The 57,671-nt window shown below is 55.8% G+C and carries 48 protein-coding genes (2 of these 48 running past the window's edge); 31 read left to right on the top strand and 17 right to left on the bottom strand.

The genetic code is table 11. The annotated features are described in order from the left end of the window. The 3 genes from C3708_RS11755 to panM all read right to left on the bottom strand — a co-directional run. Nucleotides 1-95, bottom strand: the start of a protein-coding gene (locus tag C3708_RS11755; protein WP_103949407.1) for a hypothetical protein. Its footprint begins 322 nt before the window's first position; only the first 95 of its 417 coding nucleotides appear in the window; it begins with the start codon at nt 93-95; its stop codon lies off the left edge, out of view. A gap of 10 nt (nt 96-105) precedes the next feature. Then, a complete protein-coding gene (locus C3708_RS11750) occupies nt 106-798 on the bottom strand; it encodes a hypothetical protein (RefSeq protein WP_103949406.1) in 693 nt (230 codons plus the stop codon). 214 nt (nt 799-1,012) lie between these two features. Continuing rightward, nucleotides 1,013-1,396, bottom strand: a complete 384-nt coding sequence (gene panM, locus C3708_RS11745) for an aspartate 1-decarboxylase autocleavage activator PanM (protein WP_103949405.1) — start codon at nt 1,394-1,396, stop codon at nt 1,013-1,015. Nucleotides 1,397-1,820: 424 nt separating this feature from the next. On the opposite strand from panM, the gene livK reads away from it, so the two are divergent. From livK to ugpQ, 10 genes are all read left to right on the top strand, one after another. Continuing rightward, entirely contained in the window at nt 1,821-2,930 is a 1,110-nt protein-coding gene (gene livK, locus C3708_RS11735; protein ID WP_095283763.1) for a high-affinity branched-chain amino acid ABC transporter substrate-binding protein LivK, read from the top strand. A gap of 169 nt (nt 2,931-3,099) precedes the next feature. Further along, the gene (gene livH / locus C3708_RS11730; protein ID WP_095283762.1) at nt 3,100-4,026 is read left to right on the top strand and encodes a high-affinity branched-chain amino acid ABC transporter permease LivH; all 927 of its coding nucleotides are present in this window, start codon (nt 3,100-3,102) and stop codon (nt 4,024-4,026) included. Continuing rightward, nucleotides 4,023-5,300, top strand: a complete 1,278-nt coding sequence (livM, locus tag C3708_RS11725) for a branched chain amino acid ABC transporter permease LivM (protein ID WP_095283761.1) — start codon at nt 4,023-4,025, stop codon at nt 5,298-5,300. The genes livH and livM overlap by 4 nt, the downstream gene beginning before the upstream one ends. Next, the gene (gene livG / locus C3708_RS11720) at nt 5,297-6,064 is read left to right on the top strand and encodes a high-affinity branched-chain amino acid ABC transporter ATP-binding protein LivG (RefSeq protein WP_095283760.1); all 768 of its coding nucleotides are present in this window, start codon (nt 5,297-5,299) and stop codon (nt 6,062-6,064) included. Before livM ends, livG begins: the two co-directional genes overlap by 4 nt. A 1-nt stretch (nt 6,065) precedes the next feature. Then, on the top strand, nt 6,066-6,779 hold the full coding sequence (gene livF, locus C3708_RS11715) for a high-affinity branched-chain amino acid ABC transporter ATP-binding protein LivF (protein ID WP_095283759.1): 714 nt from the start codon (nt 6,066-6,068) through the stop codon (nt 6,777-6,779). 302 nt (nt 6,780-7,081) lie between these two features. Then, on the top strand, nt 7,082-8,398 hold the full coding sequence (gene ugpB / locus C3708_RS11710; RefSeq protein ID WP_103949404.1) for a sn-glycerol-3-phosphate ABC transporter substrate-binding protein UgpB: 1,317 nt from the start codon (nt 7,082-7,084) through the stop codon (nt 8,396-8,398). 159 nt (nt 8,399-8,557) lie between these two features. After that, nucleotides 8,558-9,445, top strand: coding sequence for a sn-glycerol-3-phosphate ABC transporter permease UgpA (gene ugpA / locus C3708_RS11705; RefSeq protein ID WP_103947381.1), 888 nt, complete (start codon nt 8,558-8,560; stop codon nt 9,443-9,445). Further along, a complete protein-coding gene (gene ugpE / locus C3708_RS11700) occupies nt 9,442-10,287 on the top strand; it encodes a sn-glycerol-3-phosphate ABC transporter permease UgpE (protein WP_095283756.1) in 846 nt (281 codons plus the stop codon). Before ugpA ends, ugpE begins: the two co-directional genes overlap by 4 nt. Nucleotide 10,288: 1 nt before the next feature. After that, nucleotides 10,289-11,359: a sn-glycerol-3-phosphate import ATP-binding protein UgpC gene (locus C3708_RS11695; protein WP_103947379.1), complete on the top strand. Its 1,071-nt coding sequence runs from the start codon at nt 10,289-10,291 to the stop codon at nt 11,357-11,359. Further along, nucleotides 11,356-12,105 carry a glycerophosphodiester phosphodiesterase gene (gene ugpQ / locus C3708_RS11690; RefSeq protein ID WP_103949403.1) on the top strand — a complete coding sequence of 250 codons (750 nt, stop codon included), beginning with the start codon at nt 11,356-11,358 and terminating at the stop codon, nt 12,103-12,105. Before C3708_RS11695 ends, ugpQ begins: the two co-directional genes overlap by 4 nt. On the opposite strand, the gene C3708_RS11685 is transcribed toward ugpQ, so the two are convergent. Further along, nucleotides 12,086-12,463: a DUF2756 family protein gene (locus C3708_RS11685; protein ID WP_103949402.1), complete on the bottom strand. Its 378-nt coding sequence runs from the start codon at nt 12,461-12,463 to the stop codon at nt 12,086-12,088. The genes ugpQ and C3708_RS11685 overlap by 20 nt on opposite strands. A 125-nt stretch (nt 12,464-12,588) precedes the next feature. Between C3708_RS11685 and ggt the strand changes: the two genes are divergently transcribed. Beyond that, nucleotides 12,589-14,331 (top strand): gamma-glutamyltransferase, encoded by a 1,743-nt coding sequence (ggt, locus tag C3708_RS11680; RefSeq protein WP_103949442.1) that lies wholly within the window; start codon nt 12,589-12,591, stop codon nt 14,329-14,331. Nucleotides 14,332-14,423: 92 nt separating this feature from the next. Here ggt and yhhY read toward each other — a convergent pair whose 3' ends face one another. After that, nucleotides 14,424-14,912 carry an N-acetyltransferase gene (gene yhhY, locus C3708_RS11675; RefSeq protein WP_103949401.1) on the bottom strand — a complete coding sequence of 163 codons (489 nt, stop codon included), beginning with the start codon at nt 14,910-14,912 and terminating at the stop codon, nt 14,424-14,426. Nucleotides 14,913-15,327: 415 nt separating this feature from the next. Between yhhY and C3708_RS11670 the strand changes: the two genes are divergently transcribed. The 5 genes from C3708_RS11670 (at nt 15,328) to gntU (ending at nt 20,405) form a co-directional block, all read left to right on the top strand. Then, on the top strand, nt 15,328-16,365 hold the full coding sequence (locus tag C3708_RS11670; RefSeq protein ID WP_103949400.1) for an oxidoreductase: 1,038 nt from the start codon (nt 15,328-15,330) through the stop codon (nt 16,363-16,365). Nucleotides 16,366-16,488: 123 nt separating this feature from the next. Continuing rightward, a complete protein-coding gene (locus tag C3708_RS11665) occupies nt 16,489-17,184 on the top strand; it encodes a pirin family protein (RefSeq protein WP_095283750.1) in 696 nt (231 codons plus the stop codon). A gap of 227 nt (nt 17,185-17,411) precedes the next feature. Continuing rightward, nucleotides 17,412-18,407 (top strand): gluconate operon transcriptional repressor GntR, encoded by a 996-nt coding sequence (gene gntR / locus C3708_RS11660; RefSeq protein ID WP_095283749.1) that lies wholly within the window; start codon nt 17,412-17,414, stop codon nt 18,405-18,407. A gap of 126 nt (nt 18,408-18,533) precedes the next feature. Beyond that, entirely contained in the window at nt 18,534-19,061 is a 528-nt protein-coding gene (gntK, locus tag C3708_RS11655) for a gluconokinase (protein ID WP_095283748.1), read from the top strand. A gap of 3 nt (nt 19,062-19,064) precedes the next feature. Further along, a complete protein-coding gene (gene gntU, locus C3708_RS11650) occupies nt 19,065-20,405 on the top strand; it encodes a gluconate transporter (RefSeq protein ID WP_103949399.1) in 1,341 nt (446 codons plus the stop codon). A 145-nt stretch (nt 20,406-20,550) separates the two neighbouring features. Here the strand turns inward: gntU and yhgN are convergent, their stop codons facing one another. Next, the gene (gene yhgN / locus C3708_RS11645; protein WP_095283746.1) at nt 20,551-21,147 is read right to left on the bottom strand and encodes an NAAT family transporter YhgN; all 597 of its coding nucleotides are present in this window, start codon (nt 21,145-21,147) and stop codon (nt 20,551-20,553) included. A 176-nt stretch (nt 21,148-21,323) separates the two neighbouring features. Between yhgN and asd the strand changes: the two genes are divergently transcribed. From asd to glgP, 6 genes are all read left to right on the top strand, one after another. Further along, the gene (gene asd, locus C3708_RS11640; protein WP_103949398.1) at nt 21,324-22,430 is read left to right on the top strand and encodes an aspartate-semialdehyde dehydrogenase; all 1,107 of its coding nucleotides are present in this window, start codon (nt 21,324-21,326) and stop codon (nt 22,428-22,430) included. Between the two features lie 246 nt (nt 22,431-22,676). Further along, entirely contained in the window at nt 22,677-24,863 is a 2,187-nt protein-coding gene (gene glgB / locus C3708_RS11635; RefSeq protein ID WP_103949397.1) for a 1,4-alpha-glucan branching enzyme, read from the top strand. Beyond that, nucleotides 24,860-26,833, top strand: coding sequence for a glycogen debranching protein GlgX (gene glgX, locus C3708_RS11630; protein WP_103949396.1), 1,974 nt, complete (start codon nt 24,860-24,862; stop codon nt 26,831-26,833). Before glgB ends, glgX begins: the two co-directional genes overlap by 4 nt. 17 nt (nt 26,834-26,850) lie before the next feature. Then, nucleotides 26,851-28,146 (top strand): glucose-1-phosphate adenylyltransferase, encoded by a 1,296-nt coding sequence (gene glgC / locus C3708_RS11625; protein ID WP_103947375.1) that lies wholly within the window; start codon nt 26,851-26,853, stop codon nt 28,144-28,146. After that, nucleotides 28,146-29,582 (top strand): glycogen synthase GlgA, encoded by a 1,437-nt coding sequence (glgA, locus tag C3708_RS11620; RefSeq protein ID WP_095283741.1) that lies wholly within the window; start codon nt 28,146-28,148, stop codon nt 29,580-29,582. The genes glgC and glgA overlap by 1 nt, the downstream gene beginning before the upstream one ends. A 15-nt stretch (nt 29,583-29,597) precedes the next feature. Beyond that, complete coding sequence (gene glgP / locus C3708_RS11615) at nt 29,598-32,045, top strand: glycogen phosphorylase (protein ID WP_095283740.1); 2,448 nt, start codon at nt 29,598-29,600, stop codon at nt 32,043-32,045. A 125-nt stretch (nt 32,046-32,170) separates the two neighbouring features. On the opposite strand, the gene glpD is transcribed toward glgP, so the two are convergent. Further along, nucleotides 32,171-33,679, bottom strand: coding sequence for a glycerol-3-phosphate dehydrogenase (glpD, locus tag C3708_RS11610; RefSeq protein WP_103947373.1), 1,509 nt, complete (start codon nt 33,677-33,679; stop codon nt 32,171-32,173). Between the two features lie 320 nt (nt 33,680-33,999). On the opposite strand from glpD, the gene glpE reads away from it, so the two are divergent. From glpE to C3708_RS11595, 3 genes are read left to right on the top strand one after another with little or no spacing between them, the layout of a single operon-like run. Further along, complete coding sequence (glpE, locus tag C3708_RS11605; RefSeq protein WP_095283738.1) at nt 34,000-34,332, top strand: thiosulfate sulfurtransferase GlpE; 333 nt, start codon at nt 34,000-34,002, stop codon at nt 34,330-34,332. 47 nt (nt 34,333-34,379) lie between these two features. Beyond that, nucleotides 34,380-35,210 (top strand): rhomboid family intramembrane serine protease GlpG, encoded by an 831-nt coding sequence (glpG, locus tag C3708_RS11600; RefSeq protein ID WP_103949395.1) that lies wholly within the window; start codon nt 34,380-34,382, stop codon nt 35,208-35,210. 16 nt (nt 35,211-35,226) lie between these two features. Next, on the top strand, nt 35,227-35,985 hold the full coding sequence (locus tag C3708_RS11595) for a DeoR/GlpR family transcriptional regulator (RefSeq protein WP_095283736.1): 759 nt from the start codon (nt 35,227-35,229) through the stop codon (nt 35,983-35,985). A gap of 81 nt (nt 35,986-36,066) precedes the next feature. Here C3708_RS11595 and malT read toward each other — a convergent pair whose 3' ends face one another. Further along, nucleotides 36,067-38,772: an HTH-type transcriptional regulator MalT gene (gene malT / locus C3708_RS11590; protein ID WP_095283735.1), complete on the bottom strand. Its 2,706-nt coding sequence runs from the start codon at nt 38,770-38,772 to the stop codon at nt 36,067-36,069. Between the two features lie 587 nt (nt 38,773-39,359). Between malT and malP the strand changes: the two genes are divergently transcribed. Continuing rightward, complete coding sequence (gene malP / locus C3708_RS11585; RefSeq protein ID WP_095283734.1) at nt 39,360-41,753, top strand: maltodextrin phosphorylase; 2,394 nt, start codon at nt 39,360-39,362, stop codon at nt 41,751-41,753. Between the two features lie 9 nt (nt 41,754-41,762). Continuing rightward, nucleotides 41,763-43,841, top strand: a complete 2,079-nt coding sequence (gene malQ, locus C3708_RS11580) for a 4-alpha-glucanotransferase (RefSeq protein WP_103949394.1) — start codon at nt 41,763-41,765, stop codon at nt 43,839-43,841. Nucleotides 43,842-44,047: 206 nt separating this feature from the next. Here malQ and gntT read toward each other — a convergent pair whose 3' ends face one another. The 3 genes from gntT to gntX form a co-directional block, all read right to left on the bottom strand. Beyond that, a complete protein-coding gene (gene gntT / locus C3708_RS11575) occupies nt 44,048-45,364 on the bottom strand; it encodes a gluconate transporter (RefSeq protein ID WP_095283732.1) in 1,317 nt (438 codons plus the stop codon). Between the two features lie 407 nt (nt 45,365-45,771). Beyond that, nucleotides 45,772-46,347: a Fe-S biogenesis protein NfuA gene (gene nfuA / locus C3708_RS11570; RefSeq protein ID WP_095283731.1), complete on the bottom strand. Its 576-nt coding sequence runs from the start codon at nt 46,345-46,347 to the stop codon at nt 45,772-45,774. A gap of 61 nt (nt 46,348-46,408) precedes the next feature. Further along, entirely contained in the window at nt 46,409-47,092 is a 684-nt protein-coding gene (gene gntX / locus C3708_RS11565) for a DNA utilization protein GntX (RefSeq protein WP_103949393.1), read from the bottom strand. Between the two features lie 35 nt (nt 47,093-47,127). On the opposite strand from gntX, the gene bioH reads away from it, so the two are divergent. Continuing rightward, entirely contained in the window at nt 47,128-47,901 is a 774-nt protein-coding gene (bioH, locus tag C3708_RS11560; protein ID WP_103949392.1) for a pimeloyl-ACP methyl ester esterase BioH, read from the top strand. 111 nt (nt 47,902-48,012) lie between these two features. Beyond that, nucleotides 48,013-48,282: a YdgH/BhsA/McbA-like domain containing protein gene (locus C3708_RS11555; protein ID WP_095284412.1), complete on the top strand. Its 270-nt coding sequence runs from the start codon at nt 48,013-48,015 to the stop codon at nt 48,280-48,282. A gap of 46 nt (nt 48,283-48,328) precedes the next feature. On the opposite strand, the gene feoC is transcribed toward C3708_RS11555, so the two are convergent. The 5 genes from feoC to greB all read right to left on the bottom strand — a co-directional run bounded on the left by feoC (nt 48,329) and on the right by greB (nt 54,380). Next, nucleotides 48,329-48,565 carry a [Fe-S]-dependent transcriptional repressor FeoC gene (gene feoC, locus C3708_RS11550; RefSeq protein ID WP_103949391.1) on the bottom strand — a complete coding sequence of 79 codons (237 nt, stop codon included), beginning with the start codon at nt 48,563-48,565 and terminating at the stop codon, nt 48,329-48,331. Between the two features lie 13 nt (nt 48,566-48,578). Then, complete coding sequence (gene feoB, locus C3708_RS11545) at nt 48,579-50,897, bottom strand: Fe(2+) transporter permease subunit FeoB (RefSeq protein WP_103949390.1); 2,319 nt, start codon at nt 50,895-50,897, stop codon at nt 48,579-48,581. Nucleotides 50,898-50,927: 30 nt separating this feature from the next. Beyond that, nucleotides 50,928-51,155: a ferrous iron transporter A gene (gene feoA, locus C3708_RS11540; protein WP_095283726.1), complete on the bottom strand. Its 228-nt coding sequence runs from the start codon at nt 51,153-51,155 to the stop codon at nt 50,928-50,930. 336 nt (nt 51,156-51,491) lie between these two features. Continuing rightward, the gene (locus C3708_RS11535) at nt 51,492-53,819 is read right to left on the bottom strand and encodes a Tex family protein (RefSeq protein ID WP_103949441.1); all 2,328 of its coding nucleotides are present in this window, start codon (nt 53,817-53,819) and stop codon (nt 51,492-51,494) included. Nucleotides 53,820-53,906: 87 nt separating this feature from the next. Then, nucleotides 53,907-54,380: a transcription elongation factor GreB gene (gene greB, locus C3708_RS11530; RefSeq protein ID WP_103947367.1), complete on the bottom strand. Its 474-nt coding sequence runs from the start codon at nt 54,378-54,380 to the stop codon at nt 53,907-53,909. 231 nt (nt 54,381-54,611) lie between these two features. Between greB and ompR the strand changes: the two genes are divergently transcribed. Then, nucleotides 54,612-55,331 (top strand): two-component system response regulator OmpR, encoded by a 720-nt coding sequence (ompR, locus tag C3708_RS11525; RefSeq protein ID WP_001157751.1) that lies wholly within the window; start codon nt 54,612-54,614, stop codon nt 55,329-55,331. Continuing rightward, entirely contained in the window at nt 55,328-56,674 is a 1,347-nt protein-coding gene (envZ, locus tag C3708_RS11520; RefSeq protein WP_095283724.1) for a two-component system sensor histidine kinase EnvZ, read from the top strand. Before ompR ends, envZ begins: the two co-directional genes overlap by 4 nt. 80 nt (nt 56,675-56,754) lie before the next feature. On the opposite strand, the gene pckA is transcribed toward envZ, so the two are convergent. Beyond that, on the bottom strand, nt 56,755-57,671 hold the 3' portion of the coding sequence (pckA, locus tag C3708_RS11515; protein ID WP_103948195.1) for a phosphoenolpyruvate carboxykinase (ATP). 700 nt of this gene lie beyond the right edge of the window; only the last 917 of its 1,617 coding nucleotides appear in the window; its start codon lies off the right edge, out of view; its stop codon occupies nt 56,755-56,757.

The raw sequence follows: 57,671 nt of genomic DNA, 5'->3' as shown, positions 1-57,671 counted from the left end.
AGATATTCATGATAAAAACCTTTTTCGGGCGTGTTAATCCGTCTCTCGTAGGGCGTTATCGTTAAAGTGATTTCATTATGAATAATCTGCAACACATTAATTACCTCAATCTTTGTAAGCAAAATGCGTTATGGTCCAGGTTCTCTCATCGACGATAACTTCAAGAGTATAATCTTTGTTCTCGTAGCTTCCTAAATTTTTATTGTACCTGGATCGACGAATGCCTATTTCATAGCGAGCCGTTTTGAGGTCCGATTTTCGAAGTAGATCCGGCATTCTTCTTCCATAGCGGAGCGCTTTTTCTTGAATGTAAACGGGAACGTACCGGGCGGGTTCTTTCATATGTTGTGCCGCTTTTGGGGTGAATTTTAATGCTTCAGGGGACAACCCCGCATTGAGCCTTCCGCGAAGGATATTCATGATACCGTCGCCGAGTAAGGATTCAAACTCGACAAAGAATCCGCGTTGGGTTATTGCCTTAAACGAGAACAAGCCAAATCGGAATGCTTTGTAAATTAAAGCTGCCGCAAATACCAAATCCAAAGGGTCTATCCATGGATGTTCTAACGGCAGTTCCATCTTCGTAACATACTGACCATTGTAATCATAAATATCATAAAGGTCTGATAGGCCTTTGTTGAGATAACCTATACACAATCCATTTTCTTCATCAATAATAGGAGAGTAGAATTCGGGGATGTTTCTTTCGGGAATGAGAGAAAAGAAAGTGTCGTCTTCTAGTGGGGAGGTGAAATTATAATGCACATCATTTAAATACTCGTAATTTATATCACTCATGAATGAATTCTGCCGATTTATTAAATTCAGCTAACAATAATATTTAATTTTGAAAATAAAAGATGAATACGTGCTTTTTATCGGTATTACCTGAATATTTCTCAGCAGGGATGTGAGCCGGACTTATCGGATAAGCGCGACTGGGTGGGAATTCCCCCATCGATGATAAGATTCAGGGGGACTAGCCTTAGAGATTAAAGGGATCGCATTGACGCTAACGCTTCTCCCATCCATTCTCTTGCTCGACAAACCCCAGCGCCTGCATAAATGCGGTCATCACTGCGCGGTCTTCCACACCGATATCCGACATCCACCAGTATGACACCGCCGGATTATCGCGGGTAAGCTCTTCAATCAAATATTGCCCCACGCCGCGACGGCGGGTGATTTCGCGCACACGCAAAGAATCCAGCGCGCCTTGTGTTCCGCTCAGCGTCACGCGCACCGCACCCAGCAGACGCTCGTTAAAGCGGGCGGCATAAATACGATGGGTTTCATCTACGGCCAGTGAAGAAGGGGAATATTCCGGCCAGATCTTGCCCAGGTCGATGTGATCCTGGTCGCTAAAGGACACCAGACGAAGGATGGTCAGTTTCATTAGCTGCTTGTCCAAATCAAAAAGAATAAAGGCAGTGTACTCAATTTATCTCGCCAGCGGCTTCCCCTTTTTTAAACCATTCTCCAGGTGATTACTTTTTTAGCAGCGCAATGTGCAGTGTGAAAATGCATGGATCGAAAATTAAGCAGAATTTTAACCTGAAAGGCAGTGTTTTATTCGGCGCTTTGTACCGTTATTTTATGCTGCAAACTGCACTTTTATTTGTTTATCTCTGTCTGATTTCAGAATATTATCTTTGCTTAATCGCCTGAAAAATAGAGATTTTAGTCTGGTTTTTAGTGAAAAACTGCGCTAAACCATTAAAGGCACTGGTAAAAATAGCGTTGTTCATTAAAAGTACAGAATGCTTTTTAACCATAATAAAACAAAATATATACATCACGTCACGAATGGGGATTCACAGATGAAAAGGAACGCGAAAGCATTAATCGCGGGAATGGTTGCATTAGCGATTTCGCAGGCTGCCATAGCGGAAGACATTAAAGTTGCCGTCGTCGGTGCCATGTCCGGTCCGGTTGCCCAGTGGGGCGATATGGAGTTCAACGGCGCGCGTCAGGCGATCAAAGACATCAACGCCAAAGGCGGTATCAAAGGGGATAAGCTGGTTGGCGTGGAATACGACGATGCCTGTGACCCAAAACAAGCCGTCGCCGTAGCCAACAAAATCGTTAACGATGGCATTCAGTACGTTATCGGCCACCTGTGTTCGTCCTCGACTCAGCCTGCTTCAGACATCTATGAAGACGAAGGCATTCTGATGATTACGCCAGGAGCCACGAACCCGGAGCTGACGCAGCGTGGCTATCAGCACATCATGCGTACCGCCGGTCTGGACTCCTCTCAGGGGCCGACGGCTGCGAAGTACATCCTCGAAAAAGTGAAGCCGCAGCGCATCGCGATCATTCACGATAAACAGCAATACGGCGAAGGCCTGGCGCGTTCTGTCCAGGATGGCCTGAAAAAAGGTGGCGCGAACGTGGTCTTCTTCGACGGCATCACCGCCGGTGAGAAAGACTTCTCTGCGCTGTTGGCCCGTCTGCAAAAAGAGAACATCGACTTCGTTTACTACGGCGGCTACTACCCGGAAATGGGTCAGATGCTGCGCCAGGCACGCGCGACCGGTCTGAAAACCCAGTTCATGGGCCCGGAAGGCGTGGGTAACGCGTCCCTGTCGAACATCGCGGGCGATGCGGGTGAAGGCATGCTGGTGACGATGCCAAAACGCTATGACCAGGAACCGGCAAACAAAGCTATCGTAGAGGCGCTCAAAGCGCAGAAGAAAGATCCGAGCGGTCCGTACGTCTGGATCACTTACGCGGCGGTGCAGTCTCTGGCAACTGCCCTGGAACGTACCGGCAGCAAAGAGCCGCTGGACTTAGTCAAAGATTTGAAAGCTCATGGTGCTGATACCGTGATTGGGCCGCTGAACTGGGATGAGAAAGGCGATCTAAAGGGATTTGAATTTGGTGTCTTCCAGTGGCACGCCGATGGATCTTCCTCGGTAGCCAAATAAGACAACCACTCGTCATACTTCGAGCTGCAGATGCGTTGGCTGCGCTCGCCCACCCCGGTCACGTACTCGTGTACGCTCCCGGGGGTGTGCCAGCTTGCCGCCCTCCTGCAACTCGAATTATTTAGAGTGGGTTCAGTATCCCGTCCTGCGGGTCTAAAAAGGTTCCCTTATGTCCGAGCAGTTTCTCTATTTCTTGCAGCAGATGTTTAACGGCGTCACGCTGGGAAGCACCTATGCGCTGATCGCCATCGGCTACACCATGGTCTACGGCATTATCGGCATGATCAACTTCGCCCACGGCGAGGTGTATATGATCGGCAGCTATGTCTCCTTTATGATCATCGCCGCCCTGATGATGATGGGCATCGACAGCAGCTGGCTGCTGGTCGGTGCCGGTTTTGTCGGTGCGATTGTGATTGCCAGCGCCTACGGCTGGAGCATCGAGCGCGTGGCCTATCGGCCCGTGCGCAGCTCCAAGCGTCTGATTGCGCTCATCTCCGCCATCGGGATGTCCATCTTCCTGCAAAACTACGTCAGCCTGACGGAAGGCTCGCGCGACGTGGCGCTGCCAAGCCTGTTCAACGGCCAGTGGATTGTCGGTGCCAGCGAAAACTTCTCGGCGTCCATCACCACCATGCAGCTGGTTATCTGGATTGTGACCTTCCTGGCGATGCTGGCACTGACCATTTTCATCCGCTACTCCCGCATGGGCCGCGCCTGCCGCGCCTGCGCGGAAGATCTGAAAATGGCCAGCCTGCTCGGGATTAACACCGACCGCGTGATCGCCCTGACCTTTGTGATCGGTGCGGCGATGGCCGCCGTCGCGGGCGTGCTGCTCGGTCAGTTCTACGGCGTGATCAACCCCTACATCGGCTTTATGGCCGGGATGAAAGCCTTCACCGCCGCGGTTCTGGGTGGGATCGGCAGTATTCCTGGCGCGATGATCGGTGGCCTGATTCTGGGCGTTGCTGAAGCGCTCTCCTCGGCGTACCTGAGTACCGAATATAAAGACGTGGTGTCGTTCGCGCTGCTGATTCTGGTGCTGCTGGTGATGCCTACCGGGATCCTGGGTCGTCCGGAGGTAGAGAAAGTATGAAACCGATGCATTTTGCGATGGCGCTCCTCTCTGCCGCCATGTTCTTCGTCCTCGCGGGCGTCTTTATGGGCGTGCAGTTAGAACTGGATGGCACCAAACTGGTGGTCGATACCGCCGCCGATATCCGCTGGCAGTGGGTGTTTGTCGGCACCGCCGTGGTGTTCCTGTTCCAGCTGCTGCGTCCGGTGTTCCAGAAGACGTTGAAAAACGTCTCCGGCCCGAAATTCGTGCTGCCTGCCATCGACGGTTCCTCCGTTAAACAGAAACTGTTCCTGGTGGCGCTGTTAGTTGCTGCTGTTGCGTGGCCGTTTATGGTCTCGCGCGGGACGGTGGATATCGCCACCCTGACCATGATCTACGTGATTCTGGGCCTCGGCCTGAACGTGGTAGTCGGTCTGTCTGGCCTGCTGGTGCTCGGTTACGGCGGTTTCTACGCCATCGGTGCTTACACCTTTGCGCTGCTGAACCACTATTACGGCCTCGGCTTCTGGACCTGTCTGCCGCTGGCGGGCCTGGTGTCTGCCGCTGCGGGCTTCCTGCTCGGCTTCCCGGTGCTGCGCCTGCGCGGTGACTACCTGGCGATTGTGACTTTAGGCTTCGGCGAAATCGTCCGTATCTTACTGTTGAACAATACCGAAGTGACCGGCGGCCCGAACGGCATCAGCCAGATCCCGAAACCGACCTTCTTCGGCCTGGAGTTCAGCCGTTCCGCACGCGAAGGCGGCTGGGATACTTTCAGCAACTTCTTCGGCGTGAAGTACGACCCGTCTGACCGCGTGATTTGGCTCTATCTGGTGGCGCTGCTGCTGGTGGTCATTACGCTGTTCGTGATTAACCGTCTGCTGCGCATGCCGCTGGGTCGCGCGTGGGAAGCCCTGCGTGAAGACGAAATCGCCTGCCGTTCCCTGGGCCTGAACCCGACGCGCATCAAGCTGACCGCCTTTACCATCAGCGCCGCGTTCGCCGGTTTTGCCGGAACCCTGTTTGCCGCGCGTCAGGGCTTCGTCAGCCCGGAATCCTTCACCTTCGCCGAATCAGCCTTCGTGCTCGCCATCGTGGTGCTCGGCGGGATGGGTTCCCAGTTTGCGGTGATCCTCGCGGCCATTTTGCTGGTGGTTTCCCGCGAATTGATGCGCGACTTTAACGAATACAGCATGTTAATGCTGGGTGGTTTGATGGTGCTGATGATGATCTGGCGTCCGCAGGGCTTGCTGCCGATGACCCGTCCACAGTTAAAGCTGAAGAACGGGCAAGCGAAAGGAGAGCAGGCATGAGTCAGCCATTATTATCCGTAAACGGTCTGATGATGCGTTTTGGCGGCCTGCTGGCGGTCAATAATGTCTCGCTGGACCTGTTCCCGAAAGAGATCGTCTCCCTGATTGGCCCGAACGGCGCGGGGAAAACCACGGTCTTCAACTGCCTGACCGGTTTCTATAAGCCGACGGGCGGGACCATTATGCTGCGCGATCAGCATCTTGAGGGGCTGCCGGGCCAGCAAATTGCCCGCATGGGCGTGGTACGTACCTTCCAGCATGTGCGTCTGTTCCGTGAAATGACGGTGATTGAAAACCTGCTGGTGGCGCAACATCAGCAGCTCAAGAGCGGCGTGTTCTCTGGCCTGCTGAAAACCCCGGCCTTCCGCCGTGCGCAGAGCGAAGCCCTCGATCGCGCTGCCACCTGGCTCGATCGTATTGGCCTGTTGCAGCACGCTAACCGTCAGGCGAGCAACCTGGCCTATGGCGATCAGCGTCGTCTCGAGATTATCCGCTGCATGGTGACGCAGCCGGAAATCCTGATGCTCGATGAACCGGCTGCCGGTCTGAACCCGAAAGAGACCAAAGAGCTGGACGAGCTGATCGTCGAGCTGCGTAACCATCACGACACCACTATTCTGCTGATTGAGCACGATATGAAACTGGTGATGGGCATCTCGGACCGTATTTACGTGGTGAATCAGGGCACGCCGCTGGCGAACGGCACGCCTGATGAAATTCGACATAACCCGGACGTGATCCGCGCCTATCTGGGTGAGGCATAAAATGGAAAAAGCGATGTTATCTTTTGACAAGGTGAATGCCCACTACGGCAAGATTCAGGCCCTGCACGACGTCAGCCTGCATATCAATCAGGGCGAGATCGTGACGCTCATCGGGGCCAACGGCGCGGGGAAAACCACGCTGCTCGGTACCCTGTGTGGCGATCCGCGTGCCACCAGCGGGCGCATCGTCTTTGACGGTAAAGACATCACCGACTGGCAGACCGCCAAAATTATGCGTGAAGCGGTGGCGATTGTTCCCGAAGGCCGCCGGGTGTTTTCCCGGATGACGGTAGAAGAAAACCTGGCGATGGGCGGCTTCTTTGCCGAACGCGAGCAGTATCAGACCCGCATTAAACGCGTGTATGAACTCTTTCCGCGTTTGTACGAGCGCCGCATTCAGCGTGCAGGCACCATGTCCGGCGGTGAGCAGCAGATGCTGGCCATTGGCCGTGCGCTGATGAGTCAGCCGCGTCTGCTGCTGCTCGACGAGCCATCGCTCGGTTTAGCGCCGATCATCATCCAGCAGATATTCGACACCATCGAGCAGCTGCGCAAAGAGGGGATGACCATCTTCCTCGTCGAGCAGAACGCCAACCAGGCGCTGAAGCTCGCGGATCGCGGATACGTGCTGGAGAACGGCCACGTGGTGCTTTCCGATACCGGCGACGCGCTGCTGGCGAACGAAGCGGTGCGGAGTGCGTATTTGGGCGGTTAGTTTGTGAAATGCCGGGTGGCGGCTTCGCCTTACCCGGCCTACGAGTTCTAGGCGAAACGGCAACCAAAGGTTGCCGTTTTTTATGTTTTCTCCCTCTCCCTGTGGGAGAGGGCGGGGTGAGGGCACCAGACCGCTCCTTCTAAACTGCCACATCCCCGTCACTATTCCATCATCCCCCTGACCCCCGTCTGTCATCATTCTGTAAATAAACAGTTATTTTTCTGTCATTCGAGCATGTCATGTTACCTCGCGAGCATAAAACGCGTGATATCGCGCATCCGGCACAATAAAGAGAGATGACAATGACTTCGTTACGACACACAGCTTTGGGTCTGGCAATCGGTCTGGCTTTTGCGACGAACGCAATGGCTGTCACCACGATTCCGTTCTGGCATTCGATGGAAGGGGAGTTGGGCAAAGAGGTTGATTCCCTGGCGCAGCGTTTCAACGATACCCACCCGGATTACAAAATTGTGCCGGTGTACAAAGGTAACTACGAACAGAGTCTGAGCGCGGGTATCGCGGCATTCCGTACCGGTAACGCACCGGCGCTGCTGCAGGTGTATGAAGTCGGCACTGCCACCATGATGGCCTCGAAAGCGATCAAGCCGGTCTATGAAGTGTTTAAAGACGCGGGCATTAACTTCGATGAATCTCAGTTCGTGCCAACGGTTTCCGGTTACTACACCGACTCCAAAACCGGGCATTTACTTTCCCAGCCGTTTAACAGCTCCACGCCGGTTCTGTACTACAACAAAGACGCCTTCAAAAAAGCCGGTTTGGACCCGGATCAGCCGCCGAAAACCTGGCAAGACCTGGCCGAGTACACCGCCAAACTGAAAGCAGCAGGCATGAAGTGCGGCTATGCGAGCGGCTGGCAGGGCTGGATCCAGATCGAAAACTTTAGCGCCTGGCACGGTCTGCCGGTCGCCACCAAAAACAACGGCTTTGACGGTACCGACGCGGTACTCGAGTTCAACAAGCCGGAGCAGGTGAAGCACATCGCCCTGCTGGAAGCGTTGAACAAGAAAGGCGATTTCAGCTACTTCGGACGTAAAGACGAATCCACCGAGAAGTTCTACAACGGCGACTGCGCCATCACCACCGCCTCTTCCGGATCGCTGGCGGATATCCGTCACTACGCCAAATTCAACTACGGCGTGGGCATGATGCCTTACGACGCGGATGTCAAAGGCGCACCGCAGAACGCCATCATCGGCGGAGCGAGCCTGTGGGTGATGCAGGGCAAAGACAACGGTACGTATAAAGGCGTGGCGGAGTTCCTCGACTTCCTCGCAAAACCAGAAATTGCTGCCGAGTGGCACCAGAAGACGGGCTATCTGCCGATCACCAAAGCCGCCTACGACCTGACACGTGAGCAGGGCTTCTACGACAAAAACCCAGGTGCGGATATCGCCACCCGCCAGATGCTGAACAAGCCGCCGTTACCGTTCACCAAAGGTCTGCGTCTGGGCAACATGCCGCAGATTCGTACCATCGTGGATGAAGAACTGGAAAGCGTCTGGACCGGCAAGAAAACGCCACAGCAGGCGCTGGATTCCGCAGTAGAGCGCGGGAATCAGCTGCTGCGCCGCTTTGAGCAGTCGACCAAGTCTTAATGTTTTTGCCGGATGGCGCTGCGCTTATCCGGCCTACAGGTTTAATGCGGGCTGATGCCCTCAGCCCAAACCTCTCCCACGGGGAGAGGGAGAAAATGCACCTTGTAGGCCGGGTAAGGCGAAGCCGCCACCCGGCGTTTTCTGGAAAAGAGTCCCTCTATGTCATCATCCCGTCCGGTATTCCGTTCGCGCTGGCTGCCCTATTTGCTGGTCGCCCCGCAGCTGATTATCACCGTTATCTTTTTCATCTGGCCTGCGGGCGAAGCGCTGTGGTACTCGGTACAAAGCGTCGATCCGTTCGGGCTCTCCAGCCAGTTTGTTGGGCTGGATAACTTCGTCGCACTCTGGCACGACAGCTATTACCTCGACTCCTTCTGGACGACGATCAAATTCAGCGCCCTGGTGACGTTCAGCGGCCTTGCGGTGTCGCTGTTTTTCGCCGCACTGGTTGATTACGTGGTGCGCGGCAGCCGTCTGTATCAGACGCTGATGCTGCTGCCTTACGCCGTGGCACCCGCCGTTGCCGCCGTGCTGTGGATCTTCCTGTTTAACCCAGGGCGTGGGCTGATTACCCATTTCCTCGGTGAATTTGGCTACGACTGGAACCACGCGCAAAACAGTGGGCAGGCGATGTTTCTGGTGGTCTTCGCCTCGGTGTGGAAGCAGATCAGCTACAACTTCCTGTTCTTCTTTGCTGCGCTGCAATCCATACCGCGATCGCTGGTTGAAGCCGCCGCGATTGACGGCGCTGGGCCGATTCGCCGCTTCTTCAAACTGGCGCTGCCGCTGATTGCGCCGGTCAGTTTCTTCCTGCTGGTGGTCAACCTGGTGTACGCCTTCTTCGACACCTTCCCGGTGATCGACGCCGCCACCGCCGGTGGACCGGTGCAAGCGACCACCACGCTTATCTACAAAATCTATCGCGAAGGCTTTGCCGGTCTGGATCTGTCAGCCTCTGCCGCGCAGTCCGTGGTATTGATGGGGCTGGTGATTGTGCTGACGGTGGTTCAGTTCCGCTATGTCGAAAGTAAGGTGCGCTACCAATGATTGAGAACCGTCCGGGGCTGACGATTTTCAGCCACACCATGTTAATTCTCGGGATCGTCGTCATTCTGTTCCCACTTTACGTGGCCTTTGTTGCCGCTACGTTGGATACCAAAGCGGTCTTCGACACGCCGATGACGCTCATTCCCGGCGGCCATCTTTTCGAGAATATGGCGACCATCTGGACCCAGGGCGTCGGGGCCAACAGCGCGCCGTTCTGGCTGATGATGCTCAACAGTTTCATCATGGCGTTTAGCATTACGGTCGGCAAAATCGTGGTCTCGATGCTCTCGGCCTTCGCTATCGTCTGGTTCCGTTTTCCGCTGCGTAACCTGTTCTTCTGGATGATCTTTATCACCCTGATGCTGCCGGTCGAAGTACGTATCTTCCCGACTGTGGAAGTGATCGCCAATCTTGGAATGCTCGACAGCTACGCGGGCCTGACCCTGCCGCTGATGGCCTCGGCGACCGCGACCTTCCTGTTCCGCCAGTTCTTTATGACCCTGCCGGACGAGCTGATTGAAGCCGCGCGCATCGACGGTGCCTCGCCGATGCGTTTCTTCCGCGACATCGTGCTGCCGCTTTCCAAAACCAATCTCGCGGCGCTGTTTGTGATCACTTTTATCTACGGCTGGAACCAGTATCTGTGGCCGCTGCTGATTGTGCAGGACGTCAATCTCGGCACCGCCGTGGCGGGCATCAAAGGCATGATCGCTACTGGCGAAGGCACCACCCTCTGGAACCAGGTGATGGCGGCAATGCTGCTCACGCTGATTCCCCCGGTCGTAATCGTTTTAGCCATGCAACGCGCGTTCGTGCGTGGTTTAGTAGACAGTGAGAAATAAGATGGCTGGATTAAAATTACAGGCAGTAACCAAAAGCTGGGACGGCAAAACCCAGGTGATTCAACCCCTGACGCTGGACGTGGCGGACGGCGAATTTATCGTGATGGTCGGCCCGTCCGGCTGCGGGAAATCGACGCTGCTGCGTATGGTGGCCGGGCTTGAGCGCGTGACCAGCGGTGATATCTGGATTGACCGCCAGCGCGTGACCGAAATGGAACCGAAAGATCGCGGGATCGCGATGGTGTTCCAAAACTACGCCCTGTATCCGCACATGAGCGTGGAAGAGAACATGGCCTGGGGCCTGAAAATCCGCGGGATGGGCAAGGGCCATATCGAAGAGAAAGTGAAAGAGGCCGCGCGCATTCTGGAGCTGGATGGGCTGCTGAAACGTCGCCCGCGCGAGCTCTCCGGCGGCCAGCGCCAGCGCGTGGCGATGGGCCGGGCGATCGTGCGCGATCCGGCGGTGTTCCTGTTCGACGAGCCGCTCTCCAACCTCGACGCTAAACTGCGCGTGCAGATGCGCCTCGAACTGCAGCATCTGCATCGTCGCCTGAAAACCACTTCGCTGTACGTCACCCACGATCAGGTAGAAGCGATGACCCTCGCCCAGCGCGTAATGGTGATGAACAAAGGCATCGCTGAGCAGATCGGTACGCCTGTAGAAGTGTACGAAAAACCGGCCAGCCGCTTCGTTGCCAGCTTTATCGGTAGCCCGGCGATGAACCTGCTGGAAGGACGCATCAGCAATGCTGGCACCCATTTTGAGCTCGAGAGCGGCATGGCGCTGCCGGTGAACTGGTTTTACCGCGGCTACGCCGGGCGTAAAATGACGCTCGGTATCCGCCCGGAACATATTGCGCTAAGCTCGCAGGCGGAAGGCGGCGTGCCCCTGGTGATGGACACGCTGGAGATGCTGGGTGCGGACAACCTGGCGCACGGGCGCTGGGGCGATCAAAAGCTGGTGGTGCGCCTCGCGCATCAGGAACGCCCAAAGGCGGGCAGCACGCTGTGGCTGCATCTGCCGGAAAATCACCTGCACTTATTTGATGGTGAAACAGGACAACGCGTATGAGTAACTGGCCATATCCTCACATCGTCGCCCACCGTGGCGGCGGGAAACGAGCACCGGAAAACACCCTGGCAGCGATTGATAAGGGCGCGTATTACGGTCATCAGATGATTGAATTTGACGCCAAGCTGTCGAAAGATGGCGAAATTTTCCTGTTGCACGACGATAACCTTGAGCGCACCAGCAACGGCTGGGGTGTGGCGGGCGATCTGCCGTGGCGAGATCTGCTGAAAGTGGACGCCGGAAGCTGGTTCAGCGGCGAGTTCAAAGGCGAACCGCTGCCGTTGCTGGCGGAAGTGGCAGACCGCTGTCGTCAGCACGGGATGATGGCCAATATCGAAATCAAACCAACCACCGGCACCGGGCCGCTCACCGGGAAAGTGATTGCGCTGGCCGCGCGCGAAATGTGGGAGGGGATGACCGCACCGCTGCTGTCGTCGTTTGAAATTGACGCCCTCGAAGCAGCACAAGCAGCTGTACCGGAACTGCCGCGCGGATTATTACTGGACGAATGGCGTGACGGCTGGCGCGAGCTGACCACCCGCTTAGATTGCGTGTCGATCCACCTGAACCATCGTCTGCTGGATGAGGCGCGCGTGAAGATGCTGAAGGATGCTGGATTGCACATCCTGGTTTACACGGTGAACAAACCCCAGCGTGCGGCGGAGTTGCTGCGCTGGGGCGTGGATTGCATCTGCACCGATGCGATTGACGTGATTGGCCCGAACTTTAATTCTGCGGATTATTGAGCATATCGCCGTTCGAGCGTGGCGGCAGCATATGTTGCTGCTGACCGCTGCTCGTCCCGCCGCTTAACATCCCACCGTTCGGATTCGGCAACGGCTGCACCCGCGGCTGGCCCTGCTGAATCATCTGCGTGTTGTTATTCATCTGATTTTGCAGGCTCTGCTGCTGAAGCTGAGTCTGGGTTTTCAACTGCTGATTCAACATCCCTTTTTGCTGCTGCTGTTGGCCCAGCATCTGGGTCTGCATCCGCTGCTGGCTCGGGATTTCATATCCCGGCTGGTTCGGGTTGTTCATGGTATTGAGTGGCTGTGCGAGCACGGCGAACGGAAGCAGTGCCGTTAAGATCAGTAAACGTTTCATTGTCATTTCCTCCTTCTGAGGCTTCTCTTAAGTTTACCTCGAATCCGCCACCACGATGATTTTTTAGGAGTTGTGAACCAGGCTTAAACGGGAATTTGGCTCCCTTCACCTGGAGAACAACAATGATAAAACCAACGTTTTTGCGCTGGGTAGCGATCGCTGCGCTGATGGCCGGCGGCACATTTACCGTGGCGGCGAATCCGCCTGCCGCACCGCCAGTCTCCTACGGCGTGGAAGAAGATGTTTTCCATCCCGTGCGGGCGAAGCAGGGGATGGTGGCGTCCGTTGATGCGATGGCTACGCAGGTCGGCGTGGATATTCTCAAACAGGGCGGTAATGCCGTCGACGCCGCCGTCGCCGTGGGTTATGCCCTGGCGGTAACGCATCCGCAGGCGGGGAATCTCGGTGGTGGGGGCTTTATGCTGCTGCGCACCAAAGACGGCAAAACCACTTCTATCGACTTCCGTGAAATGGCGCCGAATCAGGCCACGCGCGATATGTTCCTTGACGATCAGGGCAACCCGGACAGCAAAAAATCCCTGACCTCGCATCTGGCGAGCGGCACGCCGGGCACGGTCGCTGGCTTCTCGCTGGCGCTGGAAAAATACGGCACGCTGCCGCTGAATAAAGTGGTGCAACCAGCGATCAAACTGGCGCGCGACGGGTTTGTGGTCAATGACGCGTTAGCGGACGATCTCAAAACCTACGGCAGCGAAGTGATTCCCAATCACGAAAACAGCAAAGCCATCTTCTGGAAAGACGGCGAACCGCTGAAGAAGGGCGATAAGCTGGTGCAGAAAAATCTCGCCAAAAGTTTGGAACTGATTGCCGAAACCGGCCCAGACGCCTTCTATAAAGGGGCGATTGCCGACCAGATTGCCGACGAGATGCGCAAGAACGGGGGGCTTATCACCAAAGCGGATCTGGCGGAGTACAAAGCGGTGGAACGCACGCCGATCAGCGGAGAGTATCGCGGGTATCAGGTGTTCTCCATGCCGCCACCGTCCTCCGGTGGGATTCACATCGTGCAGATCCTCAATATTCTTGAAAACTTCGATATGCACAAATTTGGCTTTGGTAGCGCCGATGCGATGCAGGTGATGGCCGAGGCGGAAAAATATGCCTATGCCGACCGCTCGGAATACCTCGGCGATCCGGATTTTGTGAAAGTGCCGTGGCAGGCGCTGACCAACAAAGCCTACGCCAAATCGCTGGCGGATCAGATTGATATCAACAAGGCTAAGCCGTCGAGCCAGATCCGCCCCGGCAAACTCGCGCCGTATGAAAGCAATCAGACCACCCACTTCTCGGTGGTGGATAAAGACGGTAACGCGGTGGCGGTGACTTACACGCTCAACACCGTGTTTGGCACTGGGATTGTCGCGGGGAACAGCGGGATACTGCTCAATAACGAAATGGATGATTTCTCCGCCAAACCGGGCGTGCCGAACGTCTATGGGCTGGTGGGCGGCGATGCGAATGCCGTCGGGCCGAAGAAACGTCCGCTGTCGTCGATGTCACCGACCATCGTGGTGAAAGACGGTAAAACCTGGCTAGTGACGGGCAGCCCTGGCGGGAGCCGTATTATCACGACGGTGCTGCAAATGGTGGTCAACAGCATCGATTTTGGTATGAACGTGGCGGAAGCGACCAACGCACCGCGCTTCCACCATCAGTGGCTGCCGGATGAGTTGCGCGTGGAGAAAGGCTTTAGCCCGGACACCATCAAACTGCTGGAGCAGCGCGGGCAGAAAGTGGTGGTGAAAGAGGCGATGGGCAGTACGCAGAGTATTGTGGTTGCGCCGGACGGAACGCTTTCTGGCGCATCGGACCCGCGGTCGGTGGATGATTTGACGGCAGGGTACTGATGGTTTGCCGGGTGGCGGCTTCGCCTTACCCGGCCTACAACGGCACGAACGTAGGCCGGGTAAGCTCAGCGCCACCCGGCAATTCGCAACGATTATTTCACCCGCGCCATATAATACGCATCCACATACTCACCGTTGCGCAGAGCATATTTTTTGCCGGTCCCTTCGATTTCAAAACCGTACTTGCGGTACACCGCGATCGCCGGTTCGTTGTCGACAAACACCGTCAGCTCAATACGATCAACGCGCAGCCAGTTGTCACACATATCAATCATGGTGCGGATCAGCGCGCTGGCGACGCCACGATTGTGCCACTGTGCGCCCACGCAAATGCCAAAATCGGCTACGTGACTACGGCGCGGGCGCTGCGTCACTTCGATGCACAGATGCCCGACCACGATACCGTCAATACAGGCGACCAGCTGCTTGACGCCGACGCGTTCCGTTAGCCGGTCATGCCACATCTCTTCAGACGGATGAGGAACTTGTAGTGTGTTGTGGTACACCTCCGGCTGGGCGTGGATCTGACGGATCGCGTCGTAATCTTTCGGTTCAGCGTGGCGTATCACTATCTCACTCATTCCTTCATCCTCGTTAGGTTAATGTCCTCTTTAACATCATGGAGTTTGAAAGGTGAGTCAACTCACTTTTTTGCAAAAAGTATTGGACAAGTGCGAATGAGAATGATTATTATTGTCTCGCGTTCAGGAAGACCTCTACGGAAACCTGAAAGCACGACATTGCTCACATTGCTTCCAGTATTACTTTAGCCAGCCTAGCGCTGGCTTTTTTTTATCCTGTTTCAGCCTGGCTTACTTGCCACTTTGCCCCCGGGAAGTGCTCGCAATCCTCACGTACATTAAGTACGCTCCGGTTGCTGCGCGCTTGCCGTGCGCAAACTGTCTGCGTCGCCGACGGCTGATGCGCGAGCATTTGTTGGGGCGATGGGAAAACTTGCGCTATGGTAGTCCCAGCAACCTTAACAAGGACTGAGCCATGACATTACATTGCGCATTTATTGGATTTGGTAAAAGCACCACCCGCTATCACCTTCCGTATGTTCTCAACCGTAAAGACAGCTGGCATGTGGCGCACATTTTCCGCCGCCATGCGAAGCCGGAAGAGCAGTCCCCACAGTATTCCCACATTCATTTCACCAGCGATCTTGATGAGGTCTTAAACGATCCGCAGGTCAAACTGGTGATCGTCTGCACCCACGCTGACAGCCACTTTGAGTACGCGAAACGCGCGCTGGAAGCAGGCAAAAACGTGCTGGTGGAAAAGCCTTTCACGCCGACAATGGCTGAAGCCAAAGAGTTGTTTGCGCTGGCAAAAAGCAAAGGGCTGACCGTCACGCCGTACCAGAACCGTCGCTTTGATACCTGCTTCCTGTTAGCGAAACAGGCCATTGAGAGCGGCAAGCTGGGCGATATCGTCGAGATCGAAAGCCATTTCGACATGTATCGCCCGGTGGCGGAAACCAAGCCCGGTCTGCCGCAGGACGGTGCGTTCTACGGTTTGGGCGTGCATACAATGGACCAGATAATCTCCCTGTTTGGCCGCCCGGATCACGTGTCGTATGACATTCGCAGCCTGCGCAACAAAGCCAACCCGGACGACACCTTTGAAGCGCAGCTGTTCTTTGGCGACCTGAAAGCCATCGTCAAAACCAGCCATCTGGTGAAAACCGATTACCCGAAATTTATCGTGCACGGCACTCGCGGCTCGTTTATCAAATACGGCATCGACCAGCAGGAAACCAGCCTGAAGGCCAATATCATGCCGGGCGAACCGGGCTTTGCGGCGGATGAATCGGTAGGCCAACTGGAGTACGTCAATCGCGAAGGCGTGACGGTGAAAGAGGAGCTTATACCGGAAACCGGCGACTATGGCCGCGTCTACGATGCGCTGTTCGCCACCATTACCCAGGGCGCGCCGAATTACGTCAAGGAATCTGAAGTTCTGACCAATCTGGAGATCCTTGAACGTGGGTTCGAGCAGGCTTCTCCGGCCACGATTACCCTCGCGAAGTAAGCTAAAAAGACTCCTCTGGGCTTGTTCATAATTTTTGAACAGAGGAGTCAATTTTCACCCTCTATGATCCCTGGCCGTTTGCGTCCACACTTACTCCATCGAAACGAACTGGGGTGAAAAACAATGATCTTTTTACGTAAAGCAGGCGATCGTGGTCACGCAAATCATGGCTGGCTGGACTCATGGCATACCTTCTCGTTCGCGGACTATTACGACCCGAACTTCATGGGCTTCTCGGCACTGCGCGTGATTAACGATGACGTGATTGACGCAGGTCAGGGCTTCGGTACCCATCCGCACAAAGACATGGAAATCCTGACTTACGTGCTGGAAGGCGCCGTAGCGCACAAAGACAGCATGGGTAATGAAGAGCAGGTTCCGGCCGGTGAGTTCCAGATTATGAGCGCCGGTACCGGGGTGCGTCACTCGGAGTACAACCCGAGCAAAACCGAAAAACTGCACCTGTATCAAATCTGGATCATTCCAGAAGAAACCGGCATCACGCCGCGCTACGAGCAGCGCCGCTTTGACGCCCTGCAGGGCAAACAGCTGGTACTTTCCCCGGATGCGCGTGATGGCTCCCTGAAAGTGCATCAGGATATGGAGCTGTACCGTTGGGCGCTGGCGAAAAACGAACAGTCTGTGCATCAGATTGCTGCGAACCGCCGCGTGTGGATTCAGGTAGTGAAAGGCGAAGTCACCATCAACGGGACTAAAGCCACCACCGCCGACGGTCTGGCGATTTGGGATGAGCAGGCGTTGTCCGTTCATGCCGACAGCGAAAGTGAAATACTGCTCTTCGATCTGCCGCCAGTATAAATACACGTCATCCTTCAAGCCGCATCTTCGTTGGCCTTCCTCGCTCACCCCGGTCGCGTACTTATGTACGCTCCCGGGGATTTGCTGCGTTGCCGCCTTGATGCAACTCGAATGATTTAGTGTATTAATTATGATAAAAGGCCAACCTTCCACATTTGACAGGGGAAGGTTGGCCTTTGTCCGTGATAAACTGAGAGAATGTCTCATTAAAGGCTTCTCTCAGGACGATGAAAAAGAAACGACCCGTACTTCAGGATGTGGCCGATCGCGTCGGCGTGACCAAAATGACGGTCAGCCGCTTTTTGCGTAACCCGGAACAGGTTTCCCTGGCGTTGCGTGGCAAGATTGCCGCTGCTCTCGATGAACTGGGTTATATCCCCAACCGCGCGCCCGATATTCTCTCCAATGCCACCAGCCGTGCGGTCGGTGTTCTGCTTCCTTCTTTAACTAACCAGGTCTTCGCCGAAGTGCTGCGCGGAATCGAAAGCGTTACCGACGCCTACGGTTATCAAACCATGCTCGCGCACTACGGATACAAACCGGAACTGGAAGAAGAACGTCTTGAATCGATGCTTTCCTGGAACATCGACGGCCTGATCTTAACCGAACGTACGCACACGCCTCGCACCCTGAAGATGATCGAAGTCGCCGGTATTCCGGTGGTCGAGCTGATGGACAGCCAATCGCCGTGCCTGGATATCGCCGTTGGGTTCGATAACTTCGAAGCCGCACGTCAAATGACAGCCGCCATCCTCGCACGCGGTCATCGCCATGTGGCGTATCTCGGCGCACGTCTCGATGAACGTACTATCATCAAACAGAAGGGCTATGAGCAGGCCATGCTCGACGCGAACTTAACGCCGTACAGCGTGATGGTTGAGCAGTCGTCTTCCTATTCGTCCGGTATTGAGCTCATGCGCCAGGCACGCCGGGAGTATCCGCAGCTTGATGGCATTTTCTGTACCAACGATGACCTTGCGGTCGGCGCGGCCTTTGAATGCCAGCGTCTGGGGCTAAAAATCCCTGACGATATCGCTATTGCTGGCTTCCACGGTCACGATATCGGGCAGGTGATGGAGCCGCGTCTGGCGAGTGTCCTGACGCCGCGCGAACGTATGGGCCGCATCGGTGCAGAACGCCTGCTGGCGCGCATTCGAGGTGAAGTTGTAACACCTAAAATGTTAGATTTAGGTTTCACCTTGTCACCGGGTGGATCAATTTAGTCTGACAAATTTGAAGTAGCTCACACTTATTCACTTCGCGCACGAATGGATATTGCTTCTCTATAGCCCCGGCAGGACAATGTTACCGATAACTGTTACCCGTAACAATTGACTGAGGGGCACCCTTTGAGCACGACAAATCTCGATCACCACGTTTACGTTCTGATGGGCGTTTCAGGTAGCGGTAAATCTGCCGTCGCCAGCGAAGTGGCGCATCAGCTCCAGGCCGCGTTTCTGGATGGCGACTTCCTTCATCCGCGCAGCAACATCACCAAAATGGCCGCTGGCGAGCCGCTGAACGACGACGATCGTAAGCCGTGGTTGCAGGCGCTGAACGATGCCGCGTTTGCGATGCAGCGCACCAACAAAGTGTCGCTGATTGTCTGTTCGGCGCTGAAAAAGACCTATCGCGATCTGCTGCGTGACGGTAATCCAAACCTCTCCTTTATCTATCTGAAAGGCGATTTCGAGGTCATCGAAAGCCGTCTGAAAGCGCGTAAAGGTCATTTCTTCAAAACTCAGATGCTGGTGACGCAGTTCGACGCGCTGCAGGAACCGGGTGCGGACGAAAGCGATGTTCTGATCGTCGATATCGATCAGCCGCTGGACGGTGTTGTTGCCAGCACCATTGAGGTCATTAAAAAAAGGCAGTAAGCAGTGACAACTTTAACGCTTGTTTTGACGGCAGTCGGCTCGGTTTTGCTGCTGCTGTTTTTAGTGATGAAGGCGCGTATGCATGCCTTCGTCGCTTTGATGGTGGTTTCTATTGGTGCAGGTCTCTTTTCCGGTATGCCGCTCGATAAAATCGCAGCGACAATGGAAAAAGGGATGGGAGGCACGCTGGGTTTCCTGGCGATTGTGGTCGCGCTGGGCGCGATGTTTGGCAAGATTTTGCATGAGACGGGCGCGGTCGATCAGATTGCCGTCAAGATGCTCAAATCCTTCGGTCACAGCCGCGCGCATTATGCGATTGGTCTGGCCGGTCTGATTTGCGCGCTGCCGCTGTTCTTCGAAGTGGCCGTGGTGCTGCTGATTAGCGTCGCGTTCTCGATGGCGCGTCATACCGGCACCAACCTCGTGAAGCTGGTCATTCCGCTGTTTGCGGGCGTGGCAGCGGCCGCAGCGTTCCTGCTGCCTGGGCCTGCGCCAATGCTGCTGGCTTCCCAGATGCACGCTGATTTTGGCTGGATGATTTTGATTGGCCTGTGCGCCGCGATCCCGGGGATGATTATTGCCGGACCGCTGTGGGGCAACTTTATCAGCCGCTACGTTGAGCTGCACATTCCTGATGACATCAGCGAGCCGCACCTGGGCGAAGGCAAAATGCCATCGTTCGGCTTCAGCCTGTCGCTGATCCTGCTGCCTTTAGTGCTGGTGGGCCTGAAAACCATCGCCGCGCGCTTTGTGCCGGTCGGGTCGAATGCCTACGAAGGGTTTGAGTTTATCGGCCATCCGTTCACCGCGATTCTGGTGGCGTGTCTGGTGGCGATTTACGGCCTGGCGATGCGTCAGGGGATGCCGAAAGACCGCGTGATGGAAATCTGCGGCGCGGCGCTGCAACCGGCGGGGATTATTCTGCTGGTGATCGGTGCGGGCGGTGTGTTCAAGCAAGTGCTGGTGGATTCCGGCGTTGGCCCGGCTCTGGGCGAAGCGTTGACCGGAATGGGCTTGCCGATTGCCGTGACTTGCTTCGTGCTGGCAGCGGCGGTGCGCATCATTCAGGGTTCCGCCACGGTCGCTTGTCTGACGGCGGTTGGCCTGGTGATGCCGGTGATTGAACAGCTGAACTACTCTGGCGCGCAGATGGCGGCACTGTCTATCTGTATCGCGGGCGGTTCGATTGTGGTTTCCCACGTGAACGACGCAGGCTTCTGGCTGTTCGGTAAATTTACCGGCGCGACCGAAGCACAAACCCTGAAAACCTGGACGCTGATGGAAACCATCCTCGGCACGACAGGCGCGATTGTCGGGATGATTGCGTTTACGCTGCTGAGCTAATCACCGATCGGTTCCCTCTCCCTTGAGGGTTAGGGTTAGGGTGAGGGGGGAAATGCGCACGCTGGTGCCCTCACCCCGGCCCTCTCCCACGGGGAGAGGGTGCAAACACCAAAAATGGTCACTGGCGTGACCATTTTGCTTTTACCTAGCCTTTCATCCACGCCCGAATCCCGTCCAGGAACATCTGCGTCGCCATCATTACCAGAATCAACCCCATCAGACGCTCCAGCGCGTTCACCCCTTTCTCACCGAGCAGGCGCAGGAACAGGGATGACTGCAACAGGATGATAAAAGTCCCGCCCCAGGCGATCAGCAGGGCAATCACCAGATGGCTCATCTGATTCGGATACTGATGTGACAACAGCATCAGTGTCGCCAGAATCGTCGGCCCGGCGACCAGCGGGATCGCCAGCGGCACGATAAACGGCTCTTCGCCCGCAGGCAGACCGCTGCTATTGCTGCCATCGGCGCTCGGGAAAATCATCTTAATCGCGATCAGGAACAGAATAATGCCGCCGGAAATCGACACCGTCTCGGCGCGCAGATTCAGGAACGCGAGGATCTTTTCCCCCGCGAACAGGAAGATAAACATCACCAGCAGGGCGATGAGCAGCTCGCGGATCATGATCGCCCGGCGGCGCTTCGGCTCGGTGTGTTTCAGCACCGACATAAAGATGGGCAGGTTCCCAAGCGGATCCATAATCAGGATCAAAAGCACCGCCGCGGAAATGATTTCAGTCATTATTTGTTATCCCTGATAAACCCTGTGGTTTCTATTGTAATTAGTGGTATTACTGATCGCAGCGCAATCATTGATTAATTTCACTTGCGACTTTGGCAGCATTTTGTAATGTGAAGGCTATACCCGTTGGATACGGGTTGACACACACAGCACACACCTCTGCAGGAACATACTTTATGAAAAACGTTGGTTTTATCGGCTGGCGCGGTATGGTCGGCTCTGTCCTCATGCAACGCATGATCGAAGAGCGCGATTTTGACGCCATCCGCCCGGTCTTCTTCTCCACTTCCCAGTTCGGGCAAGCTGCGCCCGCGTTCGGCGGAGCCTCTACGGGCACGCTTCAGGACGCCTTCAATCTGGAAGCGCTGAAGGCACTAGATATTATAGTGACCTGCCAGGGCGGCGATTATACCAACGAAATCTATCCAAAGCTTCGTGAAAGCGGCTGGCAGGGTTACTGGATTGACGCCGCTTCCTCTCTGCGTATGAAAGACGACGCCATCATTATTCTCGACCCGGTGAACCAGGGCGTTATTACTGACGGCCTGAACAACGGCGTGAAAACCTTTGTCGGCGGCAACTGTACTGTCAGCCTGATGCTGATGTCCCTGGGCGGCCTGTTCGCGCAGGATCTGGTGGAGTGGGTTTCCGTTGCGACTTACCAGGCCGCTTCCGGCGGCGGCGCGCGCCATATGCGCGAACTGCTGGCACAGATGGGTCAGTTGCACAGCCATGTTGCAGACGAACTGGCGAACCCGGCCTCGGCGATTCTGGATATCGAACGCAAAGTCACGGCGCTTTCCCGCTCCGGTGACCTGCCGGTCGATAACTTCGGCGTTCCGCTGGCGGGCAGTCTGATCCCGTGGATCGACAAACAGCTCGACAACGGCCAGAGCCGCGAAGAGTGGAAAGGCCAGGCTGAGACCAACAAAATCCTCAGCACTTCTACAGTGATCCCGGTTGATGGTTTGTGCGTGCGCGTCGGCGCGCTGCGCTGCCACAGCCAGGCATTCACCATTAAACTGAAAAAAGATGTGTCTATTCCGACCATCGAAGAGCTGCTGGCTGCGCACAATCCGTGGGCGAAAGTGGTGCCAAACGATCGCGATATCACCATGCGTGAACTGACCCCTGCTGCCGTTACCGGCACGCTGACCACACCGGTGGGGCGCCTGCGTAAACTGAACATGGGGCCGGAGTATCTCTCGGCCTTCACCGTCGGGGACCAGCTCCTGTGGGGCGCCGCCGAGCCGCTTCGCCGCATGTTGCGACAGCTGGCCTAACAATTTGCTAATAACGGGGGGTGATTTTCACCCCCTTTTTTTGCGCACGACACGGAGTTATGCGCAGAGGTTTTATTTTTTATCAGGAGTCATTTCGTCGTTGGCTATGCTTTATGGAAGAGTCATTTCTTACCTGAGGTAGGACGGAGCAAGAGGACGCACTTTGTGCCGCACCGTTCAGGTCACATTAAAAGTCGCGCCGGAGCGCTTAAATAGGGCGACATTAGAAAAAACAGGATGAATACCATGTCCGATCGTATTGATAGAGACGTGATAAATGCGCTTATTGCAGGTCATTTTGCTGACCCCTTCTCGGTGCTGGGTATGCACATTACCGAAGCCGGGCTGGAAGTCCGCGCGCTGTTACCCGACGCTGCGGAAGTGTGGGTAATTGAACTTAAAACCGGCCGTAAGGTAGGCAAACTGGAGTGCCTCGATTCACGTGGTTTTTTTGCGGGTGTGGTTCCACGGCGTAAAAATCTTTTCCGTTATCAGCTTGCCGTGCTCTGGCATGGTCATGAAAACCTGATCGACGATCCCTACAGTTTTGGTCCTCTTTTACAAGAGATGGATGCCTGGCTGCTTTCAGAAGGCACACATCTTCGCCCTTACGAAACGCTCGGCGCGCACGCCGATACGATGGACGGTATTACCGGGACACGCTTTTCCGTCTGGGCACCGAACGCGCAGCGCGTGTCGGTGGTCGGGCAGTTCAACTACTGGGACGGTCGCCGCCACCCGATGCGCCTGCGGCGTGAATCGGGCATTTGGGAGTTGTTCATCCCCGGCGCGCATAACGGCCAGCTCTACAAATTCGAAATGATCGACGCTCACGGCAAGCTGCGGGTCAAAGCCGACCCTTACGCCTTCGAAGCGCAAATGCGCCCGGACACCGCGTCGCTGATTTGCGGTCTGCCGGAGAAAATCGTGCAGACCGAAGAGCGCAAGCAGGCCAACCGCTTCGACGCGCCAATCTCTATCTATGAAGTCCACCTCGGTTCCTGGCGCCGCCACACGGACAACAACTTCTGGCTGAGCTATCGCGAGCTGGCGGATCAGCTGGTGCCGTACGCCAAATGGATGGGCTTTACCCATCTGGAACTGCTGCCGATTAACGAACACCCGTTCGACGGCAGTTGGGGCTACCAGCCGACGGGGCTGTATGCGCCGACGCGCCGCTTTGGTACACGCGATGACTTCCGCTACTTCATCAATGCCGCTCACGCCGCCGGGCTGAGCGTGATCCTCGACTGGGTGCCGGGCCATTTCCCGTCGGATGATTTTGGCCTGTCGCAGTTTGACGGCACCAACCTGTACGAGCACAGCGATCCGCGCGAAGGCTTCCATCAGGACTGGAATACCCTGATTTATAACTACGGTCGCCGCGAAGTGGCGAACTACCTGGTGGGCAACGCCCTGTACTGGATTGAACGTTTCGGCATCGACGCCCTGCGCGTGGATGCGGTGGCGTCGATGATCTATCGCGATTACAGCCGTAAAGAGGGCGAGTGGATCCCGAACGAATACGGCGGTCGAGAAAACCTCGAAGCGATTGAATTCCTGCGCAGCACCAACCGCATTCTCGGCGAGCAGGTCGAAGGCGCGGTGACGATGGCCGAAGAGTCGACCGACTTCCCAGGCGTGTCGCGTCCGCCGTCAATGGGGGGGCTGGGCTTCTGGTACAAGTGGAATCTCGGCTGGATGCACGACACCCTCGACTACTTCAAACTCGACCCGGTTTATCGCCAGTATCACCACGACAAATTGACCTTCGGGATGCTTTACAACGGCACCGAAAACTTTGTCTTGCCGCTGTCTCACGACGAAGTGGTTCACGGCAAAAAATCGATTCTGGACCGTATGCCGGGCGATGCGTGGCAGCGGTTCGCCAACCTGCGCGCTTATTACGGCTGGATGTTTGCGTTCCCCGGTAAAAAACTGCTGTTTATGGGCAATGAGTTTGCCCAGGGGCGCGAGTGGAACCACGACGCAAGCCTCGACTGGCATCTTCTGGAAGGCGGTGACAACTGGCATCACGGCGTCCAGCGTCTGGTGCGCGATCTCAACCTGACCTATCGCCATCACAAGGCGATGCACGAACTGGACTTTGACTCCTACGGCTTCGAGTGGCTGGTGGTGGACGATCACGAGCGTTCGGTGCTGATCTTCGTGCGCCGCGACAGTGCAGGCAATGAAATCATCGTCGCCAGCAACTTTACGCCGGTACCGCGCCAGCATTACCGCTTCGGGATCAACCAGCCGGGCAGATGGCGCGAAATTCTCAACACCGACTCCAGCCATTACCACGGCAGCAACGCCGGTAACGGCGGCAGCGTGCATAGCGACGAGTGGGAAAGCCACGGGCGTCCTAACTCGCTGAGCATCACGCTGCCACCGCTCTCAACTATCTGGCTGGTTCGGGAGGGCGAATGACCCAACTCACGGCAGGCAAACCCGCACCGCTGGGGGCAACCTTTGACGGCAAAGGGGTGAATTTCACCCTCTTTTCCGCCCACGCGGAACGGGTGGAACTCTGTGTGTTTGACGGCGAGGGAAATGAATACCGCTACGATCTGCCGCAGCGCAGTCACGATATCTGGCACGGCTATCTGGCCGACGGGCGGCCCGGTTTGCGCTACGGTTTTCGCGTGCATGGCCCGTGGGAGCCGTCGCAAGGCCTGAGATTTAACCCGGCAAAACTGCTGGTCGATCCTTGTGCCCTGCGCGTAGAGGGCGACGTGAAAGACGATACGCTTTTCTTTGACGGTGACCACGAGCCAGAGCCTCGCGACAGTGCGGTGATTGCGCCAAAAAGCGTGGTCGTGGGCGACGCCTACGACTGGGAAGATGACGCCCCCCCCGCCACGCCGTGGGGCAGTACCGTTATCTACGAAGCCCACGTTAAAGGTCTGACCTACCTGCATCCGGCCATTCCACAGGAGATTCGCGGCACCTACAAGGCGCTCGGTCATCCGGTGATGATCGCTTATCTCAAAAATCTGGGCATTACCGCGCTGGAATTACTGCCGGTGGCGCATTTTGCCTCCGAACCGCGCCTGCAAAGACTCGGACTGGTGAATTATTGGGGCTATAACCCGCTGGCGATGTTTGCCCTCGACCCGCGCTATGCCTCGCATCCGGAGCGCGCCAGAGAGGAATTTTGCGATGCGATAAAAGCCCTGCATCAGGCCGGAATTGAAGTGATTCTGGACGTGGTGTTGAACCACAGCGCAGAGCTGGATCTCGACGGACCCACGCTCTCGATGCGCGGAATCGATAACCGTAGCTATTATTGGATCAGGGATGACGGTGATTATCACAACTGGACCGGTTGCGGTAACACGCTCAATCTCAGCCATCCGGCAGTGGCGGACTTTGCGTACCAGTGCCTGAAATACTGGGTTGAGACGTTTCATATCGACGGTTTCCGCTTTGACCTGGCGTCGGTCATGGGCCGAACGCCAATGTTCAGCCAGCAGGCGCCGCTGTTTGAAGCGATTAAAAACTGTCCGGTGCTGTCACGCGTCAAGCTGATCGCCGAGCCGTGGGATATTGGTGACGGTGGCTATCAGGTGGGAAATTTCCCGCCGTTGTTTGCCGAGTGGAACGATTATTACCGTGACGGTGCTCGCCGTTTCTGGCTCGAAAAAAGTCTGTCGCTGGGCGAGTTTGCCGGGCGCTTTTCCGCGTCCAGCGATATTTTCAGGCGTACCGGCAGAAAGCCGTCCGCCAGTGTCAATCTGGTGACAGCGCACGACGGGTTCACCCTGCGCGACTGCGTTTGTTTCAATCAGAAACACAATGAGGCAAACGGCGAAGAAAACCGCGATGGGACTAACAATAACCATAGCTTTAATCATGGTATAGAAGGGTTAGGCGGCAGTCAGGATGTCATCGAGCGGCGGCGAGCCAGCGTGCATGCCCTGCTGACCACGCTGCTGCTTGCGCAAGGAACGCCAATGCTGCTGGCGGGTGACGAATTCGGTCATAGCCAGCACGGCAATAACAATGCGTACTGTCAGGATAACGCTCTGACCTGGCTTGACTGGGAACAGGCGAACAGCGGGCTAACTCACTTTGCCGCTGCATTGATCCAGCTACGTAAACAGATCCCGGCGCTCACGGCAGATAGCTGGTGGGAAGAGGGAGACGGCAATGTACGCTGGCTGAATAAAGAGGCACAGCCGCTCAATGCGAGCGAGTGGCAGCACGGTATTCCGTGTCTGCAAATTTTGCTTTCGGATAACTGGCTAATCACGTTAAACGCGACGCACGACGTTGCAGAGATTGTTTTACCTGAAGGGGAATGGCGCGCCATCTCCCCATTTGCCGGAGAGGATAATCCGGTGGTAATGGCTGTCTGGCATGGGCCTGCACACGGAGTGTGCGTATTCCAAAGATGATAAAAAAGGAGTTAGTCATGGTGAGATTAGAGAAGAACGATCCCTTGATGTTGGCGCGCCAGTTACCCTTAAAAACGGTCGCGCTGATACTCGCTGGTGGACGCGGTACCCGTCTGAAAGATTTGACCATCAAGCGCGCCAAGCCTGCCGTTCACTTTGGTGGTAAGTTCCGTATTATCGATTTTGCACTCTCCAACTGCCTGAACTCCGGTATTCGTCGTATTGGCGTGATCACGCAGTATCAGTCGCACACCCTGGTGCAGCACATCCAGCGCGGCTGGTCATTCTTCAGTGAAGAGATGAACGAGTTTGTTGACCTGCTCCCGGCGCAGCAGCGCGTGCATGGTGAGAACTGGTATCGCGGCACGGCCGATGCGGTGACGCAAAACCTCGATATCATTCGCCGCTACGGTGCGGAATACATCGTTATCCTCGCGGGCGACCATATCTATAAGCAAGACTACTCGCACATGCTCATCGATCACGTCGAAAAAGGGGCGCGTTGCACCGTGGCGTGTCTGCCGGTGCCCGTTGCTGAAGCGACGGCGTTTGGCGTGATGGACGTGGACGAAAACGACAAGATTATCGACTTCGTTGAAAAACCGGCCAATCCGCCGACCATGCCGACGGATGCCACCAAATCCCTCGCCAGTATGGGCATCTATATCTTTGATGCCGAATACCTTTATGAGCTGCTGGAAGAGGACGACAAGGACGAAAACTCGAGCCACGATTTCGGCAAAGATATCATCCCGAAAATCACCAAAGCTGGCATGGCTTATGCACATCCCTTCCCATTGTCCTGTGTGCAATCTGACCCGGAAGCAGAGCCGTACTGGCGCGATGTCGGCACCCTTGAAGCGTACTGGAAAGCCAACCTCGACCTGGCCTCCGTCACGCCTGAACTGGATATGTATGACCAGAACTGGCCGATTCGCACCCACATGGAATCGCTGCCGCCCGCCAAGTTTGTGCAGGACCGTTCTGGTAGCCACGGCATGACGCTGAACTCGCTGGTGTCGGGCGGGTGCATTATTTCGGGATCGGTGGTAGTGCAGTCGGTGCTGTTCCCACGTGTACGGGTTAACTCCTTCTGCAATATCGATTCTTCGGTGCTGCTGCCGGACGTTTGGGTTGGACGCTCGTGCCGTTTACGTCGCTGTGTTATCGACCGTGCCTGTGTAATCCCTGAAGGGATGGTGATTGGGGAGAATGCGGAGGAAGACGCTCGCCGCTTCTACCGCTCAGAAGAAGGCATCGTGCTGGTCACGCGTGAAATGCTGCGCAAACTGCAGGTCAAACAGGAGCGATAATGCAGGTTTTACATGTCTGTTCTGAGATGTTCCCGCTGCTGAAAACGGGCGGGCTGGCGGATGTACTCGGCGCATTACCGGCGGCGCAAATTGCGGAAGGTATCGACACCCGCGTGCTGCTGCCTGCTTTTCCTGATATCCGCCGTGGCATCCCTGACGCGCAGGTGGTGAGCCGTCGCGACACGTTCGCCGGGCGTATCACCCTGCTGTTTGGCCACTACAATGGCGTTGGCATTTACCTGATTGATGCACCGCATTTGTACGATCGTCCGGGGAGTCCGTACCACGATACGAACTTATTCGCTTATACCGACAACGTGCTGCGCTTTGCGCTGCTCGGTTGGGTGGGAGCCGAAATGGCGGTCGGGCTCGACCCGTTCTGGCGCCCGGAGATCGTGCATGCGCACGACTGGCACGCCGGGCTGGCACCGGCCTATCTGGCGGCGCGCGGCCACCCGGCAAAGTCAGTATTTACGGTGCACAACCTGGCGTACCAGGGCATGTACTACGCCCATCATATGAATGACATCGATCTGCCATGGTCGTTCTATAACATGCACGGGCTGGAGTTTAACGGTCAGATTTCGTTCCTGAAAGCGGGGCTGTATTACGCCGATCACATCACGGCAGTCAGCCCGACTTACGCGCGTGAAATCACCGAGCCGGAGTTTGGTTACGGTATGGAAGGGCTGCTTCGCCAGCGCCACCGGGAAGGACGCCTGTCGGGCATTCTGAACGGGGTGGATGAAAAAATCTGGAGTCCGGAAACAGACCTTTTACTGGCCTCGCGCTACAGCCGTGATTCGGTGGAAGATAAAGCCGAAAACAAACGTCAGCTGCAAATTGCAATGGGGCTGAAGGTTAACGACAAAGTGCCGTTGTTCGCTGTGGTCAGCCGCCTGACCAACCAGAAAGGGTTGGATCTGGTGCTGGAAGCGCTGCCGGGGCTGCTGGAGCAGGGCGGGCAACTGGCGCTGTTGGGCGCGGGCGATCCGGTGTTGCAGGAAGGTTTTCTTGCCGCCGCCGCCGAGCATCCTGGGCAGGTCGGGGTGCAGATTGGCTATCACGAAGCGTTCTCGCACCGCATTATGGGCGGCTCAGACGTTATCCTGGTGCCAAGCCGCTTTGAGCCGTGCGGCTTAACTCAGCTATATGGCCTCAAATACGGCACGCTGCCGCTGGTGCGTCGCACCGGTGGGCTGGCGGATACGGTTTCTGATACGTCGCTTGAGAATCTGGCGGATGGCATCGCCACCGGTTTTGCCTTTGAAGACAGCAACGCCTGGTCGCTGTTGCGGGCCATTCGGCGGGCATTTGTTCTGTGGTCGCGTCCCTCTTTATGGCGTTTCGTGCAACGTCAGGCGATGGCGACGGATTTTAGTTGGCACGTTGCGGCGCAGTCATACCGCGATCTTTATCAACGCTTGATGTCATAAGGCGGAGTCACTGATATGAATGCACCTTTTAGTTATGCATCCCCGACACTCAGCGTAGAAGCGTTAAAGCATTCCATCGCCTATAAGCTGATGTTTACCATCGGGAAAGATCCGGTGATCGCCAACAAGCACGAGTGGCTGAACGCCACGCTGTTTGCCGTGCGTGACCGACTGGTCGAACGCTGGCTGCGCTCGAACCGCGCTCAGCTGTCGCAGGAAACACGTCAGGTTTATTACCTGTCGATGGAGTTTTTGATTGGCCGCACCCTTTCCAACGCGCTGTTATCGCTCGGGATTTACGACGATGTCAAAAACGCACTGGAAGAGATGGGGTTAGATTTAGAAGAGCTGATCGATGAAGAAAACGACCCCGGTTTAGGCAACGGCGGTTTGGGTCGTCTGGCGGCGTGTTTCCTCGACTCGCTGGCAACGCTGGCTTTGCCGGGACGTGGTTACGGCATCCGCTACGACTACGGCATGTTCAAGCAAAATATCGTCGACGGGCGGCAGAAGGAGTCGCCGGACTACTGGCTGGAGTACGGTAATCCGTGGGAATTTAAACGCCACAATACGCGCTACAAAGTACGCTTCGGCGGCCGCGTGCAGCTCGAAGGCAAAAAGAGCCGCTGGCTGGAAACCGAAGAGATCCTCGCCGTCGCCTACGACCAGATCATCCCCGGCTACGACACCGATGCGACTAACACGCTGCGTCTGTGGAATGCCCAGGCCAGTAGCGAAATCAACCTCGGTAAATTCAACCAGGGCGACTACTTTGCGGCGGTGGAAGACAAAAACCACTCCGAGAACGTGTCGCGCGTACTCTATCCGGATGACTCCACTTACTCCGGGCGCGAGCTGCGCCTGCGTCAGGAATATTTCCTGGTGTCGTCGACCATCCAGGACATTTTGAGCCGCCACTATCAGCTGCACAAAACCTATAACAACCTGGCCGAAAAGACCGCAATTCACCTCAACGACACCCATCCGGTGCTGTCGATTCCAGAGCTGATGCGGCTGCTGATCGACGAGCATAAGTTTAGCTGGGAAGAGGCGTTCGAGGTGACCTGCCAGGTCTTCTCGTACACCAACCACACGCTGATGAGCGAAGCGCTGGAAAGCTGGCCGGTCGACATGCTCGGCAAGATCCTGCCGCGCCATCTGCAAATCATCTTTGAAATTAACGACTACTTCCTGAAAACGCTCCAGGAACAATATCCGAACGATACCGGGCTGCTGAGCCGCACCTCGATTATCGATGAATCTAACGGTCGTCGCGTGCGCATGGCGTGGCTGGCGGTGGTCATTAGCCACAAAGTAAACGGTGTTTCCGAGCTGCACTCGAACCTGATGGTACAGTCGCTGTTTGCCGACTTCGCGAAAATCTTCCCGATGCGTTTTTGCAACGTCACTAACGGCGTCACGCCGCGCCGCTGGCTGGCGCTGGCTAATCAGCCGCTCTCGGAAGTACTGGATGAAAACATTGGTCGCACCTGGCGCACCGATCTCAGCCAGCTGAGCGAGCTGGAACAACACGCCGATTTCCCGCTGGTGAACAAGGCGGTTCGTGACGCCAAATTGCTGAACAAAAAACGCCTGGCGGTGTATATGGCCCAGCATCTGAACGTGGTGGCGAATCCGAAAGCGCTGTTCGACGTGCAGATTAAACGTATCCATGAGTACAAACGTCAGCTGATGAACGTCCTGCACGTGATCACCCGCTACAACCGCATCAAAGCCGATCCGACGGCAGAGTGGGTGCCGCGCGTGAACATCTTTGCTGGTAAGGCCGCTTCGGCGTACTACATGGCGAAGCACATCATTCACCTCATTAACGACGTGGCGAAGGTGATCAACAACGATCCGCAGATTGGCGACAAACTGAAGATCGTCTTTATCCCGAACTACAGCGTGAGCCTGGCACAGCTGATCATTCCGGCGGCGGATCTCTCCGAGCAGATTTCGCTCGCGGGGACCGAAGCATCCGGGACCAGTAACATGAAGTTTGCCCTCAACGGCGCGCTGACCATCGGCACGCTGGACGGGGCGAACGTCGAAATGCTGGAGCATGTCGGCGCGGATAACATCTTTATCTTTGGTAACACCGCGGAAGAGGTGGAGGAGCTGCGCAAGCAGGGCTACAAACCACGCGAGTATTACGAGCAGGATGAAGAGCTGCGTGAAGTGCTGACGCAAATCGCCACCGGGCTATTTAACCCTGAAGAGCCTGGCCGCTATCGCGATCTGGTGGATTCCCTGATCAACTTTGGCGACCACTATCAGGTGCTGGCTGATTTCCGCAGCTACGTGGATTGTCAGGACAAGGTGGATGAGCTGTATCGCCATCAGGAGGAGTGGGCCGCTAAAGCGATGCACAACATCGCTAACATGGGCTACTTCTCATCAGACCGGACCATCAAAGAGTATGCCGAGAAGATTTGGCATATCGATCCGGTCAGGTTGTAAAAGGGTTTGCTCCCTCTCCCTGTGGGAGAGGGCATCAGCGCGCACTAACTCGCAACAGCGTGTGCATTCCCCCCCCTCACCCTAACCCTCAAGGGAGAGGGGACCGTTCGGTGTTCTCGTTAAACTCACGACGCTAGCGACAACTTACGCTTTCCCGCATGTTGCACCAGCCATTGCGCCACGCGGGATTGCTGTTCTGCATCCAGCCACATTCCCTCTTTGGTACGACGCCAGATCGCATCGTCCAGACGACGCACCCACTCGTGTTCCACCAGGTAACGTAGCTCAGCTTCGTACAGCTCGTGACCAAAATGTTCACCGAGATCGGCAAGCGTTTTGGCATCACCCAGCACCAACTCCGTATTGCTGCCGTAAGTGCGCGCGTAATGGCGGGCCATGGATTCGGTAATAAACGGATAACGACGGCGCAGTTTTGCCGCAAAGTCATCGCGATCGCTACCGATATCGCCGCCAGGCAGCGTCGCGCCTTTGGTCCACGCCGGGCCGATGCCTTTGTAGTACGGCGTCAGTTTTTCCATCGCACTTTCCGCCAGCTTACGGTAGGTCGTCAGCTTGCCGCCAAACACCGACAGCAGCGGTGCCTGACCGTCAACGTCATGAATATCCAGCGTATAGTCGCGGGTAATCGCCTGCGGAGAATCGGATTCATCGTCGCACAGCGGACGCACGCCGGAGTAAGTCCAGACCACGTCATCGCGCCCCAGCTGTTTCTTGAAGTGCGCGTTATAAACTTTCAGCAGATAGCCGATTTCACTCTCGTCGATTTCGACGTTCTTCGGATCGCCTTTGTACTCCACGTCGGTGGTGCCGATGATCGAAAATTCATCCATCCACGGGATCACAAACACGATGCGCTTATCTTCGTTTTGCAGGATATAGGCCTGCTTCTGGGTATGCACGCGAGGAACCACGATGTGGCTGCCTTTGATCAGGCGAATGCCGTACGGCGATGGCAATTTCATGCCGTCGTCAAAGAACTGTTTCACCCACGGGCCGGTAGCGTTCACCAGGCCGCGTGCCTGCCAGCTAAATTTCTCGCCGGTATCGATATCTTCGGCTTCGACAATCCACAGCCCGTTTTCACGGCGTGCGGCGGTGGCGCGGGTGCGGGTTTTGACCTCGCCGTCTTTCTTCACCACCATTTGCGCGTTCGCCAGTACCAGGCGTGCATCGTCTACCCAGCAGTCGGAATATTCGAAACCGCGCACGATTTCCGGTTTCAGAACGGATTCTGCGCCAAAACGCAAACCGGCGGAACTCGGTAAACTGGTGCGCTTGCCCAGATGGTCGTACATAAACAGACCAATTCGGATCATCCACGCCGGACGCAAATGCGGCCGATGAGGCAGACGAAAACGCATCGGGATTGCCAGGTGAGGTGCCATTTTCAGCAGTACTTCACGCTCGGCCAGCGCTTCGCTGACCAGGCGGAACTCGTAATGTTCCAGGTAGCGCAGGCCGCCGTGGATCAGTTTGGAGCTGGCGGACGAGGTCGCGCAGGCGAGATCGTTGGCTTCCAGCATCAGTACAGATAATCCGCGTCCTGCAGCATCTGCCGCAATACCGGCACCGTTAATGCCACCGCCTATCACAATCAGATCTTTGGTTTCCATGTCACCCTCACGCACTTTCGTTAAAGCTCAGAAATGTTCGATATCGCTCATAATAGCAAATGAACGCTCTTTTGGTAACATCAAAAAAACAATTTTGAGTGATAGAGATAACATAATGGCGTTTCGCCGCCGTCAGGACGTACACTACGCGGTAAAATAGTTTTCCCCCTCTACCCGTGGAAGAGTGCCGGGGTGAGGCCGAGTTAAAAGCAAAACGGCAACCTGGTTGCCGTTTTTGGTGTTTGCTCCCTCTCCCTGTGGGAGAGGGCCGGGGTGAGGGCACCAGACCGCACCAGATAAATGAAAAGAAAGAGAGCAAAATGGAACAGTTTGAATGCATTAATGTAGAAGAAGCCCACCAGAAGATGCACCAGGGAAAGGCGGTGCTGGTGGATATCCGCGACCCGCAAAGCTATGCGATGGGCCACACGCCGGGCGCGTTTCATCTGACCAACGACAGCCTGGGCGCGTTTATGCGCGATAACGATTTCGAAACCCCGGTGATGGTGATGTGCTATCACGGCAACAGTAGCAAAGGTGCGGCGCAGTATCTGCTCCAGCAGGGTTATGACGCGGTGTACAGCGTCGATGGCGGCTTCGACGCCTGGCATCGGCATTTCCCGGCGGAAGTAGAGCACGCCTTTGATAACTGACGCGGTTATACTGTCCTCTTTTGTACGGAAATAAGCGACGGCCGCCCATGCTGATGATTACCTCTTTTACCAACCCGCGCGTCGCTCAGGCGTTTGTCGATTACATGGCGACGCAGGGTGTTATCCTGACGATTCAACAGCATACGCAGACTGATGTCTGGCTGGCTGATGAAAGTCAGGCGAATTTCGTCAACACCGAGCTGGCGCGTTTTCTGGAAAACCCTGCGGACTCGCGCTATCTGGCGGCCAGCTGGACCTCCGGTCACACGGACAGCGGGCTGCACTATCAACGTTTTCCTTTTTTAGCTACCGTGCGCGAGCGTGCCGGACCCTTCACGCTGTTGCTCATGGCGGCCTGCATTCTGGTGTTTATCATCATGAACGTGGTCGGCGATCAGCCGGTGATGATTGCTCTCGCCTGGCCGTACGATCCTTCGGTGCAGTTTGACGTCTGGCGCTACTTCAGCCACGCCCTGATGCACTTTTCGGTAATGCACATTCTCTTTAACCTGCTGTGGTGGTGGTATCTCGGTGGCGCGGTCGAGAAACGTCTCGGCACCGGCAAACTCATTGTCATCACCGTGATCAGCGCCCTGTTAAGCGGTTACGTACAGCATAAGTTTAGCGGTCCGTGGTTTGGCGGTTTGTCGGGCGTGGTTTACGCCTTGATGGGCTACGTCTGGCTTCGCGGTGAGCGCGACCCCCAAAGCGGCATCTATCTGCAACGCGGTTTAATAACCTTTGCATTAATATGGCTAATTGCCGGATGGTTTGATCTGTTTGGTATGTCTATCGCCAACGGCGCGCACGTTGCCGGGCTGGCCGTAGGGCTGGCGATGGCCTTTGCTGATACGCTGAATGCGCGAAAACGAACATAATTCCCAGGGATATTTCATGAAACAAACGCAACGTCATGACGCCATTATCGAACTGGTTAAAAAACAGGGATACGTCAGCACCGAAGAGCTGGTCGAGCAATTCGCCGTCAGCCCGCAGACCATTCGTCGTGATTTAAACGATCTGGCCGATCAGAACCGCATTCTTCGCCATCACGGCGGCGCGGCGCTGCCGTCGAGTTCCGTAAACACCTCATGGCACGATCGCAAGGCGACGCAAACCGCCGAGAAAGAGCGGATTGCCGCCAAAGTCGCGAGCCAAATCCCCAACGGCGCGACGCTGTTTATTGATATCGGCACCACGCCCGAAGCGGTGGCCCACGCGCTGCTTAACCATGAAAACCTGCGCGTGGTGACGAATAACCTGAACGTGGCGAACACCCTGATGCAGAAAGACGATTTCCGCATCATCCTCGCGGGCGGTGAACTGCGCAGCCGCGACGGGGGAATTATTGGCGAAGCGACCCTCGACTTTATCTCCCAGTTCCGCCTCGATTTCGGCATTCTGGGGATCAGCGGCATTGATAGCGATGGCTCGTTGCTGGAGTTTGACTACCACGAAGTGCGCACCAAGCGGGCGATTATCGAGAACTCTCGCCACGTGATGCTGGTGGTGGACCACTCGAAGTTTGGCCGTAACGCGATGGTAAACATGGGCAGCATCAGCATGGTGAACGCGGTGTACACCGACGTCATGCCACCAGCGGGGGTGTTGCAGGTGATTAGAGATAACAACTTGCAGCTGGAATTGTGCTAATCCTCATGTCGGGTGGCGGCTGCGCCTGACCCGACCTACTAAACCGTAGGCCCGGTAAGCGTAGCGCCACCGGGCAATGAATTACACGCCATACCCCATCATCTTTAACAGCTGCTGCGCATGTTGCACCGCATCCTGACGATGCGCCACGCCGAGTTTCTGATACAAATTACGAATGTGCGTTTTGATGGTGGTCGCTGCGACCGCCAGCTCGCCCGCAATCTGTTCGTTGCTGTAGCCTGAGTAAATCAACCCCAGAACCTGCCACTCACGTTGGGTGAGCGGGCTGGTGCGAATAAGTTCCGGCACTTCCGGGTGGTTCAATAGACGTTCGACAAAGTTCTCGTCGAAGTGCGCAAACTTGTGGCGATGATGCTGGTTAATCTCGCGCAGAATGCGCTGGGCGCGGTGTTGATCCAGTTCCGGTAACGTATTGAGCTGAATCAGCTGGCGCAGCTGCTGCGCCATCGTCTCGCCTTCAATCACAAAATGACTGATAAATCCGGTACGGTTCGCCAGTTGTAAGGCTTCCAGCAGCACGCGCTGCGCGTCGTTTTTGCGCCCTGCCTGCCAGTAAAGCTGATTGAGCAGCAGCAGGTTGCGGTTCAGATCGCTCATCAGACGCAAGCTGCGGGCGTTCTCGTTTAACTCTTCCAGCACAATTTCCGCAGGCTCAAACTCACCGAGCAGGATCTGCGCGCGGGCGATGTTGCGCCACTGGCTTTGCAGGAAGTGGTTATTAGCGAATTCCGGTTTTGGCGTCTGGCGCAGCCAGTTGGCGGCGGATTTTTTATCGCCGATCATTTGCCAGTAAATCACCCGCACTTTATCGGCGTTGGAAACCCAATCGCTGTGATATTGGCCGTTGCCGAGCAGGTTTTCGAGGCGGTTCAGGTGATTCCGGGCATTATCCAGATCGCCGCGCGCCAGGGAGCACTGCACCAGCAGGGCCAGGCATTGCAACTGCTGCTGCGGCTGGAAGGTGGAAAGCACCTCAACGCCGTGACGAGCAGACGCTTCGGCCTCATCCAGACGCGCCCAGGCCCACAGTAATTGCGCGCGAATGCGCAGCAAGAATTCGTGCATCGGCAGCTGTTCCAGGTGCTGATCGTGAATCAACTGGAACGCTTTTTCCTGAGTCTCCCAGGCGGCTTGCAGGAACCCCTGAGCAAATAAGATTTCGCTCTGCTGGATCATGCTCCACAGGGCGTAATGCCAGACATCGTGACGGCGGGCCATCTGCTCAGTTTGCTGCATCAGCGACAGGGAACGCGTGAGATCGCCTTTGCAGTGCAGCACTTCACCGTGGACCGAGGTGGCAACAATGCGGCTGTAATAGTTCGCCAGCGGCAGTTCGTCGAGGGCGATCATCGCCAGACGCTCAGCTTCTTCCTGGTCGCCGTCGTTGATGGCAACCTGCGCACGCAGGGCGTTAAACTCACCGTGCAGCGTGCCGTCCATCTCGCCTTTCATCTCTTGTTCGGCGCGAGCAAGTAATGTGTTTACTTCGCTATAACGGTGCTGGCTCTGCATCAGCCACGCCTGCAACAGCACCAGACGCGGATTTTCCAGCAGGCTTTCCCACGGCAGGGCGCGGAGCGACTCTTCGAGTAGCGTCAGTTCGCTGTGGTTGAACAGACCCCAGGCGTGGTTAAGCAGAATGTCGCGCAGCATATTGGCGTCACCGGCGGCCAGCGCGTGGTGGATAGCTTCGCTCGGGAAGCCTTGCGCCATCCAGCTTTCGGCGGCGGAGCGGTGAACGTCGGGTAATTCGGTAGCCATTTCCCACTGGCAGCGCTGGCGCAGGAAGTTGCCAAACAGCGGATGGAAGCTGAACCATTCCCCGGAGTCGTCCATGCGTTGCAGGAACAGTCCCTGGCGTTCGATCTCTTCAAGGCGCATCTGGCCGTTGTCTTCGCCGGTTACGCGCACAATTAGCGCGTCGTTCATCGAGCGCAGCAGCGAGCTTTTCAGCAGGAACTGGCGGGTGGCCGGATCAACGCTGTCCAGCACTTCATCGACCAGATAATCGGATAAATGGCTGGCGTTAATGCCCGCCAGGCGGCGTGCAGACTGGTGCGTCGGGCTGTTATTTTGTCGGGCTGAGAGCGCGATGAGCTGCAAAGCGGTTGCCCAACCGGCCACATCGTCGCACAGACGACTGCTTTCGGAGGCTTCAATCGGCGAGCTGAGCCGACAGTCAAAGAACTGTTTCGCTTCCTGATGGTTGAAGGCCAACTGCTGGCTGCCCACTTCGAGAAGCTGATCGCGCACACGCAGGTTGGCAATGCCCAGCTGCGGCAGATTACGCGACAGCACCACCAGGGTGAGATTTTCCGGCTGATGGCGCAGGAAGAAGCGCATCGATTCGTGGATCACCGGATTGGTAATCAGATGGTAATCGTCAATCACCAGGAACAGCGGGCGATGCCATTCGGCCAGTTCGATGAACAGCTGGGCGAACAGGGAGGAGAGGCTGGCGTACTGGCGCTTTTGCACCATCACTTCACTGGTGACGCAATGCCCGTTGGTCGCCTGCTGAATGGCCGCGATCAGATAGCTGGCAAAGCGCTCCTGCTGGTTATCGCCCTCATCAAGGGAATACCAGCCTAAATCGCTTTTACCTGCGGCCCACTGTGAGATGAGCGTTGTTTTTCCATAACCTGCAGGACTCGTAACCAGCGCCAGTCGGAAATTATTCGCGCCGGAAAGTTTCGCCAACAGGCGTTCGCGGACCACAGTATGGTCAAGACGAACCGGGCGACTTAATTTGGACGGAATCAACATAAGTTTTTCACTTCACTGTGGGGAAACGAGGAAATCGATTTTTTTTGCGCTTCGTAATTAATAGATATAAGGTCGGCCAGAAAAGGAACTATTGCAAGTTATGTCCGTTTTTTCTATCCCTGAATTTGCACTCTGTCACAAAATTATTCCCCATTGACCGGGAACTTTTTTAAATGCCCTGTATCCAGCATGGATGCTGGCTTGTATGCATTTAGTGCCTTTATCCTGAAACTGGTTTCATAAGGCGATTCTCATCACGAAGTTAATAAATAACCGGTATAGTTGTTACTGGAAAATAACCCTCTGAGAAACGCCTAAAACACATAAATATTATTCCTGGTAAGTAATCATTTCTGCTGATATTAATTTCATCCGAAACTGCATTTCATTTATTTGACACTCTTCCCGTTTATCTTTCCCCCTTCCCGGCACACTCGTTCTATGCTCAAGAGTGGCCTTGATCACACTTTTGCGCTCATCCCCGTTACTCCTCCCTGCCTAATCCCCGGCAGGAGGAGGAAGAGGGGGAATGAGCCAGGCACACTAGCGCCATTATGTTTTCTTTCTCTACAGGATGCCGATTCCCTATGTCACAGCCTACCTTCAACAAAGCTCAATTTCAGGCTGCCCTGACGCGTCAGTGGCAGCGTTTTGGTTTGTTTGCAGCAGAGGACATGACGCCTCATCAGTGGTGGCAAGCCGTGAGCGGTGCGCTGGCCGAACTGCTCAGCGCTCAGCCAGCGGCGAAGCCGGTCAAAAACCAGCGTCATGTGAACTACATCTCGATGGAGTTTCTGATTGGACGCCTGACCGGCAACAATCTGCTGAACCTTGGCTGGTATCAGGAAGTGAGCGAGGTGCTGAATGAGCACAACGTGAACCTGACCGATTTGCTGGAGGAAGAAACCGATCCGGGCTTAGGCAACGGCGGGTTGGGGCGTCTGGCGGCCTGTTTCCTCGATTCAATGGCGACGGTAGGGCAATCCGCTATCGGTTATGGTCTGAACTATCAGTACGGCCTGTTCCGTCAGTCCTTTAATGACGGGCATCAGATTGAAGCCCCGGACGACTGGCATCGCGGCAGCTATCCGTGGTTCCGCCATAACGCGCAGCTCGACGTGCACGTCGGCATTGGCGGCAAAGTCACGAAGCAGGGCCATTGGGAACCGGGTTTTGTCATCACCGGCGAAGCCTGGGATCTGCCGGTGCTGGGCTATCGTAACGGCGTCGCGCAGCCGCTGCGTCTGTGGCAGGCGAAACACGCGCATCCGTTCAATCTGACCAAATTTAACGACGGCGATTTCCTGCGTGCCGAGCAGCAGGGTATCGACGCCGAGAAGCTGACTAAAGTTCTGTACCCGAACGACAACCATCTGGCGGGTAAAAAACTGCGCCTGATGCAGCAGTATTTCCAGTGCGCCTGTTCGGTGGCGGATATCCTGCGTCGCCATCATCTGGCGGGCCGTAAGCTGTCTGAGCTGGCGGATTACGAAGTTATCCAGCTGAACGACACTCACCCAACGATCGCGATCCCTGAACTGCTGCGCGTACTGCTCGATGAGCACCAGCTGAGCTGGGATGCGGCCTGGGCGATCACTAGCAAGACCTTCGCTTACACCAACCACACCCTGATGCCAGAAGCGCTGGAGTGCTGGGACGAGAAGCTGGTGAAAGCGCTCCTGCCGCGCCATATGCAGATCATCAATCAGATCAACGACCAGTTCAAAGTGCTGGTGAGCAAAACCTGGCCGGGCGACAAAGCGGTGTGGGCGAAACTGGCGGTGGTGCACGATAAACAGGTCCGCATGGCGAATATGTGTGTGGTCAGCGGCTTTGCGGTGAACGGCGTGGCGGCGCTGCACTCGGATCTGGTGGTCAAAGATCTGTTCCCGGAATATCACCAGCTTTGGCCGAACAAGTTCCATAACGTCACCAACGGCATCACGCCGCGTCGCTGGATCAAACAGTGCAACCCGGCGCTTGCCGCGCTGCTGGATAAAACCCTGAAGAAAGAGTGGGCCAACGATCTCGACCAACTGATCAACCTGGAAAAACAGGCTGACGACGCGAAGTTCCGTCAGAAATATCAGGCTATTAAGCAAGAGAACAAAGTGCGCCTGGCGGCGTTCGTGAAAGTGCGTACCGGGATTGAAATCAATCCAAACGCGATTTTTGATATCCAGATTAAACGCCTGCATGAGTACAAACGTCAGCACCTGAACCTGCTGCACATTCTGGCGCTGTATAAGGAGATCCGCGAAAACCCGAACGCCGACCGCGTGCCGCGCGTGTTCCTGTTTGGTGCCAAAGCCGCGCCTGGCTACTACCTGGCGAAGAACATCATTCTGGCCATCAACAAAGTGGCCGACGCGGTGAACAACGATCCGAACGTCGGCGATAAGCTGAAAGTGGTGTTCCTGCCGGATTACTGCGTGTCGGCGGCGGAAATGCTGATCCCGGCGGCGGATATTTCTGAGCAGATCTCTACTGCAGGCAAAGAGGCCTCCGGCACTGGCAACATGAAGCTGGCCCTGAACGGTGCGTTAACCGTCGGCACCCTGGACGGTGCAAACGTCGAAATCGCCGAGCAGGTGGGCGAAGAGAACATCTTTATCTTCGGGCATACGGTCGAGGAGGTGAAAGCCCTGAAAGCCAAAGGCTATGACCCGGTGAAATGGCGCAAGAAAGACAAAGTGCTGGATGCAGTGCTGAAAGAGCTGGAAAGCGGCAAATACAGCGATGGCGACAAACATGCGTTTGACCAGATGCTGCACAGCATCGGCAAACAGGGTGGCGATCCGTATCTGGTGATGGCGGACTTCACCGCCTACGTGGATGCACAGAAGCAGGTCGATGTGCTGTATCGCGATCAGGACGCCTGGACCCGGGCGTGTATTCTGAACACCGCCCGCTGCGGGATGTTCAGCTCTGACCGTTCAATCCGTGATTATCAGGCCCGTATCTGGCAGGCAAAACGCTAAGGAAGCGCGATGGATAGCAAACGTCTGGATAATGCCGCGCTGGCGGCGGGGATCAGCCCCAGTTACATCAATGCTCACGGTAAACCACAGTCAATTGGTGCTGAAACCAAAAGACGTTTGCTGGACGCCATGCACAAGGCTAAACCCGTCGCGAAAGCGGCGGTGACGCCGGTTCCGCTGGTGAAAGTGTTCACTGCGGGCAAGAAAATGCCGCTGATGATTGACGGCAGCGGCGAGTTCAGTTGGCTGTTAATCACCGAAGAGGGTCAGGAACATAAGGGCCATGCCACGGGCGGTAAACAGCTCAACCTTCCGACGAAGTTGCCGCAAGGCTACCACACTCTGACGCTTACTCAGGGTGAGCATCGTTTCCATTGTCGGGTGATTATTGCCCCGAAACGCTGCTACGAACCGCAGGCACTGCGTGAAGGTAAAAAGCTGTGGGGCGCCTGCGTGCAGCTCTATACGCTACGTTCGGACGACAACTGGGGGATCGGCGATTTTGGCGATCTGAAGAAAATGCTGACGGACGTGGGCAAACGCGGTGGGGCGTTTATCGGCCTTAATCCAATCCACGCGCTGTATCCGGCGAATCCGGAAAGCGCCAGCCCGTACAGCCCGTCATCCCGGCGCTGGTTGAACGTGATTTATATCGACGTCAACGCGCTGGATGATTTCAAAAACAGCAAAGAGGCGCAGGAGTGGTGGAAGATGAGCACCACTCAGCAGACGCTGAAACAGGTGCGAGACGCCGACTGGGTCGACTACGCAACGGTCACGGCGCTGAAAATGGCCGCTCTGCGCATGGCGTGGAAGGGCTTTGCAAAACGCACCGACGAACAGATGAAAGCGTTCCGTCAATTTGTCACCCAGGAAGGTGACAGCCTTTACTGGCAGGCGGCGTTTGATGCGCTGCATGCCTATCAGGTGAAAGAGGACGAAATGCGCTGGGGCTGGCCGGTGTGGCCAGAGGCGTATCAGTCGGTGGATTCCCCGGAAGTGAAAGCCTTCTGCAAAACACACGCCAACGAAGTGGATTTCTTCCTGTGGCTACAATGGCTGGCGTACAGCCAGTTTGCCGCCTGCTGGCAGGAGAGCCAGGGCTACGACATGCCGATCGGCCTGTACCGCGATCTGGCGGTGGGCGTGGCGGAAGGTGGAGCCGAAACCTGGTGCGATCGCGAGCTTTACTGCCTGAAAGCCTCCGTCGGCGCGCCGCCGGATATTCTCGGGCCGCTGGGTCAGAACTGGGGCCTGCCGCCGATGGACCCGCACGTAATGGCGGCGCGCGGATACGAGCCGTTTATCGATCTGCTGCGCGCCAACATGCAAAACTGCGGCGCATTGCGTATCGACCACGTAATGTCTGTGCTGCGTCTGTGGTGGATTCCGTACGGTGAAACGGCGGATCACGGCGCGTATGTGCATTATCCGGTGGACGATTTACTGTCGATTCTTGCGCTGGAAAGCCAGCGTCACCACTGCATGGTGATTGGCGAAGATCTCGGTACTGTACCGGTTGAAATCGTCAGCAAATTACGCGAGAGTGGCGTTTATTCATACAAAGTACTCTATTTCGAAAGTGACCATGAGAAGACGTTCCGTTCGCCGAAAGCGTATCCTGAACAATCAATGGCTGTCGCGACAACGCATGATCTTCCTACGCTGCGAGGCTATTGGGAAAGTGGCGATCTCACGCTTGGCAAAACGCTAGGTTTGTATCCGGATGAAGGGGTGCTGCGCGGGCTGTATCAGGATCGCGAGCTGGCAAAACAAGGGCTGCTGGATGCGCTGCATAAGCACGGCTGCCTGCCAAAACGTGCCGGGCATAAGGCCTCGCTTATGGCGATGACGCCGACGCTCAATCGCGCGATGCAGCGCTATATTGCCGACAGCAACAGCGCTCTGCTGGGTTTGCAGCCGGAAGACTGGCTGGGAATGGCGGAGCCGGTAAACATTCCGGGCACCAGCTATCAGTACAAAAACTGGCGGCGTAAGCTGTCCACCACCCTTGAGAAGATGTTTGCCGACGACGGCGTGAACAAGCTGATTAAGGATTTGGATAAGCGCAGAAGAGCGAAGAAGTGATAAAAAAGCCCGGCGGCGCAAATGCGCTTGCAGGGCCTACGGAGGGTGCGGTTTGATGCCCTCACCCCGACTCTCTCCCAGGGGAGAAGGAGAAAACATTAAAAACGGCAACCTTTGGTTGCCGTTTTGCGTTTACCTTGTAGGCCGGGTAAGGCGCAGCCGCCACCCGGCAAATGACCGCACAGATCAACCAGGCCGGGTAAGGCTTAAACCACCATTCCCAACAGCAGACAGCCAATCAGGCCGCACACGGAAATAATCGTTTCCAGCATCGACCAGGACTTGATGGTCTCACCGATAGTCAGGTTGAAGTACTCCTTGAACAGCCAGAAGCCCGGATCGTTCACGTGGGAGAAAATCACGCTACCGGAACCTACTGCGATAACCATCAGCTCAGGGCTCACGCCGGTGGTCGCAATCAGCGGCGCCACGATACCGCCAGCGGTAATCGCTGCAACGGTCGCAGAACCCAACGCGATACGCAGAACGGCGGCGATAGACCATGCCATCAGAATCGGAGAAATGTTGGTTTCATGCATCATAGAGGCGATGTATTTATCCACGCCGCTGTCCACCAGAACCTGCTTGAACGCACCGCCACCGCCGATGATCAACAGCATCATAGCGATAATTTTGATGGCAGAGCCCAGCGTGTCGTTAATCTGGTCCATGTTACGACCGCGATTCAGACCGAAGGTAAACAGCGCAATCAGGACGGCAATCAGCGTTGCCATGACCGGATCACCGAGGAACTCAGCGACGGACAGGAATGCGTGACCTTTCGGCAGCACCATTTCTGCCACGGCGCGCATCGCCATCAGCACGACCGGCACCAGAGAAGTCCAGACGCTGACGCCAAAGCTTGGCATCTCTTCTTCAGTGAAGGTTTTTGCGCTATACAGACCTTCCGGGATGGGCTTGTCGATGCCTTTCAGGCAGCGAGCAAACACCGGGCCCGCAAGGATAACGGTTGGGATCGCCAGGATGGTACCGAACAGCAGGGTTTTACCCATATCCGCGTGGAAGATGGTCGCGATGGCGGTTGGCCCCGGGTGTGGTGGCAGGAAGCCGTGGGTCACAGACAGCGCAGCGGCCATTGGCACACCGACATACAGCAGCGGGATATTCGCCGCAGCCGCGATGGTGAAGACCAGCGGCAGCATCAGCACGAAGCCAACTTCATAGAACAGCGCAAAACCGACGGTAAAGCCGGTTAATACCACCGCCCATTGAATGTGCTGTTTACCAAATTTGGCGATCAGAGTGGTTGCGATACGCTGTGCGCCGCCGCAGTCTGCCAGCATTTTACCGAGCATGGCGCCGAAGCCCATGATCAGTGCCAGGCTGCCAAGCGTTCCGCCGACACCGGCTTTGATAGAGCTAATGACTTTGACCAGCGGCATTCCTTGCATCAGACCGACTGCAAGTGCCACCAGAACCAGAGCGATGAAGCCGTTCAGCTTGAAACGGATCATCAAGAGCAGTAATAAGACAACACCGATAGCGACGATAACTAATGGCATGATTAACCTGGCCTTTCAATTGTTATGGGTAACGTCATTGTTTCAACGACAATTTCCGATTGTCCCAACTGGGAACAGAGAATTAACGGCACTAATACTGGTTGCCTGCGAAACTATTGAGTTTAGTCGGCTGTTATGAGGATGCTTAGTGCCCATGTGAATGATACGGGTAACATGCGCGGATTGAGAATCACCCTGGCAGGCAAAATTTGAATTATGAGACGCAGGTCAACATATGGGAAGGGAGTGATGGGCAAACAAAAGCCGGGTTGGCGGTTACGCCGTACCCGGCCTGGATGTGGTGTGCGGTCATTTGCCCGATGGCGCTACGCTTAGCGGGCCTACATAAGCCTCGAACGGTAGGCCGGATAAGGTGAAGCCGCCACCCGGCAAAGACAGACGGGAACTCAGTAGTATGAGTGCTCGCCGCGCTGGTGTTCGGTCAGATCGCGCACGCCTTTCAGTTCAGGGAATTCGTTCAGCATTTGCTTCTCGATCCCTTCCTTGAGGGTCACGTCGACCATAGAACACCCGTTGCACCCGCCGCCGAACTGCAGGATAGCCAGACCGTCGTCAGTGATTTCCATCAGGGTGACTTTACCGCCGTGACCGGCCAGCTGCGGGTTGATCTGCGATTGCAGCAGATATTCCACGCGCTCCATCAGCGGGGCATCGTCGGACACTTTACGCATTTTCGCGTTCGGTGCTTTCAGCGTCAGCTGAGAACCCAGCTGATCGGTAACGAAATCGATTTCCGCATCGTCAAGATACGGCGCGCTTAACTCATCGACATAGGCGGTGAGCTGCTCAAATTTAAGGGCAGTGTCAGATGCTTCCACAGCGTCCGGAGGACAATAAGAGACACCGCATTCTGCATTCGGAGTGCCTGGATTAATCACAAACACGCGGATCTGCGTCCCTTCTTCCTGATTTGCCAGCAGTTTGGCAAAGTGTGATTGTGCAGAATCGGAAATACGGATCATAGCTTTGGCCTAATAGTTGACTAAATTACCTGGGTATAATAATACGCCCATCGGAAAAGGGCTACAAGGTGCGACACAAACACCATACCTGAACCGTCGCCGCGCCGCTTTGCAAAAGCAGTCGGGAAAGTTCTGCTACCGTGCTGCCGGTTGTGACGACATCATCCACAATCGCGATATGGCGGCCCTTGACCGACAATTCAAGCCGAAAGGCGTTTTTAAGGTTTCTTTTGCGCAACCTCGCGCTGAGCTGATGCTGGATTGCCGTGGCATGTGTGCGTTTCAGCGCGACAGGGTGATAACTGCAGCGTAGCCAGTGGGCAAGTGGGTGGCATAGCACCTCGCTCTGATTATACCCGCGACGCCAGTGGCGCCGGTGGTGGAGGGGCACGCTGATGAGTAAATCCACCGCAGGCAAATTGCGTGTGCGTCTGGCGTGCAAAACCGCCAGTACCAGCAGGCGAGCGAGAGGGCCAGCCAGCTGGGTTTGCCGGGAAAATTTCAGTTTATGGATCAGGCCACTCAGCGGCTGAACGTAATCATCGACCGCGACCAGAGCATCCCAGGGCGGCGGCTTTTGCAGGCACCTTCCGCAGGGGATGTGGACGCTCGTCGCCGGTAATCCGCATTGCGGGCAACAGGGCGTACGGGTCTGGAATGAGCGTGTGCAGACCGAACACACTCCCCAGTGGCTTATCGTGAGCGGCATTCGACATAGCCAGCACAAGCCAGGCACTGTTAGCATGAGTAACTTCCTTGTTAAAAAGAGAATCCTAACCGATGAATAATCTTTGGTGGCAGACCACAGGCACAGGAAATGTTGATCTTGTGCTGCTGCACGGATGGGGGCTGAACGCCGAGGTGTGGCATTGCATTCAGGAGGAACTGGCCTCGCAATTTACGTTGCACCTTGTTGATCTGCCCGGTTTCGGGCGCAGCCACGGCTTTGGCGCTCTGGCGCTGGAGGCGATGGCGCAACAGGTTCTGGAACGTGCGCCGCAAAAGGCTATCTGGCTCGGATGGAGTTTAGGTGGGCTGGTGGCCAGTCAGATTGCCCTGACGCACCCGGAGCGCGTTCAGGCGCTGGTGACGGTAGCTTCCTCACCGTGTTTTAGCGCCCGCGACGAGTGGCCAGGTATCAAGCCGGAGGTCTTAGCGGGCTTTCAGCAGCAGCTGAGCGAAGATTTCAAGCGCACGGTTGAGCGTTTTCTGGCACTGCAAACAATGGGCACCGAAACGGCACGACAGGATGCGCGAATGCTCAAAAACGCGGTGCTGGCTCTGCCAATGCCGGACGTTGATGTTCTGAATGGCGGCCTGGAGATCCTGAAAACCGTCGACCTGCGCGAACAACTGGCTGCGCTTGCCGTGCCGCATCTGCGAATCTACGGTTATCTTGATGGGCTGGTTCCGCGCAAAGTGGTGCCGATGCTGGATGCGCAGTGGCCGCAGAGTGAGTCGTTGGTTATTGCCAAAGCGGCGCACGCGCCTTTTGTTTCACATCCCGCTGAGTTTTGCGCGGCGCTGACTGCGTTAAGTCAACGTTTAGACTGATTGTTTTCTATCCATCCTGGAAAAACTGGTGTGCCACGACAATACTCAGTGTGTCGTTGTGGCAATTGTCCCTGCGATATACGCAATTATAAACCTATGGAGAGTATGGATATGAAAATAGTCACAGGACTTGTTGCTTCACTGGTTATTGGGTCATTGTCTTTTGGGGCTTTTGCGGCGAAAGAGTTGCAAAGGGATGAAGCGAAAAAGATGAACTTGACCAAAGTAGGGGATGTTTCAACGTCAGATAAAACCTCACCGATGGATGCGAAAAAAGAGCTGTCGGAAAAGGCGGATAAATTAGGCGGCACATATTATGTGATCACCAGCGGTACGAAGAATGAGAAAGACGTTCGCGCCACGGCGGAAGTGTTTAAGTAAGTAGCCATTATTGCCGGGAGGCGTTTCGTTTTCCCGGCAAATCACATTAGCGCAGTACCCACCATTCCCGCAGGCACGCTTTCCCTTCCGGGCAGCTTTTGCAGCTACCGGACAAGCAGTCGTCCTTATCTTCCTGAACCCGAAAAGCTTTTCCCATTGCCTCCAGTCTTTCGAGCATGGCATCGATCATCGGCTGTGGCGTGTGCAGGGAAAGGCTCAACTGTCTGGCCTCCATTCGCCCCTGAAGCGCCAGTAGATCACGAACCTGAATCATCGATGCCATAAACTCTTACCTCTTAGTGGCAGTCGCCAGCAGGACTGTTACAGCAGTTGGCCGCCGTTTTGTTGGTCGCCAGCAGGTTGACGTCGACACGGCTACGTGCGCGGCGAAGCAGGCCAATAAGGATGACGTTGAACAACACAACCGCCAGGATGCACACCAGGCTGTAGCGTGGATGCTGGTTAAAGTTGGTGGCCTGATAGAAGACGGTCGCCAGCGAGTACGCAATGTTCAGCCCCCACAGAACCGAGAAGCCCATCCAGCCACGGCTGGATTCGCGGGCAATCGCCCCCATCACGGAAATGCACGGAATGTAGAGCAGGACGAAGATCAGATAGCTATAGGCCGCTGACGCGCTGCCGAACTTCTGACTCATTACCCCCATCGCGCCAGTTGCCATTTCACCGTCGCCTTTGCTGGCCTCGATGGGATTGGCGAGCACGCTCAGGCTGAAGGTGTTTTTCAGACTCTCCCAGGTTTCATCCACCGCGCCCAGTAGCTCGTCTCCGAGGTGGAATTCCGCCGGGTTAAACTCCTCTTCCTGAATATTTTCCGCCGTATACAGCGTGTTCAGGGTGCCCACAACCACTTCTTTTGCCATCGCGCCGGTGAACAGCCCAACGGTGGCCTGCCAGTTATCTTCATGAACGCCAATCGGCTTGAACAGCGGGGTGATCACGCGGCTGACGGAGGCCAGCGCCGAGTCGTTGATATTATCCGCCGCCTGACCGCTGAGGGTAAAGCTGTTCAGCGCGCTAAGGAAAATACTGACAATGACAATGACTTTACCGGCGCGCAGAACAAAACCTTTCAGGCGCTGCCAGGTCTGGATCAGCAGGCTTTTGATGTGCGGGACGTGGTAGACCGGCAGTTCCATCACAAACGGTGAGGCTTCGCCGCGCATGATGGTGTGTTTGAGCATCAGGCCGGTGAGAATCGCCATCACGATACCCAGCAGGTACAGGGAGAATACTGCCAGCGCACCTTCCTGGCCAAAGAACGCCGCCGCAAAGACTGCGAAGATCGCCAGTCGTGCGCCGCAGGACATAAACGGCGCCATCATGATGGTCATCAGGCGCTCACGCGGCGCATCCAGCGTACGTGCGCCCATCACCGACGGAACGTTACAGCCAAAACCGACAATCAGTGGAACGAAGGATTTACCTGGCAAACCGAGCGCCTGCATCAGGCGATCCATCACGAAGGCAGCACGGGCCATGTAACCGGAATCCTCAAGGAAGGAGAGGAACAGATACATCATGCCGATTTGCGGCACCAGCGGCAGAACGGTGTTGATACCGCCACCCAGCCCCTGCGCGAGGAAAATGGTCAGCCATTCAGGCAGATGCAGCGTGTAGCCCAGCCATTGCAGGCCGTGGATAAAAATGGCCACAGAGCCGACATCGAACAGCGGTTGGAGCGCGCCGCCAATGTTGATGGCGAGCAGGAACATCACGTACATCACCAGCAGGAAGATCGGCAAGCCGAGGAAGCGGTTGAGAATAATTTTATCAACGGCAGAGGTGAAGCGGCTCGGCTCGGCGGTCAGGGTATTACTGACCATTTCGCAAATCGCTGCGATGCTTTGATAGCGTGCGTCGGCGATATGCAGCGCCGGGTCGTCGATTTCGTCACTCAGTCGCGCCAGCGAAATATCCAGATGCTGTGCGGCGTTGCCCGCATAACCACGGCTGTAGATATCGCCTTCCAGCATTTGCAGCCCCAGCCAGTTGCGCTGTTTCTGCGGCATCGCGTGGGTCATTTCTTGCGCCAGTATGCTGGCTTCGCGCACCAGCGGCTGAGGGTAATGAACCAGCTCAAGATCGGTATTGCCGGTGTGGCGATCGACCGCCAGCTTCAGGGCGTCGATCCCACGCGCGCGGGTGGAGACCAGCGGAATCACCGGACAGCCAAGGCGTGCTGAAAGGGCATCGATGTCGATACGAATTTTTTGCTTCTCGGCAATATCGAGCATGTTCAGCGCGACGATGCACGGAATGCCCAGCTCCAGCAATTGCAGGGTCAGGTACAAGTTACGCTCAAGATTGGAGGCATCGACGACGTTAATCAGTAAATCCGCGTCGCCGCTCAGAATATAGTGGCAGGCAATTTGCTCATCGAGCGAGGTCTGCGATGAAATGGTAGTGAGCGAATAAGTGCCAGGTAAGTCAACGAGAGTGACCTGATGGTCCGTCGTCGAAAACTGGCCTTCTTTACGTTCCACCGTGACGCCCGCCCAGTTACCGACGCGCTGACGTGCGCCCGTTAGCTGATTAAATAAGGTGGTCTTGCCGGAATTAGGATTGCCAATTAAGCCAATGGTTAATTTTTTCATTGTTTTAGACTCGGTATAACGGCTGGCGATTTATCGGATTAAAGCTTCGACTTCTAATAACGCGAGGTCTTTCTTACGCAATACCAGATTGACGCGACGGGTTTCGATATGCACGGGATCGCCTAATGGCGCAATGCGCACAACCTGGAACGAAGACCCAGGCAGCATGCCTAATGACAACAGTTTTTGACGATACGCCGGGCTAATTTCGCGGGCAAAACCGGTAATTTTCCAGGCACTGTCTGGTGTGTATTGCATAGAAACCACTTTGACCGAAGGTTAAATAATCAACAGGTTCATGATAATGAGAATGGTTTCTATCAGCAATATTTAAAATGTGACCGGATGTTCATATGGACATTAATTCGAGGACTGTTTGACCTTGCTCAATTTTTAATGAGATGGGGAGTGAGGTATGAATTATTAATTTGTTAACTAAGTGATAATCGTTGGTATAAATATGGATATGCAATCGGTTCCATATTTACTAATAAATGAGTGAGTACGTTGTTATTTATTCCAGCTTATTGCGGTGTGATTGTCGGGCGGTACTGCATTTGCCCGGCCGACATTCAGCCGGGCAAATGGGGGACATTAACGTTTTTTGCCCATCGCGGCGGCCAGCGCATCCATCATCGCGCTGTTACCGGCAGGCTGAGCCTGAGGGCGTGGTTTCGCGGCTTTGGCTGCTGGACGGGATTGCTCGCGCGCGCCGCCGCCGTTATTACGACGAGCGTTGGTTTCGCCTGGCTGCTCGTCAAGACGCATCGTCAGCGCGATACGCTTGCGCTGCATATCCACTTCCAGCACTTTCACCTTCACGATATCGCCCGCTTTGACCACGGTATGCGGGTCTTCCACGAACTTATCGGCCAGGGAAGAGATATGCACTAAACCGTCCTGATGCACGCCGATATCGACAAAGGCACCAAAATTGGTGACGTTCGTTACCGCGCCTTCCAGCACCATTCCCGGCTGCAGATCTTTCATCGTTTCAACGCCTTCGGCAAACTTCGCCGTTTTAAACTCAGGGCGCGGGTCGCGACCTGGTTTTTCCAGCTCTTTGATGATGTCGGAGACGGTTGGCACGCCGAATTTGTCGTCGGTGAAATCGACGGCTTTCAGGTCACGCAGATTGGTGCTGTTGCCCATCAGGTCTTTCAGCGCCTGCTGAGTGGCAGCCAGAATACGCTCCACTACCGGATAAGCTTCCGGGTGAACGGTTGAGGCATCCAGCGGGTTATCGCCGTGGTTGATACGCAGGAAGCCCGCGCACTGCTCAAAGGCTTTCGGCCCGAGACGGCTCACCTTCAACAACTGCTGGCGGTTCTGGAACTGACCGTTCTCATCGCGCCAGGAGACGATATTCTGCGCCATCATGCGGGTCAGGCCTGCCACGCGGGTCAGCAGAGCAACGGAGGCGGTGTTCAGGTCTACACCGACGGCGTTTACGCAGTCTTCCACCACCGCATCCAGACGGCGCGCCAGTTGAGTCTGACTCACGTCGTGCTGATACTGGCCGACACCGATCGATTTCGGATCGATTTTCACCAGCTCTGCCAGCGGATCTTGCAGGCGGCGGGCGATAGAGACCGCGCCGCGCAGGGAAACGTCGAGGTCCGGGAACTCGAGCGCCGCCAGTTCGGACGCCGAGTAAACCGACGCTCCAGCTTCGCTGACGATCACTTTCTGCGCGGTGACTTTCGGGAACTGCTCCTGCACATCGAGGAAGAAGCGTTCGGTTTCGCGCGATGCGGTACCGTTACCGATCGCCACCAGTTCAACGTTGTATTTTTCACACAGGGCGGCAACCACCACGGCGGCTTTCGCGGCCTGGCCGGTGTGCGGATAGATGGTGTCGGTCGCGACCAGTTTGCCGGTCTCGTCGACAACGGCCACTTTCACGCCAGTACGCAGGCCCGGATCGAGACCCATAGTGGCGCGCAGGCCAGCAGGTGCGGCCATCAGCAGGTCATGCAGGTTTCGGGCAAAGACGTTAATCGCTTCGTCTTCTGCGCGTTCGCGCACGGTGCCCATCAGTTCGGTTTCGAGGTGCATCAGCACTTTGATGCGCCAGGTCCAGCTCACCACGCCTTTGCGCCAGCTGTCTGCTGGGGCATTGTTCAGGCGCAGGCCGAGGTGGTTGGTAATAATCTGTTCGCAATAACTCTCTTTTGGCGGTTCGTCGAACTGCGGATCGGCATTGAGCGAGAGTTGCAGTATACCTTCGTTACGGCCACGGAACATCGCCAGCGCACGATGCGACGGAGCGGTGGAGATCGGTTCATGATGATCGAAGTAGTCGCGGAATTTCGCACCTTCCTCTTCTTTACCGCTCACCACGGTTGAGACGATATGGGCATTTTTCCACAGATAATCACGCACCTTAGAGAGCAGCGCGGCGTCTTCGGCAAAACGCTCCATCAGGATATAGCGCGCACCGTCGAGGGCGGCTTTGGTATCGGCCACGCCTTTTTCCGCGTCGATAAATTTCGCGGCTTCCGTTTCCGGATCGTGTGACGGGGTGTTCCACAGCAGATCCGCCAGCGGCTCAAGGCCTGCTTCAATCGCAATCTGCCCGCGGGTGCGGCGCTTAGGTTTGTATGGCAGATAGAGGTCTTCGAGCTCGGTTTTGCTCATCGTGCCGTTGATAGCACCTGCCAGCGCATCGGTCAGTTTGCCCTGCTCGCCGATGGATTTGAGAATGGCCTGACGACGGTCTTCCAGCTCGCGCAGGTAGCCCAGACGGGTCTCCAGGTTGCGCAGCTGCGTGTCATCCAGACCGCCGGTGACTTCCTTACGATAACGTGCAATAAACGGCACGGTGTTCCCTTCATCAAGCAGGCGGACGGCAGCTTCTACCTGCTCGGCTCTGGCCTGAAGTTCACCCGCAATAATGCGGCAGAGCGAATCTTTCATCATGGCTTTGTCATCTGGTTTGTCGAAAAACAGGGGGATAGTTATACGGGCTGACACGCGAAAATGCCAGCCGTGGAGGGTGCTCTCGGACTATTTAACGTACTCAATTTCGTTGACGTACCAGCTGGCTTCACCGCCGGGCGTCTGGACGATGGTTAAATCACCGACTTCCTTTTTGAGCAGCGCGCGGGCCATCGGCGAGTCGATCGAGATGTAATCCTTACGACCAAAAATTTCATCGTAGCCGACAATGCGAAAGCGGCGGATATCGCCATCATCATTCTCAATTTCTACCCACGCGCCGAAGAACACTTTGCCCTCTTGCTGCGGGGAATAATCAACAATTCTTAGGTTCTCAAGGCATTTGGTGAGATAACGGACGCGTCTGTCAATCTCGCGCAGGCGTTTCTTATTATACTGATAGTCAGCGTTCTCACTGCGGTCGCCGAGACTGGCCGCCCAGGTCACTTTTTTGGTCACTTCCGGGCGCTCTTCCCGCCAGAGGTAATCCATCTCTTTTTTGAGTTTTTCGTACCCTTCGCGGGTGATTAGCGGCGTTTTCATGGTGTGACCTTAAGACTCTACTCAGTTGCAGACATTACGCACATTACGTACCACATAGCTTACCAGACAGGATTAATAATGATTAATGTGATGAAATGTGCAGATAAGCTGCTGTTAAATATGCTTTGTAACAATTTCGACTAGAATTTATACCAGAATTAGCTGGTCGTAGACGCGCACTTTTTTAGAATACGTACTGAAATACTATCCGGACCTTTGGGAGTACATACAATGCAAGAGAACTATAAAATTCTGGTCGTGGATGACGACATGCGCCTGCGTGCGCTGCTTGAGCGTTATCTGACCGAGCAGGGCTTCCAGGTTCGAAGCGTGGCGAACGCCGAGCAAATGGATCGCCTGCTTACCCGTGAATCGTTCCACCTGATGGTGCTCGATTTAATGCTCCCTGGTGAAGACGGGCTTTCTATCTGCCGCCGTCTGCGCAGTCAGAGCAACCCAATGCCGATCATTATGGTGACGGCGAAAGGGGAAGAAGTTGACCGTATCGTGGGCCTCGAAATTGGTGCCGACGACTACATTCCAAAACCCTTCAACCCGCGTGAACTGCTGGCGCGTATTCGCGCAGTCCTTCGCCGTCAGGCCAACGAACTGCCGGGCGCACCGTCTCAGGAAGAGGCCGTGATTGCCTTCGGTAAGTTCAAGCTGAACCTCGGTACGCGCGAAATGTTCCGTGAAGATGAACCTATGCCGCTGACCAGCGGTGAATTTGCGGTTCTGAAAGCGCTGGTCAGCCATCCGCGTGAGCCGCTGTCGCGGGACAAGCTGATGAACCTGGCTCGCGGTCGTGAATACTCCGCGATGGAGCGTTCCATCGACGTCCAGATCTCTCGTCTGCGCCGCATGGTCGAAGAAGATCCTGCGCATCCTCGCTACATTCAGACCGTTTGGGGTCTGGGCTACGTCTTTGTGCCGGACGGTTCTAAAGCATGAGGCGAATGCGCTTTTCACCGCGCAGCTCGTTTGCCCGCACTCTGCTACTGATCGTCACCTTGCTGTTCGTCAGCCTGGTGACGACGTATCTGGTGGTGCTGAACTTCGCGATCCTGCCCAGCCTCCAGCAGTTCAATAAGGTCTTAGCCTACGAAGTTCGTATGCTAATGACCGATAAACTGCAGCTGGAGGACGGCACGCAGCTGGTGGTTCCTCCGGCGTTTCGGCGTGAAATTTACCGCGAGCTGGGAATTTCGCTCTATTCCAACGAAGCGGCGGAAGACGCTGGCCTGCGCTGGGCGCAACACTACGAATTCTTAAGTCAGCAGATGGCGCAGCAACTGGGTGGCCCGACGGAAGTGCGCGTTGAGGTCAACAAAAGCTCGCCGGTTGTGTGGCTGAAAACCTGGCTGTCACCCAATATTTGGGTGCGCGTCCCGCTGACCGAAATCCATCAGGGCGATTTCTCGCCGCTGTTTCGCTATACCCTGGCGATCATGCTGATGGCGATAGGCGGCGCGTGGCTGTTTATCCGAATACAAAACCGACCCTTAGTCGATCTTGAACACGCCGCTTTACAGGTGGGGAAAGGCATTATTCCGCCGCCACTGCGTGAATATGGCGCGTCTGAAGTTCGTTCTGTCACACGCGCCTTTAACCATATGGCGGCGGGCGTGAAGCAACTTGCCGACGACCGTACGCTGCTGATGGCCGGTGTGAGCCACGACCTGCGTACGCCGCTGACGCGTATTCGTCTGGCGACGGAAATGATGGGTGAAGAGGACGGTTATCTCGCGGAGTCCATCAACAAGGACATCGAAGAGTGTAACGCTATCATCGAACAGTTCATCGATTACCTGCGTACCGGTCAGGAAATGCCGATGGAAATGGCCGATCTTAACGGCGTGCTTGGCGAAGTGGTGGCGGCAGAAAGCGGTTACGAGCGTGAAATTGATACTGATTTGCAGTCGGGCGAGATTCAGGTCCGTATGCATCCATTGTCCATCAAACGTGCCGTCGCCAATATGGTGGTCAACGCTGCGCGCTACGGTAATGGCTGGATTAAAGTCAGCAGTGGTTCGGAACTGAATCGCGCCTGGTTCCAGGTTGAAGACGATGGTCCGGGGATTAAGCCAGAGCAGCGCAAGCATCTGTTCCAGCCGTTTGTGCGCGGCGACAGCGCACGTAGCACCAGCGGTACCGGATTAGGGCTGGCGATTGTGCAGCGTATTATCGACAACCATAACGGGCTGCTGGAGATTGGTACCAGCGAGCGGGGTGGTTTGAGTATTCGCGCGTGGCTGCCAGTTCCGGTGACGCGAGGGCAGGTGAAAGAGAGTTAAAAATCGCACCTAACAATTCCCTCTCCCACAGGGAGAGGGAGAAAACATTAAAAACGGCAACCGAAGTTGCCGTTTTGCTTTTACCTTGGTCCTGCACTCACCAACGCCGCACCTGCTGGCGTATCGGTGTACTTCTCAAAGTTTTCAATAAACAGCTTCGCCAGCGTTTCGGCCTTCTCTTGCCACTGTTCCGGTGAGCCGTAGGTATTACGCGGATCGAGGATATGCGTATCCACGCCCGGCAGCGACGTTGGGATCGCCAGATCGAACATGGGCAGGGTGAAGGTTTCCGCATCATCCAGCGAACCATCGATAATCGCGTCGATAATCGCACGCGTATCCTTGATGGAGATGCGTTTACCCGTCCCGTTCCAGCCGGTGTTCACCAGATACGCCTGCGCGCCTGCGGCTTGCATACGTTTCACCAGCACTTCGGCGTATTGCGTCGGGTGCAGCGACAGGAACGCCGCGCCGAAGCAGGCGGAGAAGGTTGGCGTCGGTTCAGTCACACCGCGCTCGGTGCCGGCCAGTTTCGCCGTAAAACCGGACAGGAAGTGATACTGCGTCTGGCTGGCCGTCAGGCGGGAAACCGGTGGCAGCACGCCAAACGCATCGGCGGTGAGGAAGATCACTTTCGAGGCGTGGCCCGCTTTGGACACCGGCTTCACGATATTATCGATGTGATAGATCGGATACGACACGCGGGTGTTTTCGGTTTTCGAGGCATCGTCAAAATCGACGCTTCCATCGGCACGCACGGTGACGTTTTCCAGCAGCGCATCGCGGCGGATGGCACCGAAAATGTCCGGTTCCGCTTCTGCCGACAGGCGGATCGTTTTGGCGTAGCAGCCGCCTTCGAAGTTGAACACGCCGTCATCGTCCCAGCCGTGTTCATCGTCGCCAATCAGACGGCGCTTCGGATCGGTGGAAAGGGTGGTTTTGCCGGTGCCGGAGAGGCCAAAGAATACCGCCACATCACCTTCTTCACCAACGTTAG

Source organism: Lelliottia sp. 7254-16, from assembly GCF_002922995.1.
In the GTDB taxonomy this organism is placed as follows: Bacteria; Pseudomonadota; Gammaproteobacteria; order Enterobacterales; family Enterobacteriaceae; genus Enterobacter; species Enterobacter jeotgali.
This window is presented reverse-complemented; position numbering and strand designations above follow the sequence as displayed.

Coding starts and splice junctions, on each gene's coding strand:
- C3708_RS11750 (WP_103949406.1), bottom strand. CDS start 798: ATGAGTGATATAAATTACGAGTATTTAAATGATGTGCATTATAATTTC.
- panM (WP_103949405.1), bottom strand. CDS start 1,396: ATGAAACTGACCATCCTTCGTCTGGTGTCCTTTAGCGACCAGGATCAC.
- livK (WP_095283763.1), top strand. CDS start 1,821: ATGAAAAGGAACGCGAAAGCATTAATCGCGGGAATGGTTGCATTAGCG.
- livH (WP_095283762.1), top strand. CDS start 3,100: ATGTCCGAGCAGTTTCTCTATTTCTTGCAGCAGATGTTTAACGGCGTC.
- livM (WP_095283761.1), top strand. CDS start 4,023: ATGAAACCGATGCATTTTGCGATGGCGCTCCTCTCTGCCGCCATGTTC.
- livG (WP_095283760.1), top strand. CDS start 5,297: ATGAGTCAGCCATTATTATCCGTAAACGGTCTGATGATGCGTTTTGGC.
- livF (WP_095283759.1), top strand. CDS start 6,066: ATGGAAAAAGCGATGTTATCTTTTGACAAGGTGAATGCCCACTACGGC.
- ugpB (WP_103949404.1), top strand. CDS start 7,082: ATGACTTCGTTACGACACACAGCTTTGGGTCTGGCAATCGGTCTGGCT.
- ugpA (WP_103947381.1), top strand. CDS start 8,558: ATGTCATCATCCCGTCCGGTATTCCGTTCGCGCTGGCTGCCCTATTTG.
- ugpE (WP_095283756.1), top strand. CDS start 9,442: ATGATTGAGAACCGTCCGGGGCTGACGATTTTCAGCCACACCATGTTA.
- C3708_RS11695 (WP_103947379.1), top strand. CDS start 10,289: ATGGCTGGATTAAAATTACAGGCAGTAACCAAAAGCTGGGACGGCAAA.
- ugpQ (WP_103949403.1), top strand. CDS start 11,356: ATGAGTAACTGGCCATATCCTCACATCGTCGCCCACCGTGGCGGCGGG.
- C3708_RS11685 (WP_103949402.1), bottom strand. CDS start 12,463: ATGAAACGTTTACTGATCTTAACGGCACTGCTTCCGTTCGCCGTGCTC.
- yhhY (WP_103949401.1), bottom strand. CDS start 14,912: ATGAGTGAGATAGTGATACGCCACGCTGAACCGAAAGATTACGACGCG.
- C3708_RS11670 (WP_103949400.1), top strand. CDS start 15,328: ATGACATTACATTGCGCATTTATTGGATTTGGTAAAAGCACCACCCGC.
- C3708_RS11665 (WP_095283750.1), top strand. CDS start 16,489: ATGATCTTTTTACGTAAAGCAGGCGATCGTGGTCACGCAAATCATGGC.
- gntR (WP_095283749.1), top strand. CDS start 17,412: ATGAAAAAGAAACGACCCGTACTTCAGGATGTGGCCGATCGCGTCGGC.
- yhgN (WP_095283746.1), bottom strand. CDS start 21,147: ATGACTGAAATCATTTCCGCGGCGGTGCTTTTGATCCTGATTATGGAT.
- asd (WP_103949398.1), top strand. CDS start 21,324: ATGAAAAACGTTGGTTTTATCGGCTGGCGCGGTATGGTCGGCTCTGTC.
- glgB (WP_103949397.1), top strand. CDS start 22,677: ATGTCCGATCGTATTGATAGAGACGTGATAAATGCGCTTATTGCAGGT.
- glgX (WP_103949396.1), top strand. CDS start 24,860: ATGACCCAACTCACGGCAGGCAAACCCGCACCGCTGGGGGCAACCTTT.
- glgC (WP_103947375.1), top strand. CDS start 26,851: ATGGTGAGATTAGAGAAGAACGATCCCTTGATGTTGGCGCGCCAGTTA.
- glgA (WP_095283741.1), top strand. CDS start 28,146: ATGCAGGTTTTACATGTCTGTTCTGAGATGTTCCCGCTGCTGAAAACG.
- glgP (WP_095283740.1), top strand. CDS start 29,598: ATGAATGCACCTTTTAGTTATGCATCCCCGACACTCAGCGTAGAAGCG.
- glpD (WP_103947373.1), bottom strand. CDS start 33,679: ATGGAAACCAAAGATCTGATTGTGATAGGCGGTGGCATTAACGGTGCC.
- glpE (WP_095283738.1), top strand. CDS start 34,000: ATGGAACAGTTTGAATGCATTAATGTAGAAGAAGCCCACCAGAAGATG.
- glpG (WP_103949395.1), top strand. CDS start 34,380: ATGCTGATGATTACCTCTTTTACCAACCCGCGCGTCGCTCAGGCGTTT.
- C3708_RS11595 (WP_095283736.1), top strand. CDS start 35,227: ATGAAACAAACGCAACGTCATGACGCCATTATCGAACTGGTTAAAAAA.
- malT (WP_095283735.1), bottom strand. CDS start 38,772: ATGTTGATTCCGTCCAAATTAAGTCGCCCGGTTCGTCTTGACCATACT.
- malP (WP_095283734.1), top strand. CDS start 39,360: ATGTCACAGCCTACCTTCAACAAAGCTCAATTTCAGGCTGCCCTGACG.
- malQ (WP_103949394.1), top strand. CDS start 41,763: ATGGATAGCAAACGTCTGGATAATGCCGCGCTGGCGGCGGGGATCAGC.
- gntT (WP_095283732.1), bottom strand. CDS start 45,364: ATGCCATTAGTTATCGTCGCTATCGGTGTTGTCTTATTACTGCTCTTG.
- nfuA (WP_095283731.1), bottom strand. CDS start 46,347: ATGATCCGTATTTCCGATTCTGCACAATCACACTTTGCCAAACTGCTG.
- gntX (WP_103949393.1), bottom strand. CDS start 47,092: ATGCTAACAGTGCCTGGCTTGTGCTGGCTATGTCGAATGCCGCTCACG.
- bioH (WP_103949392.1), top strand. CDS start 47,128: ATGAATAATCTTTGGTGGCAGACCACAGGCACAGGAAATGTTGATCTT.
- C3708_RS11555 (WP_095284412.1), top strand. CDS start 48,013: ATGAAAATAGTCACAGGACTTGTTGCTTCACTGGTTATTGGGTCATTG.
- feoC (WP_103949391.1), bottom strand. CDS start 48,565: ATGGCATCGATGATTCAGGTTCGTGATCTACTGGCGCTTCAGGGGCGA.
- feoB (WP_103949390.1), bottom strand. CDS start 50,897: ATGAAAAAATTAACCATTGGCTTAATTGGCAATCCTAATTCCGGCAAG.
- feoA (WP_095283726.1), bottom strand. CDS start 51,155: ATGCAATACACACCAGACAGTGCCTGGAAAATTACCGGTTTTGCCCGC.
- C3708_RS11535 (WP_103949441.1), bottom strand. CDS start 53,819: ATGATGAAAGATTCGCTCTGCCGCATTATTGCGGGTGAACTTCAGGCC.
- greB (WP_103947367.1), bottom strand. CDS start 54,380: ATGAAAACGCCGCTAATCACCCGCGAAGGGTACGAAAAACTCAAAAAA.
- ompR (WP_001157751.1), top strand. CDS start 54,612: ATGCAAGAGAACTATAAAATTCTGGTCGTGGATGACGACATGCGCCTG.
- envZ (WP_095283724.1), top strand. CDS start 55,328: ATGAGGCGAATGCGCTTTTCACCGCGCAGCTCGTTTGCCCGCACTCTG.